At 65.2% G+C, this 55863-nt stretch carries 56 protein-coding genes (2 of these 56 running past the window's edge); 18 read left to right on the forward strand and 38 right to left on the reverse strand.

Features of this window, described 5'->3' with window-relative positions:
• The 6 genes from XI08_RS38650 to XI08_RS38675 all read right to left on the reverse strand — a co-directional run.
• Window positions 1-193, reverse strand: the beginning of a protein-coding gene (locus XI08_RS38650; protein ID WP_271578448.1) for a hypothetical protein. It extends 677 nt beyond the left edge of the window; the window shows 193 of its 870 coding nt (coding positions 1-193); it begins with the start codon at window positions 191-193; its stop codon lies beyond the left edge, outside the window.
• A gap of 27 nt (window positions 194-220) precedes the next feature.
• Window positions 221-904, reverse strand: coding sequence for a 4-carboxy-4-hydroxy-2-oxoadipate aldolase/oxaloacetate decarboxylase (locus tag XI08_RS38655; RefSeq protein WP_271578449.1), 684 nt, complete (start codon window positions 902-904; stop codon window positions 221-223).
• Window positions 901-1614 carry a PIG-L deacetylase family protein gene (locus XI08_RS38660; protein WP_027517331.1) on the reverse strand — a complete coding sequence of 238 codons (714 nt, stop codon included), beginning with the start codon at window positions 1612-1614 and terminating at the stop codon, window positions 901-903. Before XI08_RS38660 ends, XI08_RS38655 begins: the two co-directional genes overlap by 4 nt.
• A gap of 67 nt (window positions 1615-1681) precedes the next feature.
• A complete protein-coding gene (dctA, locus tag XI08_RS38665) occupies window positions 1682-2983 on the reverse strand; it encodes a C4-dicarboxylate transporter DctA (RefSeq protein ID WP_271578450.1) in 1302 nt (433 codons plus the stop codon).
• Entirely contained in the window at window positions 2980-3864 is an 885-nt protein-coding gene (locus XI08_RS38670) for an amidohydrolase family protein (RefSeq protein ID WP_271578451.1), read from the reverse strand. The genes dctA and XI08_RS38670 overlap by 4 nt, the downstream gene beginning before the upstream one ends.
• Window positions 3865-3893: 29 nt before the next feature.
• Window positions 3894-4604, reverse strand: coding sequence for a TetR/AcrR family transcriptional regulator (locus XI08_RS38675; protein WP_027543223.1), 711 nt, complete (start codon window positions 4602-4604; stop codon window positions 3894-3896).
• A 113-nt stretch (window positions 4605-4717) separates the two neighbouring features.
• Between XI08_RS38675 and XI08_RS38680 the strand changes: the two genes are divergently transcribed.
• Window positions 4718-5695: a tripartite tricarboxylate transporter substrate binding protein gene (locus tag XI08_RS38680; RefSeq protein WP_271578452.1), complete on the forward strand. Its 978-nt coding sequence runs from the start codon at window positions 4718-4720 to the stop codon at window positions 5693-5695.
• A gap of 167 nt (window positions 5696-5862) precedes the next feature.
• On the forward strand, window positions 5863-7110 hold the full coding sequence (locus XI08_RS38685; protein WP_271578453.1) for a DUF763 domain-containing protein: 1248 nt from the start codon (window positions 5863-5865) through the stop codon (window positions 7108-7110).
• Window positions 7111-7133: 23 nt separating this feature from the next.
• Here the strand turns inward: XI08_RS38685 and XI08_RS38690 are convergent, their stop codons facing one another.
• The 4 genes from XI08_RS38690 to XI08_RS38705 all read right to left on the reverse strand — a co-directional run bounded on the left by XI08_RS38690 (window position 7134) and on the right by XI08_RS38705 (window position 10117).
• Window positions 7134-7367 (reverse strand): hypothetical protein, encoded by a 234-nt coding sequence (locus tag XI08_RS38690; RefSeq protein ID WP_271578454.1) that lies wholly within the window; start codon window positions 7365-7367, stop codon window positions 7134-7136.
• Window positions 7368-7479: 112 nt separating this feature from the next.
• Window positions 7480-8736 (reverse strand): cytochrome P450 family protein, encoded by a 1257-nt coding sequence (locus XI08_RS38695; RefSeq protein ID WP_271578455.1) that lies wholly within the window; start codon window positions 8734-8736, stop codon window positions 7480-7482.
• A 90-nt stretch (window positions 8737-8826) separates the two neighbouring features.
• Window positions 8827-9153, reverse strand: coding sequence for a hypothetical protein (locus XI08_RS38700; protein WP_027543228.1), 327 nt, complete (start codon window positions 9151-9153; stop codon window positions 8827-8829).
• A gap of 190 nt (window positions 9154-9343) precedes the next feature.
• Window positions 9344-10117, reverse strand: coding sequence for a ferredoxin--NADP reductase (locus XI08_RS38705; protein WP_271578456.1), 774 nt, complete (start codon window positions 10115-10117; stop codon window positions 9344-9346).
• A gap of 157 nt (window positions 10118-10274) precedes the next feature.
• Between XI08_RS38705 and XI08_RS38710 the strand changes: the two genes are divergently transcribed.
• Window positions 10275-11471: an amidohydrolase family protein gene (locus tag XI08_RS38710; RefSeq protein WP_027543230.1), complete on the forward strand. Its 1197-nt coding sequence runs from the start codon at window positions 10275-10277 to the stop codon at window positions 11469-11471.
• A gap of 124 nt (window positions 11472-11595) precedes the next feature.
• Window positions 11596-12264 carry a hypothetical protein gene (locus tag XI08_RS38715; protein ID WP_271578457.1) on the forward strand — a complete coding sequence of 223 codons (669 nt, stop codon included), beginning with the start codon at window positions 11596-11598 and terminating at the stop codon, window positions 12262-12264.
• A gap of 9 nt (window positions 12265-12273) precedes the next feature.
• Here XI08_RS38715 and XI08_RS38720 read toward each other — a convergent pair whose 3' ends face one another.
• Window positions 12274-12663, reverse strand: coding sequence for a hypothetical protein (locus XI08_RS38720; RefSeq protein WP_271578458.1), 390 nt, complete (start codon window positions 12661-12663; stop codon window positions 12274-12276).
• Between the two features lie 220 nt (window positions 12664-12883).
• Between XI08_RS38720 and XI08_RS38725 the strand changes: the two genes are divergently transcribed.
• Window positions 12884-13645, forward strand: a complete 762-nt coding sequence (locus XI08_RS38725) for a CPBP family intramembrane glutamic endopeptidase (RefSeq protein ID WP_271578459.1) — start codon at window positions 12884-12886, stop codon at window positions 13643-13645.
• A 25-nt stretch (window positions 13646-13670) separates the two neighbouring features.
• Here the strand turns inward: XI08_RS38725 and XI08_RS38730 are convergent, their stop codons facing one another.
• From XI08_RS38730 to XI08_RS38765, 8 genes are all read right to left on the reverse strand, one after another.
• Complete coding sequence (locus XI08_RS38730) at window positions 13671-14126, reverse strand: MarR family winged helix-turn-helix transcriptional regulator (RefSeq protein WP_271578460.1); 456 nt, start codon at window positions 14124-14126, stop codon at window positions 13671-13673.
• Window positions 14127-14151: 25 nt separating this feature from the next.
• Entirely contained in the window at window positions 14152-14856 is a 705-nt protein-coding gene (locus XI08_RS38735) for an ABC transporter ATP-binding protein (RefSeq protein ID WP_271578461.1), read from the reverse strand.
• Window positions 14853-15644 carry an ABC transporter ATP-binding protein gene (locus tag XI08_RS38740; protein ID WP_271578462.1) on the reverse strand — a complete coding sequence of 264 codons (792 nt, stop codon included), beginning with the start codon at window positions 15642-15644 and terminating at the stop codon, window positions 14853-14855. The genes XI08_RS38735 and XI08_RS38740 overlap by 4 nt, the downstream gene beginning before the upstream one ends.
• Window positions 15641-17530 (reverse strand): ABC transporter permease, encoded by a 1890-nt coding sequence (locus XI08_RS38745; protein WP_271578463.1) that lies wholly within the window; start codon window positions 17528-17530, stop codon window positions 15641-15643. Before XI08_RS38745 ends, XI08_RS38740 begins: the two co-directional genes overlap by 4 nt.
• Before the next feature lie 172 nt (window positions 17531-17702).
• Entirely contained in the window at window positions 17703-18905 is a 1203-nt protein-coding gene (locus tag XI08_RS38750; protein ID WP_271578464.1) for an ABC transporter substrate-binding protein, read from the reverse strand.
• 81 nt (window positions 18906-18986) lie between these two features.
• On the reverse strand, window positions 18987-19571 hold the full coding sequence (locus XI08_RS38755) for an amino acid synthesis family protein (protein ID WP_271578465.1): 585 nt from the start codon (window positions 19569-19571) through the stop codon (window positions 18987-18989).
• 27 nt (window positions 19572-19598) lie between these two features.
• The gene (locus XI08_RS38760) at window positions 19599-20498 is read right to left on the reverse strand and encodes a UPF0280 family protein (protein WP_271578466.1); all 900 of its coding nucleotides are present in this window, start codon (window positions 20496-20498) and stop codon (window positions 19599-19601) included.
• Window positions 20495-21952, reverse strand: coding sequence for a hypothetical protein (locus XI08_RS38765; protein WP_027543240.1), 1458 nt, complete (start codon window positions 21950-21952; stop codon window positions 20495-20497). The genes XI08_RS38760 and XI08_RS38765 overlap by 4 nt, the downstream gene beginning before the upstream one ends.
• Before the next feature lie 252 nt (window positions 21953-22204).
• Here XI08_RS38765 and XI08_RS38770 point away from each other — a divergent pair, with 252 nt between their 5' ends.
• Window positions 22205-22687: a (2Fe-2S)-binding protein gene (locus XI08_RS38770; protein ID WP_271578467.1), complete on the forward strand. Its 483-nt coding sequence runs from the start codon at window positions 22205-22207 to the stop codon at window positions 22685-22687.
• A complete protein-coding gene (locus tag XI08_RS38775; protein WP_271578468.1) occupies window positions 22687-26208 on the forward strand; it encodes a molybdopterin cofactor-binding domain-containing protein in 3522 nt (1173 codons plus the stop codon). Before XI08_RS38770 ends, XI08_RS38775 begins: the two co-directional genes overlap by 1 nt.
• 237 nt (window positions 26209-26445) lie before the next feature.
• Here XI08_RS38775 and XI08_RS38780 read toward each other — a convergent pair whose 3' ends face one another.
• Together XI08_RS38780 and XI08_RS38785 are read right to left on the reverse strand one after the other, a co-directional pair.
• The gene (locus XI08_RS38780; protein WP_271578469.1) at window positions 26446-27414 is read right to left on the reverse strand and encodes a catechol 2,3-dioxygenase; all 969 of its coding nucleotides are present in this window, start codon (window positions 27412-27414) and stop codon (window positions 26446-26448) included.
• Between the two features lie 131 nt (window positions 27415-27545).
• Window positions 27546-27992: a hypothetical protein gene (locus tag XI08_RS38785; protein ID WP_271578470.1), complete on the reverse strand. Its 447-nt coding sequence runs from the start codon at window positions 27990-27992 to the stop codon at window positions 27546-27548.
• On the opposite strand from XI08_RS38785, the gene XI08_RS38790 reads away from it, so the two are divergent.
• From XI08_RS38790 to XI08_RS38800, 3 genes are all read left to right on the forward strand, one after another.
• Complete coding sequence (locus XI08_RS38790; protein ID WP_271578471.1) at window positions 27985-29577, forward strand: ATP-binding protein; 1593 nt, start codon at window positions 27985-27987, stop codon at window positions 29575-29577. The two genes, XI08_RS38785 and XI08_RS38790, sit on opposite strands and share 8 nt — an antisense overlap.
• A gap of 278 nt (window positions 29578-29855) precedes the next feature.
• Window positions 29856-30437 (forward strand): peroxidase-related enzyme, encoded by a 582-nt coding sequence (locus XI08_RS38795; RefSeq protein WP_135173921.1) that lies wholly within the window; start codon window positions 29856-29858, stop codon window positions 30435-30437.
• Window positions 30438-30642: 205 nt separating this feature from the next.
• Window positions 30643-31575 (forward strand): hypothetical protein, encoded by a 933-nt coding sequence (locus tag XI08_RS38800; RefSeq protein WP_271578472.1) that lies wholly within the window; start codon window positions 30643-30645, stop codon window positions 31573-31575.
• Between the two features lie 93 nt (window positions 31576-31668).
• On the opposite strand, the gene XI08_RS38805 is transcribed toward XI08_RS38800, so the two are convergent.
• From XI08_RS38805 to XI08_RS38815, 3 genes are all read right to left on the reverse strand, one after another.
• On the reverse strand, window positions 31669-34221 hold the full coding sequence (locus XI08_RS38805; RefSeq protein ID WP_271578473.1) for an HAD-IC family P-type ATPase: 2553 nt from the start codon (window positions 34219-34221) through the stop codon (window positions 31669-31671).
• A complete protein-coding gene (locus XI08_RS38810) occupies window positions 34218-34385 on the reverse strand; it encodes a hypothetical protein (protein ID WP_198033709.1) in 168 nt (55 codons plus the stop codon). Before XI08_RS38810 ends, XI08_RS38805 begins: the two co-directional genes overlap by 4 nt.
• Window positions 34386-34629: 244 nt before the next feature.
• Window positions 34630-35361 (reverse strand): Crp/Fnr family transcriptional regulator, encoded by a 732-nt coding sequence (locus XI08_RS38815; protein WP_271578474.1) that lies wholly within the window; start codon window positions 35359-35361, stop codon window positions 34630-34632.
• Window positions 35362-35510: 149 nt separating this feature from the next.
• Between XI08_RS38815 and XI08_RS38820 the strand changes: the two genes are divergently transcribed.
• On the forward strand, window positions 35511-35714 hold the full coding sequence (locus XI08_RS38820) for a hypothetical protein (RefSeq protein WP_271578475.1): 204 nt from the start codon (window positions 35511-35513) through the stop codon (window positions 35712-35714).
• A 29-nt stretch (window positions 35715-35743) separates the two neighbouring features.
• On the opposite strand, the gene XI08_RS38825 is transcribed toward XI08_RS38820, so the two are convergent.
• Together XI08_RS38825 and XI08_RS38830 are read right to left on the reverse strand one after the other, a co-directional pair.
• Window positions 35744-35887, reverse strand: a complete 144-nt coding sequence (locus XI08_RS38825; RefSeq protein ID WP_198033710.1) for a hypothetical protein — start codon at window positions 35885-35887, stop codon at window positions 35744-35746.
• A 446-nt stretch (window positions 35888-36333) separates the two neighbouring features.
• Window positions 36334-36960 carry a ParB-like protein gene (locus XI08_RS38830; protein ID WP_271578476.1) on the reverse strand — a complete coding sequence of 209 codons (627 nt, stop codon included), beginning with the start codon at window positions 36958-36960 and terminating at the stop codon, window positions 36334-36336.
• Window positions 36961-37288: 328 nt separating this feature from the next.
• Here XI08_RS38830 and XI08_RS38835 point away from each other — a divergent pair, with 328 nt between their 5' ends.
• The 6 genes from XI08_RS38835 (at window position 37289) to XI08_RS38860 (ending at window position 42247) form a co-directional block, all read left to right on the forward strand.
• Window positions 37289-37630 (forward strand): hypothetical protein, encoded by a 342-nt coding sequence (locus XI08_RS38835; protein ID WP_271578477.1) that lies wholly within the window; start codon window positions 37289-37291, stop codon window positions 37628-37630.
• A 408-nt stretch (window positions 37631-38038) separates the two neighbouring features.
• Entirely contained in the window at window positions 38039-38326 is a 288-nt protein-coding gene (locus XI08_RS38840; protein WP_007592476.1) for an acyl carrier protein, read from the forward strand.
• A 10-nt stretch (window positions 38327-38336) separates the two neighbouring features.
• On the forward strand, window positions 38337-38807 hold the full coding sequence (locus XI08_RS38845; RefSeq protein ID WP_027543252.1) for a 3-hydroxyacyl-ACP dehydratase FabZ family protein: 471 nt from the start codon (window positions 38337-38339) through the stop codon (window positions 38805-38807).
• Window positions 38804-40009 carry a beta-ketoacyl-ACP synthase gene (locus tag XI08_RS38850; protein WP_271578478.1) on the forward strand — a complete coding sequence of 402 codons (1206 nt, stop codon included), beginning with the start codon at window positions 38804-38806 and terminating at the stop codon, window positions 40007-40009. Before XI08_RS38845 ends, XI08_RS38850 begins: the two co-directional genes overlap by 4 nt.
• 19 nt (window positions 40010-40028) lie before the next feature.
• A complete protein-coding gene (locus XI08_RS38855; RefSeq protein ID WP_271578479.1) occupies window positions 40029-41306 on the forward strand; it encodes a beta-ketoacyl-ACP synthase in 1278 nt (425 codons plus the stop codon).
• Window positions 41307-41314: 8 nt separating this feature from the next.
• Window positions 41315-42247: a lipid A biosynthesis lauroyl acyltransferase gene (locus XI08_RS38860; RefSeq protein WP_271578480.1), complete on the forward strand. Its 933-nt coding sequence runs from the start codon at window positions 41315-41317 to the stop codon at window positions 42245-42247.
• A gap of 177 nt (window positions 42248-42424) precedes the next feature.
• On the opposite strand, the gene XI08_RS38865 is transcribed toward XI08_RS38860, so the two are convergent.
• The 8 genes from XI08_RS38865 to XI08_RS38900 form a co-directional block, all read right to left on the reverse strand.
• A complete protein-coding gene (locus tag XI08_RS38865; protein ID WP_271578481.1) occupies window positions 42425-43537 on the reverse strand; it encodes a polyamine ABC transporter substrate-binding protein in 1113 nt (370 codons plus the stop codon).
• A gap of 6 nt (window positions 43538-43543) precedes the next feature.
• Window positions 43544-44722 (reverse strand): aminotransferase, encoded by a 1179-nt coding sequence (locus tag XI08_RS38870; protein ID WP_271578482.1) that lies wholly within the window; start codon window positions 44720-44722, stop codon window positions 43544-43546.
• Window positions 44723-44730: 8 nt separating this feature from the next.
• Complete coding sequence (locus XI08_RS38875; protein ID WP_008139644.1) at window positions 44731-45057, reverse strand: rhodanese-like domain-containing protein; 327 nt, start codon at window positions 45055-45057, stop codon at window positions 44731-44733.
• A gap of 368 nt (window positions 45058-45425) precedes the next feature.
• A complete protein-coding gene (locus tag XI08_RS38880; RefSeq protein ID WP_271578483.1) occupies window positions 45426-47357 on the reverse strand; it encodes a potassium transporter Kup in 1932 nt (643 codons plus the stop codon).
• 140 nt (window positions 47358-47497) lie between these two features.
• Window positions 47498-49396, reverse strand: coding sequence for a potassium transporter Kup (locus tag XI08_RS38885; protein WP_271578484.1), 1899 nt, complete (start codon window positions 49394-49396; stop codon window positions 47498-47500).
• Between the two features lie 204 nt (window positions 49397-49600).
• Window positions 49601-50431, reverse strand: coding sequence for an OmpA/MotB family protein (locus XI08_RS38890; protein WP_011086582.1), 831 nt, complete (start codon window positions 50429-50431; stop codon window positions 49601-49603).
• Window positions 50432-50454: 23 nt separating this feature from the next.
• On the reverse strand, window positions 50455-51228 hold the full coding sequence (locus tag XI08_RS38895) for a motility protein A (RefSeq protein ID WP_027543260.1): 774 nt from the start codon (window positions 51226-51228) through the stop codon (window positions 50455-50457).
• A gap of 214 nt (window positions 51229-51442) precedes the next feature.
• Window positions 51443-52267 (reverse strand): SDR family NAD(P)-dependent oxidoreductase, encoded by an 825-nt coding sequence (locus XI08_RS38900; protein ID WP_271578485.1) that lies wholly within the window; start codon window positions 52265-52267, stop codon window positions 51443-51445.
• Window positions 52268-52368: 101 nt separating this feature from the next.
• Here XI08_RS38900 and XI08_RS38905 point away from each other — a divergent pair, with 101 nt between their 5' ends.
• Window positions 52369-52662, forward strand: a complete 294-nt coding sequence (locus tag XI08_RS38905; RefSeq protein ID WP_271578486.1) for a hypothetical protein — start codon at window positions 52369-52371, stop codon at window positions 52660-52662.
• A 17-nt stretch (window positions 52663-52679) separates the two neighbouring features.
• Here XI08_RS38905 and XI08_RS38910 read toward each other — a convergent pair whose 3' ends face one another.
• The 4 genes from XI08_RS38910 to XI08_RS38925 all read right to left on the reverse strand — a co-directional run.
• Window positions 52680-53399, reverse strand: a complete 720-nt coding sequence (locus tag XI08_RS38910; RefSeq protein ID WP_271578487.1) for an RraA family protein — start codon at window positions 53397-53399, stop codon at window positions 52680-52682.
• 120 nt (window positions 53400-53519) lie between these two features.
• Entirely contained in the window at window positions 53520-54401 is an 882-nt protein-coding gene (locus XI08_RS38915) for a CDP-alcohol phosphatidyltransferase family protein (RefSeq protein WP_271578488.1), read from the reverse strand.
• A gap of 87 nt (window positions 54402-54488) precedes the next feature.
• Window positions 54489-55193 (reverse strand): phosphatidylserine decarboxylase, encoded by a 705-nt coding sequence (locus tag XI08_RS38920; protein ID WP_256374855.1) that lies wholly within the window; start codon window positions 55191-55193, stop codon window positions 54489-54491.
• Window positions 55194-55270: 77 nt separating this feature from the next.
• Window positions 55271-55863, reverse strand: the end of a protein-coding gene (locus XI08_RS38925; protein ID WP_271578489.1) for an ABCB family ABC transporter ATP-binding protein/permease. It continues 1363 nt past the right edge of the window; only the last 593 of its 1956 coding nucleotides appear in the window; the start codon falls outside the window, past its right edge; the stop codon is at window positions 55271-55273.

Consider the following 55863-nt stretch of genomic DNA (forward strand, 5'->3'; position numbering starts at 1 on the left):
CCATCAGATAGGTGACGATCGCCATCTCGCAGACATCGAACGCCTGCTCGCGCACCATCGGCTTGAACGCCGTGTTGGTCGGCGTGTACGCGATGAAGTCGAGATCGAAGCGGTCGGAGCGGAGCTCGCCGCTCTTCACCGCCTGGACATGAGGATGACTGCCGAGCACGGCCTTCAGCTTGAGACGATCCATCCGCCCGCTCCGCTTCTGTTGTCCCGCTCAGACGTCCTCGGGATTATCGACATAGACGAGCCCGGCTTTCGCCAGCGCTTCGCGCATGCTGTACATATCGAGGCCGAGCTCCCCCGAGGCCAGCCGCTTGCGCTTGCCGCCTTCATCCGCGTTGCGCGTCTTCGCCTTCTCGGCGACTTCGGCGGCATAGCGCTTCCGCACCACCACGACGCCGTCGTCATCGGCGACGATGATGTCGCCGGGATCGACGTTGACACCGGCGCAGACCACGGGGACGTTGACCGAGCCGAGTGTGGCCTTGACGGTGCCCTTGGCCGAGACCGCGCGCGACCACACCGGAAACTTCATCTCGTGCAGCGCTTTGACGTCGCGGCAACCGGCATCGATGATCAGCCCCTGCACGCCGCGCGCCTGCAGCGAGGTGGCGAGCAGCTCGCCGAACATGCCGTCGGTATTGTCGGAGGTGCAGCCGACGACGAGGATGTCGCCTTTCCTGCACTGCTCGACCGCGACATGGATCATCCAGTTGTCGCCGGGCTGTGCCAGCACGGTGACGGCGGGACCGGCAATCGCCGCGCCGGACCAGACCGGTCGCAGATAAGGCTTCATCAGGCCGATGCGGCCGTAGGCCTCGTGCACGGTCGAGACGCCGTACTCCGCCATTCCGGCGGGATCGGCTCGCTCAATGTTGCGAACGACGACCGGCTTCATGCCAGCTCCTCCGCAACCGTCGGAAACAGCCGCTGATAGGCCTCGCCATAGGTCATGGGGACGCCGGTGTTGCGGCTGCCCTGGATGCCGCGGTTGAGCGCAACGCGCTCGTAATAGCCCCAGAGATGCTTTTGCGCGGCGAGGATCTGGAACGCCTCGTACTTCTCCTTCCAGACCTCGTCTATCTTGAGGAGCAGGTCGGGCTTGTAGTTGCACTGCTCCGGCTGGTGCGGCTCGAACAGGAACACCGGCGGCGCCGAGTACTTGTACTGCGCGCCGGGCTTGTGGCCCATGGCCTGCGCGACCACGCGGGTCTCCTGCGCGAAATGCGCGGCGTTCGGATGGTCGAAGTTGTAGGGGTCTTCCAGCGCATGCGTCAGCACGAAGCTCGGATTGAGCTCGCGATAGATGTCGACCATGCGGTCGAAATGCGCTTCCGTCAGCTTCAGCGGATAGTCGCCGCAGTCGAAGAACTCGATCTCGGCGCCGAGCAGCTTTGCCGCCCGCTCCGCCTCGTCCTTGCGGCCGGCCTTGACCGATTCCAGCGTCGCGCCCTTCTCCTTCCAGGCGAACTGGCTCTCGCCGCGCTCGCCGAAGGACATGCAGACGATCTTCATGCGATAGCCCTTCTTCGCATGCAGCGCGATGGCGCCGCCGGCGCGCCAGACGAAGTCGCCCGGATGGGCCGTGATCACGAGACCTGTTTTCATGGGACGGACTCCCCTCTCTCATTCGTCAGCATCATAGGCCGCCCGGCTCACGCAGGCAGCCAATTCATCAGGCCGTGATGGCCGCTTGTTCCTCGCCGTCGAGCACGCGCCGCAAGCGCTCGCCGTCGAGCGCGCCTTCCCATTTGGCAATCGCGATGGTCGCAACCGCGTTCCCGATCAGATTGGTCGGCGTCAGCCCCTGCGACATCAGGCGATGGATGCCGAGCACCAGCGCGACGCTCGTCACCGGAATGCTGCCCGTGGCCGACAGTGTCGCCGCCAGCACAACGAACGCGGCACCCGCGATTCCCGCCGCGCCCTTGGAGGTCACCAGCAGGATCAGCAGCAGCTCGACCTGCTCGGCAAGCCCGAACGGCGTGTTGGTCGCCTGCGCCAGGAACACCGAGGCCGCGGCGAGGTAAAGGCAAGTGCCGTCGAGATTGAAGGAATAGCCGGTCGGGATCACGAGGCCGACCACGCTCTTCTCGCAGCCCGCCTTCTCCAGCTTGGTCAGCATCCGCGGCAGCACCGTCTCGGACGAGGTCGTGGCGATGCAGATCAGCAGCTCTTCCCAGATGTAGCGGATCAGCTTGAGCAGCGAGAAACCGCACAACCGCGCGACGGGCCCAAGCGCCACGACGATGAAGATCACGCAAGTGAGATAGAAGCCGCCCAGCAGCTTGCCGAGCGAGGCCAGCGAGCCGACGCCGAACTTGCCGACCGTGAAGGCGATGGCGCCGAACGCGCCGATCGGCGCCGCCCACATCACGAAGCCGACGACGGCGAACACCATCCTGGCGGCGATGTCGATCAGATGCACCAGCGGCGCGGCGCGCTCGCCGAGCTGGACCAGTGCGAAGCCGCACAGCACGGAGATAAACAGCACCTGGAGGATGTTGCCCTCGGCAAACGCGCCGATGAACGTGGCGGGCACGATGTTCATCAGGAACGGCACGAAGCCGATCGCACCGGTCTGCTTGACATAGGGCTCGATCGCGCTGGCATTGATGCTGGCGGGATCGATGTTCATGCCGATTCCGGGCTTGAGCAGATTGACCGCGATGAGACCGATGATCAGCGCAATCGTGGTCATGACCTCGAAATAGACGATCGCCTTGACCGCGACGCGCCCGACCCGTGCCATGTCGGCCATATGGGCGATGCCGTGCACGACGGTGCAGAAGATGATCGGCGCGATCAGCATCCGGATCGCCTTGATGAAGGCATCCCCAAGCGGCTGCATCTTGGCGCCCGCTTCGGGGTTGACGATCCCAAGCGCAATGCCGGCCGCCATGGCGATGAGCACCTGGATCCAGAGCTCCTTCCACCAGGCGCGGCTGCGCGGCTTGTCGATCGCCAGCGCCGTCATTGATCGAACTCGAACAGGCGCGCGGGGTTGTCGACGAGGATCTTCTGCTGGAATTCCGGCTCCGGCACGAATAGCGGGATCAGGTCGACGAGGTCGCCGTCATTCGGCATCACCTTGACGTTGGGATGCGGCCAGTCGGTGCCCCAGATGACGCGGTCAGGCGCGGTCTCGACGATTTCTCGCGCGAACGGCACGGCATCCGTAAACGGCGGACCGGCCGAGGACACGCGCTCGGACCCGCAGATCTTCACCCAGCACTTCTCGTCGCGCTGCATCAGCTCGATCAAAATCTTGAACGGCAGCTGGTCGAGCCCCTCCGCCGCCTTCACCCGCCCCATGTGGTCGATGGTGTAGCTCAGCGGCAGCCTTGTCAGCATGTCCGCATATTCAGGCAGGTCGATCGCATCGAAATGCAGGTCGATGTGCCAGCCGAGCGGCGCGACCATCGCGATGATGCGGTTGAACACGCGCTTGTCGGGGACACCGCCGAGATGGCGGACGAAATTAAAGCGGCAGCCGCGAAAACCGCCCTCGTGCAGAATGTGAAGCCCGCGTTCGGTGATGGTGTCGTCGATATTGGCGACCGCGCGGTAGGCACCATTGCTCAGCGCGATCGCATCGAGCGCGACCGTATTGTCGGTGCCGTGCACGCTGGCATTGACGATGACCGCGCGCTCGACGCCGAGCTTGGCATGCAGCGCACGGAAATCCTCCAGCGGCGCATCCGGCGGGGTGTAGGAACGGTCAGGCGCATAGGGGTATTTCGCGCCGGGCCCGAAGATGTGGCAATGCGCGTCGCAGGACAGCTTTGGCAGCTTGAACTTCGGCGTGCGCGTGTTCGGATCGGGCGGCGGAATGGTCGGCGTGTACATCATCGTCATCACTTAACCGCCGAGCGAGCTCGCTTCTTTCAGGTCTTGCTGCTGACGACCGGCCGCCGCCGTACCGGCGCGGCCTGATCGAGCGCCGGGGCCTGGAACGCGGCGACGGTGGCCTGCACCAGTTGCTCGATGGCGCTGGCGGCATCGCTGCCGTCGGCCTCGCCGCGCGACAGGCGCGAGACACGGTCCGGCGTCACCAGCGAGTAATAGAGCGCGCCGAGCAGGAAGTGGCTGCGCCAGACGATATCGGTCCGCGGAATATGCGGCAGGCTCTCGTGGACCGCGTCGATGAAGGCGTGGCTGGTATCGTCAAAGGTCTGCGCGATGATCTTTCGCGCGACCTCGTTGCCTTCGGCCGACATCACGGCGCGCAGCCGCGTGAAGCGCGCCCCGCCCCCGGCGAGGTCGCTGCCCGAGGTGAAAGCCGGCACCACATAGGCGCGCACCACCGCCTCAAGCCGATCCTGGAGATCGCGCACGCGCTTGGCGGCGGCGAGCAGCTCGGAGCGACGCAGATTCATCGGCCCGCAATGGCGCCGGTAGATCTCCAGCAGCAGGCCGTCCTTGGTCTTGAAATGATAGGTCACGCTGCCGGGATTGGCCCCGGCGGCCTGTGCGATATCGCGCACCGACACGGCATTGAAGCCGTTGGTGGCGAACAGCTCCTCGGCCGCGGCGAGGATCGCCTCGCGCATGTTCGGCTTGCGGGCCGTTTCCTTGCTGGTGGGCTTGCGTACCATGTGATTTGTACTATCGTACAAAAGATCAGGTCTCGTCAACAAAAACCATGGGCAGCGTCCGGACGGCTTCGAGACCGCCATACGCGCGCAAACGCCCTCTAGGAGTGCTGGGAATGCTGGGTTTGAACAAGACAATCGGCGGTTTGATGCTGGGTGCCGGCCTGCTGCTGGGCGGCACCGCACAGGCCGCCGACAATTACCCGAGCAAGCCGGTCCATATCCTCGTGCCCTACGCGGCGGGCGGCGCCGTCGACGTGCTCGCGCGTACGCTCGGCCAGGCGCTGGCCAAGACCTGGGGCCAGCAGCCGGTGATCGACAACCGTCCTGGCGCCGGCGGCATCGTCGCCTCGCAGGCGCTGACGCAGGCCGCGCCGGACGGCTACACGCTGATCCTGGTCGCGAGCGGCCATCCGCTCAACCAGTTCATCTATCCGAGCGTGCCCTATGACACGTTCAAGGATTTCACCGCGATCACCGAAGTCGCCTCCTCGCCGCTCGCAATCGTGGTGGCGAAGGACAGCCCCTACAAGACGCTCGGCGATCTCCTGGCTGCGGCAAAGAAGGAGCCGGACAAGCTCTCCTACGGCATGTCCGGCAACGGCACGTCCGCGCATCTCGCCGGCGAGCTGCTCAAACACATGTCCGGCACCAGGATCGTCGCGATCCCCTACAAGGGCGGCGCGCCGGCACTGACCGCTGTCATCGCCGGCGAGATCCCGCTCAGCATCAACCCGCTGGCGGAAGCCATCGGCCAGCTCGAGGGTGGCCCGGTGCGCGCGCTCGCGGTGACCTCCGCTGAACGCTCGAAGGCGCTGCCGGATGTTCCGACCATCGCCGAGGCCGGCGTATCAGGCTACGATGTTTCGGTCTGGTGGGGCGTTCTTGGGCCGGCCAAAATGCCGGCGGAGATCGTGTCCAAGCTCGAGACCGACCTCAAGGCCGCGCTGCAAGACCCCAGCGTGCTGTCGACGCTCGGCAAGATCGGCGCCGCTCCGGTCGGCTCCTCCGCCAAGGATTTCGACGCCTACATGCACGCCGAGGCGACCAAATGGGAGCCGGTGCTGAAAGCTGCCAACATCCGCGCGCAGTAGGGCTCTTCTGAGGCCCCATCTGGACGCCTAGCGTGCACCGCCCTGCTTGCGGTCGCACTCGTCAGCCTGCTCGGCGCGCCCCGCGCGCGCCGAAGGCGAAGCAAAGCTGCACAACGCTGTATTCCCTCGGTGCAACCGCCGCCGAATTGCGCTAATTTGCGCCGAGCATGACTCGACGAACCGGCAGCGCCGATCTTCCCCTCCACACCGGACGGGTTCCGCCGTGGCTCGCGAGCCGCATGGCCTCGCTTGGCGCGATCGTCACGCAGGCGATCGTGCATCATTACGGCCGCGATGCGTTCCTCCAGCGGCTGTCGCATCCGTTCTGGTTCCAGTCGTTCGGTGCCGTGATGGGAATGGACTGGCATTCCTCGGGGATCACCACCTCCGTGATCGGCGCGCTGAAGCGCGGGCTCGGCCCGCTGCAGGACGAGCTCGGGATCTATGTCTGCGGTGGCCGGGGCCAGCATTCGCGCAAGACGCCGGACGAGCTGTTGCAGCTCGGCGAGCGCGTCGGCTTCGACGGCGTAAAGCTCACTCGCGCCAGCCGGCTGGTCGCGAAGGTGGACAGCGCGGCCGTGCAGGACGGATTCCACCTCTATCTCCATGGCTTCTTCGTCACGACCGACGGCAAGTGGACGGTGGTGCAGCAGGGCATGAACGGCGACAAGCGGCAGGCCCGCCGCTATCACTGGCATTCCGAAGCCTTGAAGAGTTTCGTCGACGCGCCGCACAGCGCGATCGACGGGCCGCAGCAGGGCGAGATCGTCAATCTCACCGACCACCGCGCCGACATCTCGCGCAGCGCGCAGCTCGAACTCCTCGGCGATCTCGGCCCCGATCGCATCGTCGCCGAATTCGAACGGCTCACCGGGACCGAGCCCGCGCAAGCGATGCTGCCGCATCTGATCATGCCCGCGCATCACGATATCAGGCCCAAGGACGTGTTCGCGCGGCGGCTGCACGGTACGCTCGCTGCCGCCGCCGAGCGTGGCCCGGTCGACTTCCCGGAGCTGCTGCTGACGCCGGGCGTCGGCGCCCGCACGGTGCGTTCGCTGGCGATGGTGGCCGAGGTCGTGCACGGCGCCCCCTATCGCTTCAACGATCCCGCCCGCTTCTCGCTCGCTCATGGCGGCAAGGACCGGCACCCCTACCCCGTCCCGATCAAGGTCTATGACGAGACGATCCGCGTGCTGAAGGGCGCGATCCAGAACGCAAAACTCGGGCGCGAAGAAGAGATGCAGGCGCTCAAACGTCTCGACGACCAGGCGCGGCGGCTGGAGCGGACCGCGCGTGGACCGTCGGTCGAGGCTTACATCGCCGGCGAGCGTGCGGCCTCTCCCGATCTCGACGGCCGCTCCGTATTCGGCTGGGAGCGCGATCTCGTCGCTTCGAAGAAATCGACCGGCTCCTGAAGCTGTCGCTGAAGGGCTGTCGCCTAGTCTTCAGCCGCCTCGTCGTCGCGCAGCCGGTTGGCCGAATGATCCTGATACTGCTCCGTCTGGATGAACTTTCCGTCCATGCCGCGAATGTCGGAATGTTGCGCCTTGTCGCGGTTCGACAGGATCATGTTGTCGCCGACCTTGTCCTTTGCGATGTCAGTAAGTGCGCCGGTCCCCGCGCCCTTGCCATGCGCGCCTGATCCGATATGCGTCTTGCCGCCGTTGGGCATGGATTGCTCCCTTGCTGTTGCGTGAATTGGGGCAACGCCTGCGCGACGGAGATTGTTTCGCGCTTCACGCAAGTTGATGCGCGCCATTGTTCCCGGCACGGCGTGCGCGGTGTCAGTCTGCCAGCAACGGCTCGGCTGCGGCACCACGGATCGGCCGGCGGTTCCCGCCGGCAACGACAGGCAATCGCGCGATCGCACGCATACCCGGACGCTTGCGCCAGTGGATTTGCGCGGGGTCGACGGCGAGCTCGAGTTTCGGCCATCGCGCAAGCAGCGCCTGCAATGCGCAACTCGCCTCGATCCGCGCAAGCTGGTGGCCGAGACAGAAATGAATTCCCGTTCCGAACGACATGTGGCGGTTCGGCTTGCGCGTGAGGTCGAGCCGCTCCGGCTCGTCGTGCACCGCCGGATCCATGTTCGCCGCAGCGAGCATGGCCATGACGCGGTCGCCTTTCTTCAGCCGTACGCCCGCAAGCTCGACGTCCCGCCGCAGATAGCGCGGCTTGGAAAACTGCACCGGCGAGACGAAGCGCAGGAATTCCTCGACGGCGAGCGAGATGCGGCTCCAGTCCTCCTCCAGCCAGTCGCGCAAGCCCGGATTCCTGAGCAGCTCGTAGACCGAGCCGCTGATCAGATGCGTCGTGGTCTCCGAGCCTGCCGCGAGCAGTAGGAACACCATCGACACCATTTCGTCCGGCGAGATCTGGCCGCCCTCGCGCTCGACCTGGACCAGTTCGGCGATCAGGCCCTCGCCGCCCTGTACGCGCGCGATCTGCAGCTGCTGCTCGAGGTAGGCGCGCATCTTGCGGAGCGCGAACAGCAGGCGGAAGAAGCTGACGACATTCGTCAGCGAGGACATCCTATTGGCCCAGTCGATGAATCTTGGGCGATCGGCCGCAGGCAGGCCCAGCAATTCGCAGATCACCGACACCGGCAGGATGCGGGCGTATTGCTGGACGAGGTCGGCGGGGCTACCATCGGCAAACAGGTCGTCCGCCAAACCGTCGGCGATGGCACGAATGCGCGGCTCCATCGCGACGATCGCGCGGCGGCGGAATGCTTCGTCCACGATACTGCGCAGCCTCGTGTGATCCGGCTCGTCCAACGTCAGCATGTTGTTGGCGACGGTCGTGACAAGCTTCGGCATCCACCAGCGCAGGCCGGCGAGTTTGCCGTCCCCCGTGCGCAGCGTGAAGGTGGTGCCGTCCTTCAGGACCTCAGCGGTGGCGTCATGCGTGGTGGTGATCCAGACATCGCCGACGAGAGGAAATCGCGTCGCAACCACGGGGCCGGACGCGCGCAGTGCTGCGATCGCCGTGGGCGGATCGCGGAAGAAGGCCTCGCTGGTGAGATCGAGGCGCGGTGTCATGGGATCACCGGAGTGGTTGGTGGCGCCTCAACCAGATGGTACGCGCGAGCCGAGGCACAAGGGCCGGAACCGGTGCGCGCTGAAAAGAGCCTATCCGCGGCCCGGCGAGCGCGGCCCGGTCTTGCGCTGCTGCTGGTTGGTATAGGCGTCCCAATGGCTCCAGCTGCCGCTGCTGAGGCTTTGCAGGTCGGTGGTGAGCGGACGGCGCGTGCGCTTGTCGTGGTCGGCGATGGCACGCTCGGACTGCGCGATCTTGCGCTTGAGTTCCCCGATCGCCTTCTGGGTCTGGCCGTTCCGCTTCGACGAGGCGATCTCGCCCATCGTGAAGCGCGCCGTCTCGAGCGCCTTCAACTCGGCGCGGTTCTTCTTCAACTGAACCCGGTGCCAGGCGATGTTGCTGTCGCTGTCCGCAACCATGTGGGAACTCCGCTGATTCGTTCCCACAGTGTATCGTGCGCCGAATCGGCGCCGCAACGCCCGTGCGAGGGCGAAAATGCGGTCTTCTTGCGCAAGAATTCCGCGTCTAGAGCCCCGGAACGGGGCTCTAGCTTCTAGTTTTGACGCGTTTTCTTGACGCGAACCGGAACCCACTTCGCTCGAAAACGCTCTAGCGCTCGGCGAAGGCCTTTTCGACCACGAACTGGGCCGGCTCGCCGTGATTGCCCTCGATGAAGCCGCGCTCGCCCAGGAGCGTGCGGGTGTCCGCGACCAGCGCCGGACTGCCGCAGATCATGACGCGGTCGTGGGCCGCTTCCAGCGCCGACAGGCCGATATCGCTGAACAGCTTGCCCGAGGTGATGAGGTCGGTGATGCGGCCGCGGTTGCGGAAGGGATCGCGGGTCACGGTCGGGTAGTAGATAAGCTGGCTCTGGATGTACTCGCCGAGCAACTCATCCTTCGGCAGATGCTCGGTGATCATCTCGCCATAAGCGAGTTCCTTGACGTGGCGGCAACCGTGCAGCAGCACGACCTTCTCGAACCGCTCATAGGTCTCGGGGTCCTTGATCACGCTCAGGAACGGCGCCAGCCCCGTGCCGGTGCCGATGAGGTAGAGGTTGCGGCCCTCTTCCAGGTTGTCGATCACCAGCGTGCCGGTGGCCTTGCGGCTGACGATGATCTCGTCGCCTTCCTTCAGGTGCTGGAGCCGTGAGGTCAGCGGGCCGTCCGGCACCTTGATCGAGAAGAACTCCAGCGTGTCCTCGTAATTGGCGCTGGCGACGCTATAGGCCCGCAGCAGCGGCTTCTCGCCGACCTTGAGCCCGATCATGGTGAATTCACCGTTGCGGAAGCGGAAGGTCGGGCTGCGGGTGGTCTTGAAGGAGAACAGCGTGTCGGTCCAGTGGTGGACGCTCAAAACGCTTTCCTGGTTGAAATTGCTCATCTCACCCTTCCGTGTCGCTACGTTGCGGTTCCGAGGCGGTCAGCTATGCGTCGTTTGTACACGATCATTCGTGTACTAATGAATAATCCGGCTTGATCCCTTGGTCAAGGCTGCCCAAGATCGACAGCGTTGCAGTTAAGGACAAGGACCCCCTTCCATGGCGCATGACGCACCCCAGGCCACCGGACCCTCGAAGCTCGTGATCCGCAATATCGGCCTGATCCTGTCGGGCGCGCTGGAAAAGCCGATCCTGGACGGCGACACCATCGTCGCCGAGAACGGCAGGATCACCGCCATCGGCCGCTACAAGGATCTCGACACGGAAGGCGCGACCACCATCGTCGATGCCAACGGCACCACGGTGACCCCCGGTCTGATCGACAGCCATGTCCACCCCGTCGCCGGCGACTGGACGCCGCGCCAGAACCAGATCAACTGGATCGACAGCTCCCTCCATGGCGGCATCACCACCATGATCTCGGCAGGCGAAGTGCACATGCCCGGCCGCCCCCGCGACGTGGTGGGGCTGAAGGCGATGGCGATCTTCGCCCAGCGCGCGTTCTGGACGTTGCGTCCGGGCGGCGTGAAGGTTCATGCCGGCGCGCCGGTCATCGAATGCGAGATGGTCGAAGAGGACTTCAAGGAATTGGCCGCCGCCGGCGTCAAGCTGCTCGGCGAAGTCGGCCTCGGTGGCGTCAAGGACGGACCGACGGCGCGAAAAATGGTCGGCTGGGCGCGCAAATACGGCATCCAGAGCACGATCCACACCGGTGGCCCCTCGATCCCCGGCTCCGGCCTGATCGACAAGGATGTGGTGCTGGAGGCCGACACTGACGTGGTCGGCCACATCAATGGCGGCCACACCGCCCTCCCCGACGACCAGATCCGCTGCATCTGCGAGGGCTGCAAGCGCGGGCTCGAGATCGTTCACAACGGGAATGAGCGCTCGGCGCTCTACACGTTGCGCATCGCGCGCGAAATGGGCGACCTGCACCGCGTCATCCTCGGCACCGACGGGCCGGCCGGCTCCGGCGTGCAGCCGCTCGGCATCTTGCGCATGGTCTCGATGCTGTCCTCGATCGGTGAGCTGCCGGCCGAGATCGCGTTCTGCCTTGCCACCGGCAACACGGCGCGGATGCGGCAGCTCGATTGCGGCCTGATCGAGGTCGGCCGCGCTGCGGATTTCGTCATCATGGACAAGGCGCAGCACTCGCCGGGCAAGAACATCCTGGAGAGCGTCCAGCTCGGCGACCTTCCCGGCATCGGCATGACCATCATCGACGGCATCGTCCGCACCCAGCGCAGCCGCAACACCCCGCCGGCGGGCAAGGTGCCGGAAGTGGTGGCGAAGTGACCCAGCCGGAGCGGTCCGCCGCTCGGCGCGCCCCTCGAAAGCATTGAACAGATCTTCGGCCTGTCGCGTCTAACGCAGGCAGCCCTGGCGGCGGCATTTCATTTGCTGGAGCGTCGAGGCGGACATGAGAGGTTGGTTGCAGATTGCCGCCGGCGTCGTCGGTGCGGTGGCGGGATTCATCGCCACGCTTCTGCTGCTCGAGCTCGGCGGCTTCGGCAACCGGGCGGACCTGATCACGTCGGGCCTGCTGGCACTGTTCGGCGCGATCGCCGGCCTCGTGCTGGCCACCCGGCTGGCGACACGCACGGACGGAAGCGCGGGCAGCCTCGCGCGCAACAGTCTGAAATCGCTCGCCGTCGTCCTGTTTCTCTGCGCGGCCACCGGTGTCGGCTACTACGCCTACGCCGTGACAACCGCCACGCCCTGGCTCAACCCGAACGCCGCCAATCCCCTGCTTCTGTTCGAGGTACGCCTCCCGGCCGGAACGACGGTGCCGGCATCGGCGCAAGGCATCGCCATCGAGCTGCAAACCGATCTCAACACCATGCCGGGGGAGCCAAGCGTCAGCCGCTTCCGCCGCGACGGCGACAAGCCAGTCATCGCCGGCGAGGTCGAACTCGCCTTTCGAACCTCGCACCGGCAGCTCGCGGTCAACATCGAGGGCCAGCCGAGCCGGCTCTATCCGATCGGAATGTCCGCCAAGGCACCGCACACGGCCGAGTTCGGCCCGTGGCAATCGCAGGCCGACGGCAGCGAAATCCGCTACCGGGCCAAATGGCCGGGAAAGACGTAAGCCGCCCGATCAGCGCGGCTTGGGCAACTCACAACGCATATAGACCTGGCGCTTGGCTTGCCCCACCGGGCCGTTGTCGATCACCAGCTTGCCGTCAGCGGCAATCGAAATCCGGGGATTGGAGCGAAACTTGTCTCCCTCGCCTTCGCAGGCGAGCCGCATCTTCCAGCCGAGCTTCCCGTCAGCGGTGATCGCACTGGCGCGGCATCGCGTCTCGTACCAATAGAGGCGGTTGCCGCCCTCGATGCTCATGCGGTTGGGGCTGTCGTCATTGCGGCAATCCTTCCTGGTCGACGCCCAGAACCCTTCATAGGCTTGCGCCGCCCAGGCAAGAGCACATTCGCTCGCCAGCGCCGCGCCAAGACTCAACACCACCGCAACGCAGTGCGCCACTCTCATGCCGGAAAACCTCGATGGAGCCTTCATCGAGATTAGTCGCGAGGTCACCGCAGCTTGTTCAACAGCCCCATCGGCATCTCGCGCTCCTTACGCTCGCTGGTTCGCTGGAAAAGCGCTGCGCAGACCGGCGTCGGCCGGCGGCAAAAAGAGTTTTGCGCGGCGATCGTATCTAGCTAAGGTTGCGCCACCATCCGCATCCTATCCGAACGAGGAGCCCTTCGTGAGTGAACAGCTCGCCGACCTTCCGCTTCCAGTCCAGAGCCAGTGGTCTGTGGTCCGCAGCTGCGTCTGGCAAGTGCTGGCAGCCCTGGCAAGCTCCTTATTGGTCAGCTTCGTCGTCGGCTTCGTCGTGGCCTTCGTCGGAGCGGCGACCCGTTCCGCCTCCTTACTCCATATGACCCAAGAGTTTGCGTACATCCAATCGCTCGCGATTCTGTCGATGTTGATGGTGAACGCGACGTACCTGCTCTTCGCCCGCGACGAGCTCAAGGAGAGGCTCCGACAGTTTCTTCCCGATCTGATGAACGGACTCCGCCGCCCCGTATCGCTGCTGATCCTGGTTTGCGTGCCGCTGGGCCTGCTCGGCTCGGTTCATTGGGCCATCACCACAACCCAGCTGACGAGGAATTTCCTGCACGATATGTCGCCGATCTATTGGCTGGCCATTGCGGTCCTTCTCGTCATCGTGGCCCCCGTGGCGGAAGAGATATTTTACCGCGGATACGTATGGGGCCGTCTGTCCAGTATCATGCCACCCTGGAAGGCAGGCACGATCTCCGCTGCTCTCTTCCTCGGCTCGCATGTTCCTAACGGCATCCTCGCGCCCCTGCTCGTGCTGCCGCTGACGATCCTTCTGACCGTCCTGCGACTACGGCGCGTTGGAGTGGGCGTGTGCGTACTCGCACATGGCATCTACAACGGGACGATCATTCTCGGTAACCTCGTCCAGACCTACGTTGCACCGCTCCACATGCCTTCATAAGGATCGCGAAATCCGCGGCCGACATTCACCGCAGCTTGTTCAACAGCCCCATCAGCATCTCGCGCTCCTTGGCGTCGAGCGGCGCGAGCGTCTCGCGGGTGATGGCGAGCGCGTTTGGCGCCAGTTTTTCGGCAAGCTGCTGACCGGCGCGTGTCAGGCTCACGAGCAGACGCCGTCCGTCCTCGGGATCCTGGCTGGTCTCGGTCAGGCCACGGGCCGTCAGGCGGTCGATCACGCCCTTGATGGTCGCGACATCCATGGCCGTCAGCCGGCCGAGCTGGTTCTGCGAGCACGGCCCGGTCTCGGCGAGCTTTGACAGCGCCGCCCATTGCGTCGGCGTCAGATTGGTGCCGATGTCGCGGGAGAAGATCGAGCTGTGGCGCTGCCAGACCTGACGCAGGATGAAGCCGACCTGCTCGTCGAGCACGTAAGGCGGTTTTGCCGGTTTGACGCTCTTCTTCGCCGCAACGCTTCTCGCCATCCGCTCGCTGCCCTTCCCTTTGCCCTCACAACGACAGATGCGCGTCGCGGATGTCCGGACGCGCGTCGAGCTCGGCCATGGTGCCGCCGAAACAGATACGGCCGCGCTCGATGATGTAGGCGCGATCGGAGATCAACCGCGCGAAATGCAGATTCTGCTCGGAGACGACGATGCTGACGCCCTCCTTCTTCATGGTCAGGATGGCATCGACCATCTGCTCCACGATCTTCGGCGACAGGCCTTCCGACGGCTCGTCGAGCAGCACCAGCGACGGATTGCCCATCAGCGTGCGCGCGATGGTGAGCATCTGCTGCTCGCCGCCGCTCATGCGGCCGCCCGGTCGGTTCTTCATCTCGCCGAGGTTTGGAAACAGCGTGAACAACTTGTCGCGCGTCCAGTATGGCGCGTTCGGACGCTTCGGCTGCCGGCCGACTTCGAGATTCTCCTCCACCGTCAGATCGGTGAAGATTCGCCGTTCCTCCGGCACATAGCCGAGCCCCTCGCGCACGATCTCGTGCGTCGGCCGCACCGATACGTCCTTGCCCTCGAACATGATGCGGCCCGAGCGCTGCGCCACGAGGCCGACGATCGAACGGAACGTCGTCGACTTGCCGGCGCCGTTGCGCCCGAGCAGCGCAACCACCTCTCCCTGGCCGACCTCGAAGCCGATGTCGAACAGGATATGCGCCGGGCCGTAATGGCTGTTGAGGTCCTGCACCGTGAGCTTCATGTCGAGGGTCCCTCGCGATGCTCGGCATCGTAAAGCAGGCCCTCGCCGAGATAGACTGCCTGCACCTGCGGATTGCTGCGCACTTCCGCCGGCGAGCCTTCCGCGATCAGCGTGCCGCGATTGAGCACGATGATGCGGTCGGCATGCTCGAACACCACGTCCATGTCATGCTCGGTGAAGAGCACGCCGATCGATTTTTCCCGGGCGATTTGAGCCGTCAGCCGCATCAGATCGACGCGCTCGCGCGGCGCCATGCCAGCGGTCGGCTCATCCATCAGCAAGAGTTTCGGCTCGTTGGCGAGCGCGACCGCAAGCTCGAGCCGCTTGAGGTCGCCATAGGCCAGCTCGCCGCAGGGCCGGTCCGCATAGCCGCCCATGCCGACGAGTTCGAGCAAGCGGCCGGCTTCGCCGCGATCGAACTTCGGCGCCGAGCCCCAGAGGTTGAACAGCCGCTTCCCGTGCGAGATCAGCGCGACTTGCACATTCTCGCGCACCGTCATGGTCGCGAACGTCGCGGTGATCTGGAAGGTACGCCCCACCCCGAGCCGCCAGATTTCGCGCGGCTTCTTGCCGGTGGTTTCTTCGCCAAGCAGGCGGACCTGGCCGGAATCCGGTTTGTTCTGGCCGTTGAGCATGTCGAAGCAGGTGCTCTTGCCGGCGCCGTTCGGCCCGATCAGCGCCAGGATTTCGCCGGCACGCAGCGAGAACGAGACGCCGCGCACGGCATGGATGCCGCCATAGGATTTGGTCAGGCCTTCGACCGCGAGAAGTGGGGGTGCAACGCTCATTCGGCGGACTCGATCGGCTTGGCAAGCAGGGGAGATCCCGGCGGCGATGTCTTCCTGCGGCGTTGCGCCAGCATCTCCAGCATGCCGACGATGCCCTTGGGGAAGACGACGACGATCAGCACGATGAAGCCGCCGAGCACGAGCTTCGACAGATCGGTCTGGCTGACCAGCCAGATGTTGAGGGCCTTGTAGACGATGGCACCGATCACCGCGCCCGACACCGTCTCGACGCCGCCGAGCAGCACCATGACCAGCGCGTCGACCGAGAGCGAGATGCCGAGATTGTCCGGGAAGACGCTGCCCTTGAGATAGGCGAACAGCGCACCGCCGATGCCGGCGGTCGTGCCCGCGATCACGAAGGCCGTCCACTGGATGCGCTTGGCGTTGATGCCGATCGCTTCACTGCGCAGAAGCGAGTCGCGCGTGGCGCGGAGCGCATAGCCGAACGGCGAGAACACCATGGCCCGCAGCGCGACCGTGACGAGCGCCGCGACGCCGAGCGCGAGCCAGTAGAAATGCGACGGGCTCGCCGCCCATTTTTCCGGCCATACGCCCAGAATGCCATTGTCGCCGCCGGTCACGCTCACCCACTGGAACGCGATCGACCAGACGATCTGGGCGAAGGCGAGCGTCAGCATCGCGAAATAGACGCCGGAGAGTTGCACGGCGAAGAAGCCGAACACGGCGGCGCCCATGCAGCCGAGCAGCGGCCCGAGCAACAGGCAGACGATCATCGGCAGTCCGGCCATCTTGGCGAGGAAGGCGATGCCGTAGGCGCCGAGTCCGAAATAGGCGGCGTGGCCGAAGGATGCGAGCCCACCGACCGACATCAGGAAATGCAGGCTGACGGCGAAGATCACGAAGATTGCGATCTCCGAGCCGACGGTCAGCGCGTAGTTGCCGGCGAACAGCGGCAGCGTCGCGGCGATGACGAGTGTTGCCAGCGCAGCCAGCCGCTCGTTCGACGTCAGCGGACGCCACGGGTTGACGGTGAGACCCGGCGTCCTGCGCGCCGGCGCCTCCGGCTTGCCGAACAGGCCCCAGGGGCGGACGATCAGCACCACCGCCATCACCAGGAAGACCAGGATGATGGAGATCTTCGGGAAGATCAGGATGCCGAAGGCGTTGAGCTCGGAGACCAGCACCGCCGCGACGAAGGCGCCGACGATGCTGCCGAGACCGCCGATCACGACCACGACGAAGACCTCGACGATGATGCGCAAATCCATTGCGTGATGCACGGCATCGCGCGGGATCTGGAGCGCGCCGCCGAGCGCTGCGAGGAAGACGCCGACTGCGAACACCGACGTGAACAGCCATTTCTGATTGACGCCGAGGGCTGCGACCATGTCGCGGTCCTGCGTTGCCGCGCGCACCAGCACGCCCCAGCGCGTGCGCTGGAACAACAGCCAGAGAATGCCGAGCACGACCGGGCCGAGCACGATCAGGAACAGGTCATAGCTCGGGATGTTCTGACCGAAGAAATCGATCGCGCCCTTGAAGCCCGGCGCGCGGCGGCCGACGAGATCGTCGGGTCCCCAGATCAGCACGACGAGGTCCTCGACCATCAAGGTCAGGCCGAAGGTCGCGAGCAACTGGAACAGTTCGGGCGCATGATAGATGCGGCGGAGCAGCACCATCTCGACAATGACGCCGATCAGCGCCACGGCCAGCGCGGCCGCGACAATACTGCCCCAGAAGCCGAATGCGCCCGAAAACCGCTCGCTGAGCGTGAAGGCGATGTAGGCGCCGATCATGTAGAAGGCGCCATGCGCGAAATTCACGATCCGCGTCACGCCAAAGATGATCGACAGGCCCGAGGCCACCAGGAACAGCGACGCTGCGCTGGCGAGTCCGGTCAGAAACTGTACGACATAAAAGGCCATCGGCGGTCCGGGTTTGGTTTGAAGTCACCTCTCCCCGCCTGCAGGGAGAGGTCGAATTGCGGAGCAATTCGGGTGAGGGGGAGCCTCCGCGAGTCCATCTGTCACCTCCCTCGCGGAGGCTCCCCTCACCCCAGCCCTCTCCCCGCAAGCGGGGCGAGGGAGAAGAAAGAGATCAATCCTTCGGCCGCAGCTTCTCGACTTCGGCATCGCTGGGCAGATAGTCCGCGCCCTTCTTGTAAGAAGAGTCCACCATCAGGCCCTTGCCGTCCTTCAGCGCGGTCTTGCCGACGTAAGCGCCGAGCGTCGACTGGTGGTCGATCTTGCGGAAGGTGATCTCGCCGAACGGCGACGGCATCGACAGGCCCTCCGCCGCGGCAATCAGCTTCTCCGGATCGGTGGAGCCGGCCTTCGCCAGGATCGCAGCGGCGGACTTGATGGTCTGGTAGCCGACGATCGAACCGAGACGCGGATAGTCGTTGTACTTGGCCTGATAGGCCTTCAGGAACGCATCATGCTCGGGCGTCTTGATCGAGTACCAGGGATAGCCGGTGACGATCCAGCCCTCCGGCGTCTCGTCCTTGAGCGGATCGAGATATTCCGGCTCGCCGGTCAGGAAGGAGACAACCTCGCGCCCCTTGAAGAGGCCGCGGGTGTTGCCTTCACGCACGAGCTTCACGAGGTCGGCGCCGAAGGTGACGTTGAGGATCGCCTCGGGATTGGCCGCGGCGACCGCCTGCACCACCGGGCCCGCATCGATCTTGCCCTGCGGCGGCCATTGCTCGTCCACCCACTGGATGTCGGGGCGCTTCTCCGACATCAGCTTCTTGAACACCGCAACCGCCGACTGGCCGTACTCATAGTTCGGCGCGATCGTCGCCCAGCGCTTTGCCGGCAGCTTGCTGGCTGCTTCCACCAGCATCGCCGCCTGCATGTAGTTCGAGGGCCGCAGGCGGAAGGTGTACTTGTTGCCCTTCGACCAGGTCACGGCGTCCGTCAGCGGCTCGGCCGCGAGGAAGAAGACCTTCTTCTGGTTGGCGAAGTCGCTGACGGCCAGACCGATGTTCGACAGGAACGTCCCCGTGAGCATCGCCACGCCCTCGCTCGACACGAGCTCGTTGGCCGCGGTCTGCGCGTCCGCCGGCTTGCCGCCATCGTCCTTGGAGACGACGACGAGCTTCTTGCCGTTGATGCCGCCCGCCGCATTGATCTCTTCGACCGCGAGCTGCCAGCCCTTGCGATAGGGCTCGGTGAAGGCCGGCAGCAGCGAGTAGCTGTTGATCTCGCCGATCTTGATGTCCTGTGCCATGGCCGAATGAGCCATGCCGCCCGCCAGAAGCGCGAAGGCCGCGCCCACAAAATAGTTTCTTGCTCGCATCCCAACCTCCAGTTTTGAACTCTCTACGTCTTCAGCGCGATGTTATCGGAGAAGCTGTGCCGGCCTCCCCGGTTCAAGCTTCTATCTCAGACCGTCCTCGCCCTTCACTTCCGCAACCGTCAGCCCGCCGACGCGTGGCAGCGGACGGCCGCTGTCGGTGACGGCGACCGCGACCATGATCTCGTTGGCGCGCGGCGCGTCGTTGATCTGCACCTCCATGCCGTCGAAGTGGCTGCGCACGAAGGCCGCATCCTTGTGACCCAGGGGAATATCGAGCGTCGTGCCGGGGCCGCTGCGCTTCTTCGACGACGGGATCAGCGCTGCGCCCTTGCTCAGAACTTTCCGCACCGGCGCGCCCATCTTCGGGTGAAGAATCGCGGCCGCATGCTCCAGCTCGCCATTCTCACCGACGGCCGCCGCCTTGCCGTAGCTCTGCACCTTCGCCCCGTCGATCCCGAGCGCCGCGACCGCGCGCTTCGACAGCAGCTCGCCAAGCTCCTCGCCGATCGCGATCAGCGGCGCGAGATCCTCGACATATTGTCCGGCGAAGGGATTTTCGATCACGGCAATGGCCGCGGCGCGCCGGGTCGGCGGCGAGACCTGGCGGCCCATCTCCATTTGCGTCTCTTCGACGACGGTGACGATCTTGCGGATGATCGCGCTCATGATTGTTTCCCTTGGGCTCGTCCCTGTTCAGGCATGAACCGCGTTCTCCAGCACAGGCGGGTGCGATCGCTGCCTTTCAATATCTTTCGGTCCGATGACAAGCATATCACCACTGAGCTGCAACACGGCACCCTCGATCAATCCGCGATCGAACAAATGCCGTGCACATTCCGCGCCAGCTTCCAGCGCGACCGCAATCTCGGTCGGCGACAATTCACCGACGTCGCGGGTGACGAGGCGCGCGCCGAGATCGCTGTCGGGCTGAAGCTCGTTCGCGGGCTGCCGGACGATGGCGGGATGCCCGGGCAGATCGACGGCGTTGGCGATGATCGTGGCCGCCGCATCGGCTCGCGCGGCCGTTGCCGCCAGCACCGTCACGGCGTCCGCAATACCGAGCGAAAAGCTGCGGCCGTGGCGCCCGCTGGTCGCGATCCCCCGCACGGGATCATCAGCAACGACCTTCATCCTCCGCATCACGCCGTCGCGACCGGGCCGGTCCATCACGCCGACCGAAAAATGCTCGCCTCGCGCAAGATGCAGCGCGATGTCGCCGCCATTATTGACATAGGCCTGGTCGAGCGATGCCGCGTTCAGCATTGCGCCCAGAATCTCCTCGGCCACGCTGCCGGCCACTGCGGCCATCGGCGTGATGAAGCAATCAGCGGCATAGGGCGCAACGGCAGCGTACATGCGGCGGGCAACGACGCCCTTCAGTGAGCACGCTCCGGGTTCCGCCGCCTTGCGCAACTCCGTCAGCTCCAGGCAGAGCTCATCGAGCAGTCCGGTGAAACGGCGCGCCGCGGCGTCATAGGCCGCACGCACCTGGCTCGCATCCCCCCTCGCCTCGACGATCAGATCAATCGGACCATCCTGCAAATGCAGCCGCCGACCATCAGACAGCCATGCGATTTGCGGGAGCCGTGTCATGCCCGGGGCCCCGGAATCGGGTTCTGCCAGGGCAACTGCCGGACATCGTCGCCGCCCTGCACCTCGGAGAGCGGCTTTACATAATCCATGTGTCCGCCGAGTGCGGCATAGTCGGACAGCTTCATCGTGAACTCGATCGGCGCGACCAGCGCCGGCGTCGGCACGTAGCCGAACGCGCCTGAAGGCATCTGCGTCACGTCGACCATGTAGGTGATGCCGCCGCCGGGCCAGACATAGACCGGTGCGCCGCCGCTGGTGACGCGTGTCAGCGCGTCCTTCACCGAGCGCGTCAGCCGCACTGGATTGTCGGTGACGCCCGCGCGCAGCGAACCGCCCGCACCGGCCATGAACAGCACGGTGCACAGCGCCGGCTCGCAATTCTCCTGGATGCGCTCGACCGAGAACTTCAGATCATCAGGCATCTCGGTCTCGACCGGCTTCAGGGCCTCGTCGAGCACGTAATAGGAAGAGTGTTCACCCGTGGTGGAGACCATGAGCATGGAGAGGCCAGGCTTGGCCTCCTTGGCATCGAACGGCCCGAGAATCGCGAGCGGATCGGAGATGTTGGTGCCGCCCCAGCCCGTGCCGGGATCGGCGACCTGGAAATAGCGGCCGGGCGTCGAGCGCCGGCCCTTCATCTTGATGCCGGTGTCGGCGATGTCGAGCAGCTTGCCGGCCTGGTGCTCCGAGAGCACGCCGGTGATGTGATCGTCGACGACGACGACCTCGTCGACCTTGCCGTGCCATTGCTTGGCGAACATGCCGATCGTCGCCGAGCCGCAGCCGACGCGCATGCGCTCTTCCTTCACGCCGTTGACGATCGGCGGCTGGCCGGCCTGCACCACCACCGTGGCGCCGCCGTCGATGGTGAGCTCGACCGCCTTGCAATTGGCGAGGTCCATCAGCGTGTCGCAGGTGACGCGGCCTTCCTTCTTGGAGCCGCCGGTCAGGTGATGCACGCCGCCGAGCGACAGCATCTGCGAGCCGTATTCGCTTGTCGTGACGTGGCCGACCGCCTCGCCCTGGGCGCGGACGGTTGCGGTCTCCGGGCCGAGATAGCGGTCGGTGTCGATCTTCACCTTGATGCCGCAATAGGAGAAGATGCCCTCGGTGACGACGGTCACCATGTCGACGCCGTCGACCTCCGCGGAAACGATGAACGGTGCCGGCTTGTAGTCGGGATAGGTCGTGCCCGCGCCGATCGCGGTAACGAAGGTCGAGGGTTCGTGGACGATCTTGCCGTCCCAGTCTTCCGTGCGGCTGAACGGCACGAGCTTGCCGCCATGCGAGACGGTGCGCTCCAGGATCACATGCGGATCGACGCGAACGAGCTTGCCGTCGTGGTTGGCATAGCGGTCGCAGGCGCCCGCTGCGCCCGGCTTGATGTAGCACATCACCGGACAGGCATCGCAGCGGATCTTGTCGGTGGCGGCGCTCGTCGTTTCAGTCACCATGTGCAAGCCAGCGGACACTGCGGTTATCATTCGTATACGAACGATGTTGCGCGCGGTCCCGATAGCTGTCAAGCGGCGGCGCGCGCGAAAAGATGCGCCTGCCGAATAAAACCTCATTTGCCTCCCGCCTTTGTCCACAAAGCGGGCAGTCGCGCTGCACTGCGGCATGGCCGCTTGCACGTTTGTGTACAAACGGTATCGTCGCAACGTACAATTTTTGCGACCCGATCGTCGCGGGGCTTGGGAACAGGGATGACGCAGACACCGATCCGCCTCACCGTGAACGGCAGGATCCACGAGGTCACTGCAGAGCGCCAGACGCCGTTGCTCTATGTGCTGCGCAACGACCTCGCGCTCAACGGCCCGAAATATGGCTGCGGCCTCGGCGAATGCGGCACCTGTACTGTCCTGATCGACGGCGCCGCCGCGCGCTCTTGCGTCATCCCGATCGGCGGCTGCGCGGGACGCGACATCGTGACGCTCGAGGGGCTCGGCACAAGCGACAAGCCTGATCCGGTGCAACAAGCCTTCATCGACGAGCAGGCCGCGCAATGCGGTTATTGCCTCAACGGCATGATCATGACCACCAAGGCGCTGCTCGCGATCAACCCGCGGCCGACCGAGCAGGAAGCGCTGGCGGCGCTGCGCTACAATCTCTGCCGCTGCGGCACGCATGTCGAAATCCTGCGCGCCGTGATGCGCGCATCGGGTCAACTCACTGAGGCCGCCGACTGATGGCCTCCCCTGCCTCGAACGGAGCTGAGCGGCAATCGGGCTCGCTCGTCGTCGTCCACACGGTGGACGAATGCACATCCGAAACCTTCGTCCGCATCACCGCGGACGGCTCGGTCACCGCTTACAACGGCCATGTCGACCTCGGCACCGGCATCCGCACCGCGCTCGGCCAGATCGTCGCCGAGGAGCTCGACGTGTCCTTTGCGCGCGTCGTCGTGGTGCTTGGCGATACCGCCGTGGTGCCGAACCAGGGCGCCACGATCGCCAGTGAAACCATCCAGATCACCGCCGTGCCCTTGCGCAAGGCCGCGGCACAGGCGCGACAGTTCCTGATCGCGCGCGCGGCCGAGCGGCTGGAGCTGCCGGCGGCCGATCTCACAATCGAAGACGGCCTCGTGCGCGGACACGACAACCGCAGCGTCAGCTATGGCGAGCTGATCGGCGGCGAGACGATCCGGCTCGAGCTCGCCGACGACGTCGCCGTCAAACCTGTCGGCGAATACGCCATCGTCGGCCAGTCGATGCCGCGGGTCGATCTGCCGGCGAAGGCCACGGGCGAACTGACCTTCGTGCACGACATCCGCCTGCCCGGCATGCTGCACGGCCGCGTGGTGCGTCCGCCCTATGCCGGCGTCGATGCCGGGCCGTTCGTCGGCACCAGCCTGATCGCGGTCGACGAATCCTCGGTGCGCGACGTTCCCGGCATCATAGCTGTCGTGCACATCGGCGATTTCGTCGGTGTAGTCGCTGAGCGCGAGGAGAATGCGATTCGCGCCGCGGAGCAGCTCAAGGTGAGCTGGAAGCCGACGCCCGATCTCACCGATCTCGCCGACGTCGAGACCGCGCTGCGCGCCAATCCGTCGACGCCGCGGACGTTGATCGACAAGGGCGACGTCGATGCGGCGATATCAGGCGCCGCCAAGCCGATGCAGCGCACCTATGTGTGGCCGTACCAGATGCATGCGTCGATCGGCCCGTCCTGCGCGGTCGCCGACTTCCAGAACGGCAACATCCGCGTCTGGTCGGGCACGCAGAATCCGCATCTGCTGCGCGGCGATCTGGCGCTGCTGATCGAGCGCCCCGAGAGCGAGATCGAAGTCATCCGGCTGGAGGCCGCCGGCTGCTACGGCCGCAACTGCGCCGACGACGTCACCGCGGATGCACTGCTGCTGTCGCGCGCGGTCGGCCGTCCCGTGCGCGTGCAGCTGACGCGCGAGCAGGAGCACGCCTGGGAGCCCAAGGGCACCGCGCAGCTCATCGACGTCAATGGCGGCCTCAACGCAGACGGCGGCGTCGCGGCTTACGACCTCGCCACGCGCTATCCCTCGAACGCCGCGCCGACGCTGGCGCTGCTGCTGACGGGTCGCGTGTCGCCCGATCCGGCCGTGCTCCAGATGGGCGACCGCACCGCGATCCCGCCTTACGACTACGACCACATGCGCGTCGTCGCCCATGACATGGCACCGATCGTGCGCGCGTCCTGGCTTCGCGGCGTCTCGGCGCTGCCGAACACGTTTGCGCATGAATCCTACATCGACGAGGCCGCAACGGAAGCCGGCGTCGACCCGATCGAATACCGGCTGCGCTACCTGAAAGACCAGCGCGCCGTCGATCTCGTCAATGCGGTCGCTGAGCGCGCGGGCTGGACGCCGCGACCGGCGCGCGAAGAGAAAGACGGCGAGGTCGTGCACGGGCGCGGCTTTGCCTATGCGCTCTATGTCCACAGCAAGTTCCCCGGCTATGGCGCGGCGTGGTCGGCCTGGGTCGCCGACGTCGCCGTGAACAAGACCACCGGCGACGTCAGCGTGACGCGCGTCGTCGCCGGGCAGGACTCCGGCCTGATGATCAATCCGGACGGCGTGCGCCACCAGATCCATGGCAACGTCATCCAATCCACCAGCCGCGCGCTGATGGAGGAGGTCTCGTTCGAGCGCGGCGCGGTGGCGGCGCGCGAATGGGGCGCCTATCCGATCATCCCCTTCCCCGACGTGCCCAAGATCGACGTCTTGATGCTGCCGCGGCCGGACCAGCCGCCGCTCGGCGTCGGCGAATCCGCTTCGGTGCCGAGCGCGGCGGCGATCGCCAATGCGATCTTCGATGCCACCGGCGTGCGCTTCCGCGAGCCACCGTTCACGCCGGAGCGTATCCTCAAGGGATTGCACGGCGATGCCCCAGCTAAGCCGCAGGCACTCCCCGCTCCCGCTGCGCCGCCGTCTCGCATCTGGCAGAATCCGTTCGCCAGGCGCGCCGGCATCTTTGCGACCATTGCCGCCGTCTGCACCGCCGCGATCGGCGTCGGCGCCGCCTTCTTGCCCGGGCGCGCCATCGCGCCGATCGCGCGGCCCGATGCATCGGTCTATTCCGCGGCAACCATCGCCCGCGGCCAGCAGCTTGCCGCGCTCGGCAATTGCGCGGAATGCCACACCACCATCGGCGGCGCGCTCAACGCCGGCGGCCGCGCGCTTCAGACACCGTTCGGCACGATCTATGCGACCAACATCACGCCCGACGTCGAGACCGGTATCGGCGCATGGTCCTATCCTGCCTTCGAACGCGCGATGCGCGACGGGCTGCATCGCGACGGGCGGCAGCTCTACCCCGCTTTCCCCTACACGCATTTTTCGAGGACCAGCGAGGCCGACCTCCAGGCGCTCTACGCCTATCTGATGGCGCAGCCCGCGGTGCGCGCGACGGCGCCCGCGAACACGCTCGCCTTCCCGTTCAACATTCGCCCGCTGCTCGCGGGATGGAATGCGCTGTTTCATGAGGCGAAGGACTTCAAGCCCGATCCCGCCCAATCCGAGCGGTGGAATCGCGGCGCCTATCTCGTCGAGAGTCTCGGCCATTGCGGCGCCTGCCATTCGCCGCGCAACGCGCTCGGCGCCGAGCAGCGCGGGGCCTATCTCGCCGGCGGCTTTGCCGAAGGCTGGGAGGCGCCGCCGCTCACCTCGCTGTCGCATGCACCGATCCCCTGGAGCGAGGACGAGCTCTACGCCTATTTGCGCACCGGCCATTCGCGCTATCACGGCGTCGCCGCCGGCCCGATGGCGCCTGTTGTCAGGGATCTCACGGCCCTGCCCGACCAGGACATTCGCGCGATGGCCGTCTATCTCAACTCGTTCAACGATGCTGCCACCGAGACGCCGGGTGCGCTTGCCGCCAGGCTCGAGAGCGCAACGCAAGTCACCACCGCCGCCTCGACCGGCGCGCGGCTCTATCAGGGCGCCTGCGCCGTCTGCCACGAAGTCGGCGGCCTGCCGCTGTTCGGCAGCCGGCCCTCGCTCGCGCTCAACAGCAATCTGCACAGCGCGACATCGGACAATCTCGTGCAGGTGATCCTGCACGGCATCACCGAGCCCGCATCGAGCGATCTCGGCTACATGCCCGCGTTCAGGAACAGCATGAGCGACGCGCAGGTCGAGGAGCTCGTCACCTTCCTGCGCAAGCAGTTCGCACCTGACAAGCCGGCCTGGAGCGGCGTGCACGAGACGATCGCGCGCGTGCGATCGCCTCCGCACTAAGGCGATACGAAGACAGGCATGGCAGCAAGCTCGCCTGCAGCCATCCTTCGAGACGCCCGCCTACGGCGGGCCCTCAGGATGAGGTCGCGTTTTGCGGCGAGATATCAGACCCTCATGGTGAGGAGCCCGCCAAAGCGGGCGTCTCGAACCATGCAGGCCGAGCTCGTTCGGCACGCCCAATGTCGTGTGCGAAAGGGAGAGGGAACGGAGAAAGCGCTGCTGTCGGCCGCTCATGCTCTACGCGTGCTTCTTCGCCTCCACCGGCGGCGTGCCGTGGGTGTGGAAGGACTCGATCGTCTTCAATCCCCACGCCTGGCCTTTCTTGCGCTCCTCTTCGGTCCACACGATCGGCTTCCAGTCCGGTGCGAGGATGAGGCGCGCGCCGGCATTGGCGACCTCGACGCGGTTGCCGCCGGGCTCGTAGACATAGAGGAAGAAGGTCTGCTGGATCGCGTGCTTGTGCGGACCGGTCTCGATGTGGATACCGTTCTCCAGGAAGATGTCGGCGGCGCGCAGGATCTCCTCGCGGCTGTCGAGCGCGTAGGTGACGTGGTGGAAGCGGCCCGGCGTGCCGGAATGGTCGAGCGAATAGGCGAAGTCGTAGCTCTTGTTCGACATCGTCAGCCACATCGCGGCCTCGCGTCCGTCATTGAGCACGATCTGCTCGGTGAGCCGGCAGCCGAGATAATTCTCGAAGAACTCGCGGTTTGCCTTGATGTCGACGGCAAGGCAGTTGAGGTGATCGAGGCGGCGGACATTGACGCCGCGCGCTGGAAAGCGCTGCGCCTGGTTCTTGAGCGCGGGCTTCAGCTCCGGCGGCGCCTGAAACCATTCGGTCTCGTAATAGAGTTCGACGATGTGGCCATCAGGGTCGCGGCAGCGGAAGGTCGGCCCCTGCCCCATGTCGCCGTCGATCCAGCCGATGTCGAAGCCGGAGCCTTTGAGCGCGGCGACCCGGCGCTCCAGCGCCTGCTGGCTGCGCGCGCGCAGCGCCATGTGCTCCATGCCCGAGGTCTTCGACGCCGTCAGCTTGAGCGAATAGCGCTCGTAATCGTCCCAGCCGCGCAAGTAGACCGACTCACCCTTGCGGCCGCTGACCGTCATGCCCATGACGTCGACGAAGAATTTCAGGCTCTCGCCCGGCTTGGGCGTCAGCAGCTCCATATGGCCGAGATGGGCCAGATCGAGGATCGGTTCGGGCTGCATGCTTTCCTCCAGGGCGTGACTGCGATCCGCAGGAACCGGATCGTGCATTCGGGCGCGGGGCCGCAATTGGCTCATGCGCAAGGGGCGGCTCATTTGTACTAATGTACAAATGATTAGGTCCCGTCAACAAATCAACCCTTGCATCCCGGACCGAATGGCGCCCTGCGCGTGAGGAGAACCACCCCGAACGGCGGACGGACTGCCCGAATGGTAAAATCTTCCTTAATTCGATTGAGCGCCTGCCGGCCCCAAAAAGGAGCATTTTCCGGCCGTTTCCGCCCCCTGGTATGCATCAGGAACCCACCTGTCGGCCGAATTGTCGCGGATTTAACGAAGCGGCCGCGACTGCTGTTTAACCGTTTGTGCAGCCGCGGCCGCGCATAGTCCGGTGCAAATCCCTCGCTCTTGCCAGGTTCATTCATCGTGACATCCTTTGGACGCGTGATTTCGGTACGCGGATCGCTCGCCCGGGTCGGGCTTCTGGCGGCAAGCCAGATGCCGATCTCGGAGGTTCGGGCGACCGTCGGCCGTTTCGTCAGCATTCGCTGCGCCAGTTCGGTCATCGTCGCGATGATCACCGAGGTCTCCTGCGAGAATCTGTCGAGCGCCGACAATTACATCGCCATCGCCTCGGTCGACCTGCTCGGCGAGATCCTCAACGCCGCCGACAAGGCCAAATTCCAGCGCGGCGTCACCAACTATCCGACCATCGGAGATTCGGTCGACCTGATCACCAGCCAGGAGCTGCGCACGATCTACGCGCCGACCGGGTCGGACCAGATCAATGTCGGCTTCCTCCAGCAGGACCGCTCGGTCGTCGCCTATGTCGATATCGAGGAAATGCTGTCCAAGCATTTTGCCGTGCTGGGATCGACCGGCGTAGGCAAGTCGACCGGCGTGTCGCTGCTGCTCAACGAGATCCTGAAGGCACGGCCGAACCTGCGCATCTTCCTGCTCGACGTGCACAACGAATACGGCCGCTGCTTCGGCGACCGCGCGTTGGTGCTCAACCCGCGGAACCTGAAGCTGCCGTTCTGGCTGTTCAATTTCGAGGAAATCGTCGACGTGCTGTTCGGCGGCCGTGCCGGCGTGCCCGAAGAGCTCGACGTCCTTGCCGAGGTGATCCCGATCGCCAAGGGCATCTACACGCAGTACCAGAACGCCGATCGCCTCGGCCTCAAGCGCATCGATCCCAAGCAGATCGGCTTCACCGTCGATACGCCGGTGCCGTATCGCCTGGTCGATCTGATATCGCTGATCGACGAGCGCATGGGCAAGCTGGAAAACCGCTCCTCGCGCATCATCTATCACAAGCTGATCTCGCGCATCGAGGCGGTCCGCAACGACCCCCGCTATGCCTTCATGTTCGACAACGCCAATGTCGGCGGCGACACCATGGCCGAGGTGATCAGCCATCTGTTCCGCCTGCCCGCCAATGGCAAGCCGATGACGGTGATGCAGCTCGCCGGCTTCCCGGCCGAAGTCATCGATTCCGTCGTCTCCGTGCTGTGCCGCATGGCCTTCGACTTCGGCCTGTGGAGCGACGGCGTCTCGCCGATGCTGTTCGTCTGCGAGGAAGCCCACCGCTACGCCGCCGCCGATCGCAACATCGGCTTTGGGCCGACCCGCAAGGCGGTGTCGCGCATCGCCAAGGAAGGCCGCAAATACGGCGTCTATCTCGGGCTGATCACCCAGCGCCCGGCCGAGCTCGACGCCACCATCATCTCCCAGTGCAACACGCTGTTCACGATGCGTCTTGCCAACGAACGCGACCAGGCGCTGCTGCGCGCTGCGGTGTCGGATGCCGCGGCGAACTTGCTGTCCTTCGTGCCATCGCTCGGCACCCGAGAGGTGCTGGCGTTCGGCGAAGGCGTCGCACTGCCGACGCGCCTGCGCTTCAAGGAGGTGCCGCCGCACCAACTGCCGCGCGGCGAGGCCACCATCAGCAGCGTGCCGTCGGTCACCTCCGGTCACGACATGCATTTCGTCGGCGCGGTGCTCGAACGCTGGCGCGGTGCCACCTCGCAGCGCGACACGCCGAACGACCCGGTGTTCTCGGCCCCGCCGGCGAAGACGATGTCCAGCCTCGAAGCCCCGATGCTGCAGCCCTCGATGGGGCTGGACCCGGACCGCTTCTCGCTGCTCAAGAAGCCGCTGCGGTAAGGGGCGGACACCGCTTCCTCACATTCCGCTGTCATGCCCCGCGACCCGGCTACGCCAAGGCTTCGCCGGGGTTGAGGTCGAGGAGCGCCGAAGCTTTAGCGTAGGCGGCAGGCGGGGCATCCAGTACGCCGCGGCTTCTCGATTCAATCACTGCGGCCTCTGGAATACTGGATCGCCCGCCCCAGTGCGCAAGAGCGCACAAGGCGGGCGATGACAGCACGTTGAGGCGGCCGCCCGCATCGACTATGGTTGCCGGCCCCAAGCCGGAATCCATGCTCATGACAAAAACAGCCGCGCAACGCTTCCCCGCTCCCGCCCTCGACACGCTGCCTGACGACATCCGCACGCGCCTCCTGACTGTCCAGGAAAAGAGCGGCTTCGTGCCGAACGTCTTCCTGACGCTGGCCTACCGGCCCGACGAGTTCCGCGCGTTCTTCGCCTATCACGACGCGCTGATGGAGAAGGACGGCGGCCTCACCAAGGCCGAACGCGAAATGATCGTGGTGGCGACCTCGGCGGCCAACCAGTGCCAGTATTGCGTGATCGCGCATGGCGCGATCCTGCGCATCCGCGCCAAGAACCCGCTGATTGCCGACCAGGTCGCGGTGAACTATCGCAAGGCCGACATCACGCCGCGGCAGAAGGCGATGCTCGATTTCGCGATGAAGGTCTCGGCCGACGCGCAGCGGATCTCGGAGGAGGATTTCGCCGCGCTCGCGCCGCACGGCTTCAGCGACGACGACATCTGGGACATCGCCGCGATCTCGGCCTTCTTCGCGCTGTCGAACCGGCTGGCGAACTTCACCGGCATGCGGCCGAACGACGAATTCTATCTGATGGGCCGGCTGCCCAAGAAGTGACCGACCGCTCCGTGTTGCGAACGCGACGCCGCACCGGAAAATGCAACGTGCGGGTTCCCGTTTTACGGGAACCAAAACGTTTTCACAATCAGACACGTTTTGTTAAGACACTCACCCTCAACTAGCAGAAATACCTCGACACAACTCACGCAGTCTCCGTCAACGGAGACGCGGATGAGTCGTGCCTGCTTAGGGGATCCGTCTTATGAACGTGCGAGCATTCGCCGTCGCGACTTGCATCGGCGTAACGTTCTTCGCCGCTGGATACGCATGGAACTATCAGCCCGACGCCATCAACCCCGGCGAAATATGGAGCATGCTTCAATCGGAGCACGGCATGGCGCGAGCCGCCGTCGCACGCGTCCTCATCGAGCCGAATTCAGCTCATTTTAGCGGCTTGCGAACGGTCGACGCGGACAACGCAAGATACGTGTGCGGCTCCGTGAAGGCGATGGACAAGGAGAGGCAGTATGTTGAGACCGCCTTCGTTTACACCGTCGCGATCGATTATGCCCGTATCGACGACGACGGTCGGATCACGTCGCAGCGCTCGACATACAGCCCCTGCCCAATCGCGGCCGACGACAAAATTGCCGACCAGAGGACGCTGATCTCGCCCGGCGCCCTGTCGATGATCAAGACCGTCGAAAAGGTCATCCCCAAGTCCAGCGGCGGAACAATGGAACAGCAGCTTGGCCAGTTGGCCGGACAGACGGCAGCACACGCACCAGGCTCGGCAGTCGCGCCGAGATCGGCAGTCTCGTCAGGTTCGGCCGGGCCAGGCTGGACGCCAGCAGAGCAGCATCCAGGTTCGCGCGTGGAGGCGACACGGAAGGATGAACTCACGTGGCGTGTCGACCAGCCGCCGGCGGCATGGCCGACGTTCCCCACGGGCCATTCCCTGGCGAAATCGACGCAGAAGCGAACGACCGCTGAGGCCCTGGCCTTTGCGAAAGATATCGAGGCTCGCTGGGAGCAGTCGAAATCAGCCGAGGGGCCAACGAGGCGTCCTTCGCCGGAAGAAATCAAGGAGGCATGCCGCGCGCTGCTGACGATCGATCCCACGGACAAGGAATATCCGCGGGCCTGGGCCGCCTTCGTGCGATTACGGAAGATCGATCGCGACGCGGCTGCGTGAATCAGACGTCCAATCAATCCGTGCCGCCCTTGACGCTGCGTAAGGGAAGACGAGCCGCGCGAGTCGGAGATGCATCGGAGACCTGAGCGGTCGCTAGAACCGAAGCCGCCGCGCCCAAATCGGTTTCAGCACTTCGAGCACGGTCAGCACCAGCAGTCCCGCGCCGAGCGTGATCATCAGATCGTCCGCATGCAGCGGACCAAAGCGGAACAGGCTGGAGGCCGGCGGCCAGAGCAGCGCGGTGGCGAGAACGAAAGCGACCCCCGCGAAGATCCAGATCAATGCAGGATTTGGCCGGAAGAATGCGGACGCGAACGACGCGCTGAAGGACCGGTTGACCAGGACCAGAGCGACGATGCAGACGACGAGCGTCACGAAGGCGAGCGTCCTCGCCTCGTCGGCGACGAGACCGGAGCGAAGCGCGCCAATGAAGATGATGGCGGTCAGGGCAAATGCGAGCGCGCCCTGAAGCACGCTCCAGCCAACCAGTGCCCATGAAAACAGCTCGGAATCAGGCCGTCTCGGCGGACGCGTCATCGCATCGCGCTCGCCCCGCTCCGCCTCGAACACCAGCGCGCATACGGGGTCGATGATCAGCTCCAGAAACGCGATGTGCACCGGACTGAAGATCAGCGGCAACCCGAACACCAGAGGCAACAGCGCAAGTCCGGCGATCGGGACATGAACGGCGAAGATGAATGCCATCGCCTTGCGCAGATTGTCGTAGATGCGGCGGCCCAGACGAATGGCCGACACGATCGAACCGAAATCGTCGTCGAGCAGGACGATCGCCGACGCCTCACGCGCGACGTCGGTCCCGCGCCCTCCCATCGCGATGCCGATATGGGCGGCCTTGAGCGAGGGCGCGTCGTTGACGCCGTCGCCGGTCATCGCCACGATCTCGCCGTTGAGCTTCATCGCCTGGACGATGCGCAGCTTCTGCTCCGGCAAGACCCGGGCGAACACGTTCACATGCCCGACGCGGTCCGCGAGTTCCGAATCGTCCGCCAGCCTGACCTGATCGCCAGTCATGACGTCACGAACATCGAGCCCGGCCTGGTTCGCGATGGCAACGGCTGTTGCCGGATAATCGCCCGTGATCATGACGACGCGGATCCCCGCTGCGCGGCACTCGCCAACCGCCTCCGGGACATGGGGCCGCAGCGGATCGGCAAGCCCGACCAGGCCGACAAATCGAAACGCGAAAGCCTCCTGCGACGACGGGAGTGAATCGTCATCGCACACGGCAACGGCCACCCCCAGCACGCGAAGCCCGTCCTTCGCCATCGCGCTGGCGGCGTCGCGCACCGATTCTTGGTCGGCAGCATTCATCCTGCACAGCCGCGCAATCGCTTCGGGCGCCCCCTTGGCGCATGCGAGGAGATCCGCCCGGCCGGATATCCGCCAGACCTGCGTCATGGCCAGCAGCTCGGGGCGCAGACCGTAGCCACGCGCCAGGGTCCGCTCGCCATCCGGCGCATCGTCTCCCCGCAGGGCGGCGTGCGCGAACAGATGCAGAGCCTTCTCCATCGGGTCGAACGGTTCAGGGGAACTCGCCAGGGCACCGTAACGCGCCAGCTCGGCAAATTCGGGCCTGGCGTCATCCCGCCCGGCGCTCTCCGGACGCATGCGTGCCCCGTCGAGCAGCCGCAGCTCGGCGACGGTCATCTGGTTCTGCGTCAGTGTCCCGGTCTTGTCGGTGCACAGGACGGTTGCAGAACCGAGGACCTCGATGGCGGCGGCTCGCCGCGTCAGGACGCGGGCTTGTGAAATCCGCCAGGCTCCCATTGCCATGAAGACGGTGAGCACGACGCCAAATTCTTCCGGCAGCATCGCCATGCCGATGGCGATGCCCGCAAGCAGCGCTTGCAGCCAATCCCCACGCAAGACTCCGTAGAGTGCGATGGCCGCCAGGCTGACCACGGCGCCGCCGAGGAAGCAGAGCCGCACCAGTCTGGCGGTCTGTTGCTGAAGCCGGGGCGGCTCGGCCTGCAAGCCGCGCAGCGACAGCCCGATCTTCCCGATCTCGCTGCGCGGGCCGGTGGCCTCCACCAGCGCCAGCCCCTCGCCGCGCACGACGAGAGAACCGGAATACACGAAAGGCTGATCCTCGCCGCCCGGCCGGTGATCGGCTGACGCGGCCTTGTCGGCGACCTGCTTGCGGACGGGCACCGACTCGCCGGTCAGCAGCGACTCGTCGATTTGCAGATCGCGTGCGTCCACCAGCGCGGCGTCGGCCGGAATCCGGTCCCCTTCGCCAAGAACGAGAAGATCGCCGCGCACGACCTCGCGGCCCGCGATGCGTCGACGCGCACCATCCCGCACCACGAGCGCGCGCGGGCTGCTCAGGTCGCGCAAGGCTTCCAGCACGCGCTCGGTCCGGGTCTCCTGCACCACCGTGATCACGATCGACATCGCACCGAAGACCAGAAGGATCAGCGCTTCCCTGAGATCGCCGAGCAGGAGGTAGACCAGCCCACCACAGAGCAGCAGCACGAGCATCGGCTCGCGCAGCACTTCCATGACGATGCGCAGGGGACTGCGTCGTTCGGGCCGAGGCAATTCGTTGGCGCCGTCTTCTTCCAGCCGCGCCCGGGCCTCGGCCTCGCTCAGCCCGGCCGGTCTCGTGGATTCCGTGCCGCTCACGCCTTCCGCCGCAGGCTCCAGAGACTCCCGGCGAGCAGGACGGCCGTCACGAGCAGTATGGCGACGAAGGTCTGGATGATGGTGAAGTTCAGCGCATCACGCGCAACGAACAGCGCCGTGACGGCTCCGGCGATGACAAACAGAATGCGAAGGATCAGGCTCATCGTCGTGTCTCCAGGTCGGCATGATCCGGAGCCCACCTGACGCGGGAGCGCAATGCTGGTTCGGCTGTCATGCCGGCGGACCTTAGCGGCCGGCACCGACGTCGGTTTGCGATACGTCAAACTCACCTGCGCCGTTGGGCCGCACGTTCGACCCGGTCTGCCGCCTAGGCTTCCTCGACATCCAGCGTAATCGACACTTTCAGGAACGGCGCCCCCTCCTAATGAAATCGCGGCATCGGGCGGCTCAAAGCGTCGGCGACTGGTGGAGATAACGACCGTCGAAATCCGCGAGTTCCAGAAATCGAGCCTCGTCGAGTACGGTGACGCGGCCGCGCTGAAATTCGACGATGCCATCCTGGCGCAACTGCTTGATCACCCGGTTGGCGTGGACCGCAGTGATCCCAAGGGCTTCGCCGATCTGCTCCTGGGTCAGCGGCATCTCGAAATTTTCGTCGTCCACGCGACCGATGACCCTGAGGCGCTCGCGCAGCTCGATCATAACATGCGCGAGGCGCGCAGGCGCCGGACGCTGGCCGACATTGACGATCCATTCGCGAAACATCGCGGCGTCGATCAGCGTGTCCCGCCAAAACATCTCGGCGACGACCGGCCTGCGTTGGTGCAATTTTCGCAGCGTATCGTGGCTGATGAAGCCCAGCGTGCACGCCGTCAGCGTCGAGAGCTCATGGTCCATCACGTGCAGGAACAGGCTCATCAGGTCCGGGATCTCGCCGGGAATGTGCAGGGAGAGAATCTGTCGCTTCCCGCTCGCGATCGTCTTGGAGCGCGCGCAAAATCCCTCGACAATCAGGCAGCATTCGGTGGCCCGCTCGCCATCTCTCACCACGGGCGTTTCCGCCGGATACTGTCTCACCGCGATCGGAAGCGCTTCGATTTCCCTGACATCCTCCTCCGAGATGCCGGAAGAGATGCGCAAACGCCTGACAAGCGCAGCACGGATCGTATCGCTGGGCACGCGAAGTCGCTCCGTTCGCATGAATTCGAATCATGGCGCGCTGGGCGCCGGCCGGAATGAAACCGCGATCCGCGCCGCCGGTTCCAACAAAAGTTAAGGACGCCGCTCGCGTCCACATGGTTGGCTCGGTGTGTCGGAAAGGCCAAACCATGACCAAAAAACGCAACCGCACGCGATCGGCTCTGTCGCTCCAGCAGCGCCTGGACAAGTTCACGCAAGAGGCCCGCGCCGCCGCCAGAAAGCTCCCGGCCGGCGCCGAGCGCCACACGCTATTGCAGAAGGCACGCGACGGCGAGGCCGCCGCGGAGATGGAACGCCTGCTGTCCTCGCCGGGACCGCAACAGCCAAAGTGATTGAATCGCGGCTGCGACGCACTACGCCGCTATCGCGTCGCCATCAACTCGAGCGCAGGGGCAAAGCGCTCGGAAAATGTCAACGTCTTGGCGTGGTGAACTGCGGCGAACGACGCCGAGATGCCTGCTGAGGCAACCGCGAGCAAGGCAATTCCGAAAACCAGACGGCGCATTTCGGCCTCCTGTGTGAGCTCGACTACCTCCAAGAGATGGGACGGTTCTGTTTCAGGATGGTTTCATGGGCGCGGAAAATGATTTCGCTCAAGCAGCTGTGATGAGATCCGGCTTACAGGGCCGCATGCCGTAACCAACTAATAATGGTCGCAGTGTCTTGCAGCGGAACGGGAGCGGCGTTGGGAATTTTACGCCTGCGGCCGCGATCGTGAATCGCAAGACTGCGCTGGAATGCAGAGTCTTCGAGGAATGCTCAAATGAACGTCGTCATCCGAAAGCTCAATGGTCTGTGGCACCTCATTGTCGGATCGTGTCAGATCCGAACGCCCTTCCTGGAAACCTAGGACCGCGCGCTGGTCGTCACGTATGCCCGGCGCGTCTACCCCGGCGCCAAGATCTTCCAACGCGATTGATCTTCCAACGCGATTGATGCGAGCGCCCGCGCCTAATCGTCCGACGCCGGACCGCACCAGCCGGGCAGATAGATCGCATCCTTGCTCTTGGCCGCGGACATGGCCTTCTCAAGTGCCTTGTCGAAATCGGCATCCACCGCCTTGCGCGACAGTTTACGGCGCAGAAAGTCCGCCCACAGGAATTCGGAGAACGGCGTGGTGTCCTTGGCGAAGCCGCCCAGGCGGCGGAGCTCGCCGGCAAGGCTGCGGAAAGGATCGTCCTTGAGATCGGCAACCGATTTCGGCAGGTCCTGGAACCGCCGCCTCTCTCCCTTGGAATCGTAAGGGTAGACCCAGCGCTTGTTGTCCATCACGCCCCAGAAGGCCTCGCGCTCGACCATCCTGAGGTCGCCGACGACGGTCACCAGCACCTCCTTGACGCCCTCGTCGTGCAATGCGCGGCCGAGATGATGATGGTCGATCACGTAGTAGCGCTCGTCCGGCCCGTACACGACGGGGATCATGTGCTTGCCGAGCAGATCGGCCTGCTTCCTGCGGTCGTGCTCACGCCAGCGCTTGCGCTTCTCCTTGACCTCGCGCATGCCGACCGTCATCTGCGTCGGCCGAAGCGACAGGATCGGCACGGGATGAACCCTCGGCTCGCGCGCGTTCGTGGTCATGGTCGAAGAGCCCTCATTGTTGGTTGCAAACGGTCGTCCGGGTTCCCTGATTATGCCATGGGCCTTGCGGCGACAAAATGCGTTCGGCCCCGACAGGGAGATCACAAGCCGATGTTCTCAGGACCGGGCACGGCAGGCGCCATGGCTGTTTTGCAGCGCAACCCCGCGCATCCTGACACCGGCATGACGACCGCTTTCGCGATCCGTCGCGGGCCTTCGCGAAGAGGGCGTGCAAAAGCGCAATGCACGTACGCGTTGAGAAGATTTTCTGCAACGCGTTCATCACGTATGCTATCAAAAACCGCTGCTTCGGAGTGATCCTCGCACCATGAAATCCCAGCGGCCCATAAGCTCTGATGAGGAGCACCGGGTGCTCCAGTTCAGGCCGCGCACCTCACCCTCCCCGACGGTCCACCGGGGCAACGGCACCGTGCAGCCGCTGCGCGGCGCGCCCAAGCCGCTCGACCTGTCGCGCTACGAGCAGCCTCGCACCGAGCCGGACGATTTCCGCCACCGCATGCTCGCCAACATCGCCGCGCTCGCCTTCACCATCGCGCTGACTGCGATCGGGATCTGGCTCGCCGTGAGCATCGCCGACCTGCGCCGGACCCAGGATTGCGTGCTGATGGGCCGCCGCGACTGTGCCAAGATCGCGACGCCGCTCATCTAGGCACGCCCGCCTACCCAGAGGTCGTCATGCCCGGGCTTGTCCCGCCTGCGCGGCCGAAGCCGCTTCGGCGCGGCGAAGGCCCGGGCATCCACGCTCTTTGTGCCGCAAGGCAAGGCGTGGATGGCCGGGACAATGCCCGGCCATGACGCTGTGGAGGCAGAGCGCCCCAGGCGTCCCAGTCATATGCGATCGTCCCTCGCGAAAAGAGGCTCCGGCAGGGATCCCCAGCTCCGTCCCCTGCTGTCCCCATGGCCTGTCCGGCTCCATTGAACTCAGGGCGGCGCTCCGATATACGGGCTCTCGACCCGGCCAGAGGGGGGTTGAGGGCGTCATCAGGGGCGCGATGCCCACCCGCCATGCCACTCTGGAACATCTGACAAATATCCGCAATATATCAAAGGCTTAGTGATGTCCTCCACATTCGATCAGGTCGCTACGATCATCGCTGAAACCTGCGACATCCCGCGCGACACGATCACGCCGGATAGCCACGCCATCGATGACCTCGGCATCGACAGCCTCGATTTCCTTGATATCGCCTTTGCGATCGACAAGCAGTTCGGCATCAAGCTGCCGCTGGAAAAGTGGACCCAGGAGGTCAACGACGGCAAAGCGACCACCGAACAATATTTCGTGCTGAAGAACCTGTGCGCGCGCATCGACGAGCTGGTTGCAGCCAAGGGCGCGAGCGCCTAATCGGGCGGCCATGCAACTCGAATACTTCCACATGATCGATCGCATCGTCGACCTCAGGGTCGACGAGAAGAGGATCGTCGTCGAGGCCCAGGTCCCGAAGGAAAGCACCATCTTCGAGGGGCACTTCCCGGGCTATCCCTTGATGCCCGGCGTGCTCCTGATCGAATCGATGGCGCAGGCCTCGGGCTGGCTTCAGCTCGGCGTGTTCAAATTCGAGCGCATGCCGATCCTGGCCGCCGTCAAGGAGGCCAAGGTGCGCGGCTCGGTATTCCCCGGCGATCTCATGAGCATCGAGGCGAGCCTCACCCATGAGGGCTCGGGCTACGCCATGACCGAAGCCAAGATCAAGGTCGGCGGCAAGCTGCGCGCGAATTCGGCGCTCACCTTCACGCTGATCCCCTTCCCCAATGCGGACATGCGCGGATACATGGCGAAAGTCGCCGAGCGCGTCGGCTTTCCGCAACAGGCCGTATCGCCATGACCGACACCGCTTCGAAGCCCGGCCAGACGGAAGTCTGGATCACCGGCATTGGCCTTGCCACCTCGCTCGGCGAGGGCCTCGACGCCAACTGGGCCGCGCTCCAGGAGAAGCGCATCAATGTCGACGAGAAGGGCTTTGCGCCCTACATCGTGCATCCCCTGATGCCTGTTACCTTCGACACCCAGATCCCGAAGAAGGGCGACCAGCGCCAGATGGAAGCCTGGCAGCGCATCGGCACCTATGCCGCGGGCCTCGCGCTCGACTCCGCGGGGATCAAGGGCAACAAGGACATCCTGTCGAAGATCGACATGGTCGTGGCCGCCGGCGGCGGCGAGCGCGATCTCAACGTCGACACCGGCGTGCTCACGGCCGAGGCCAAGGGGGCGAACGCGCCCGGCTTCCTCAACGAGCGCCTGATGAGCGATCTCAGGCCGACGCTGTTTCTGGCCCAGCTCTCCAATCTCCTCGCCGGCAACATCGCCATCGTGCATGGGCTTGGCGGCACTTCGCGCACCTTCATGGGCGAAGAGGTCGCGGGCGCCGATGCCGCCCGCATCGCACTTGCGCGCATCGGCTCGGGCGAGAGCGACATTGCCCTGATCGGCGGCTCGCATAATGGCGAGCGCAAGGACCTCATGGTCCTCTACGAATTCGGCGACTTCAACCTGAAGGACAAGTTCGCGCCCGTCTGGGCGCGCAAGGACCACGCCGGCTTCGCGCTCGGCTCGGCCGGTGCCTTCCTGGTGCTGGAGTCGCGCGCGCACGCGGAAGCCCGCGGCGCCAAGCCGTTCGCGAAACTGTCGAGCGTGGTGGCCGATCTCGCCCGGCGCAAGCAGCCCGGCGACATGGCCGCGACGCTGGAGAAGCTTTGGGCCAAGCTGCCGAAGCGCGAGGGCAAGGGCGCGATCATCACGGGCGCGACCGGCGCAGAGCCCGCGACATCCGAGGAGCGCGGCTTCCTGAAGGACCACGCCGATTTCCCGGTGCGCTCGACCGGCACGATGTTCGGACACACCATGGAGACGCAATTCCCGCTCGGAATCGCGCTCGCCGCGCTCTCGATCTCGCGCGGCGCGCTGTTCCCGCCGAACGATTCCACGGGGACCGAGATTGAAATGCAGGGAGCGCCCACCCAGATTGTGGTCGTGGGGGCCGGACACTGGCGCGGCGAAGGCATGGCGCTGGTCGAGGCCGTGAGCTAGCTCCAGCGGGGGGATCGACATGACTGCACCACGCGACAAATTCGGGCGTCCCGTCGTCGTCGTCACCGGCATGGGCATCATGACCTCGCTCGGCGCCGGCAAGGCGGACAATTGGGCGAAGCTCGTCGCCGGCGAATCCGGCATCCGCACCATCACGCGCTTTCCGGTCGACGGCCTGAAGACGACGATGGCCGGCACGGTCGATTTCGTCAGCGTCGATCCGTTCTCCTCCACCGGCCTGTCCGAGCGGATGGCCGAGATGGTCACGCAGGAGGCGCTCGAGCAGGCCGGCATCGGCGCCAACGCCGATTTCCCGGGTCCCCTCTTCCTCGCAGTCGCGCCGGTCGAAGTCGAATGGCCGCAGCGCCGCGAGCTTGGCCGAGCCGTCGGTGCACAGGATTTCACTTACGACGATCTGCTGCGCATCTCCGGCGGCGGCAAGTACAGCGCCTATCATCACCGCTTCATGTTCGGCTCGGTCGCAGCCTATCTCGCCGAGACTTTCGGCACCAAGGGCTCGCCGATCTCGCTGTCGACGGCCTGCGCCTCGGGCGCGACCTCGATCCAGCTCGGCGTCGAGGCGATCCGCCGCGGCGAGACCGATGCCGCGCTGTGCGTCGCAACCGACGGCACGGTGAACCCGGAAGCGCTGGTGCGCTTCTCCCTGCTCTCGGCGCTGTCGACCCAGAACGATCCGCCGCAGGCGGCTTCCCGCCCCTTCTCCAAGAACCGCGACGGCTTCGTCATGGCCGAAGGCGCTGGCGCACTGGTGCTGGAGAGCTATGAAGCGGCGACCGCGCGCGGTGCGAAGATCCTCGGCGTGATCGCCGGCTGCGGCGAGCTCACCGATTCCTTCCATCGCACCCGCTCGTCTCCTGATGGGAAACCGATCATCGGCTGCATGAACAAGACGCTGGCCGATGCCGGCATGACCCCGGACCAGATCGACCACATCAACGCGCACGGCACCGCGACGCCCGAAAACGACAAGATGGAGTTCAACACGACATCGGCCGTGTTCGGCGAGCTCGCGCAGAAGATCCCGGTCACGTCCAACAAGTCGATGGTCGGCCACACCATCTCGGCCGCAGGCGCCGTAGAAGCGATCTTCTCGCTGCTCACCCTCGAGCATCAGCGCATCCCGCCGACGATCAACTACGAGACCCCGGATCCCACGATCCTGTTCGACGTCGTCGGCAACAAGGCGCGCGACGCCCGCGTCACCGCGGTGATGTCGAACTCGTTCGGCTTCGGCGGCCAGAACGCCTCGCTGATCCTGACCCGCGAACCGGCCTGACCGGACGCATGGCGCTGCTGACTGCGAGCACGAAGGCCCGCGCGCGGGAGGCTGCCAAATCGATCGGCGGCAGCCTGATCGGCGCCGCCACTGTCGGCATGCTGCGCACCACGCGCTATTTCGATCCGGTCAAGACCTCGGACTTCTTCTCACGCGTCGTGAAAACGATCGGCCCGCGCCTGCGCGAGCACCGCATCGGCCGCGCCAATCTCACCGCTGCATTTCCGGAAAAATCGCCGGAGGAGATCGAACAGATCCTGATGGGCGTCTGGGACAATCTCGGCCGCGTCGGCGCCGAATTCGCCCACATGGACCACGTCTGGGATTACGACCGCGACCATCCCGAGAACAGCCGGATCGAATTGCCGAAGCGCAGCATCGAGCTGTTCGACCACATCCGCGACGACGGCAAGCCTGCGCTGATCTTCGCCGCGCATCTGGCCAACTGGGAATTGCCGGCGCTCGCCGCCGTCGCGCATGGGCTGGATGCCGCGATTCTCTATCGCCGGCCGAACATCGCCTCCGCCGACCGCATCATCCAGGAGATGCGCCAGGTCAACATGGGCACGCTGATCCCGGCGGGCCGCGACGCCCCGCTGCGCCTTGCGCAGGCGCTGAAGGACGGCAAGCACGTCGCCATGCTGATCGACCAGTATCTGACCGGCGGCGTCGAGGTCACCTTCTTCGGCCGCAAGACCCGCGCCAATCCGATGCTGGCGCGCCTCTTGCGCCAGGTCGAATGCCCGATCCACGGCGTCCGCGTCATCCGCAAGCCCGGGGGCCGCTTCGCCGCGGAGCTGACGGAGGAAGTCCAGCCGGTCCGCGATGCCGACGGCAAGATCGACATCCAGGGCACGACACAGGCGATCACGAGCGTCGTGGAAGGCTGGGTGCGCGAGCATCCCGAGCAGTGGCTGTGGCTGCACCGGCGGTGGCGGTAGCGGACAGAACTCTCTCCGTCATGGCCGGGCATAGCCCGTCCGAAGGACGGCGTCGCTTCCGCTCGCCTACGTCCCGGCCATCCACGCATCACCACGCGGCAGGAAAGACGTGGATGCCCGGGACAATCCCGGGCATGACGACCGAGCAAGGGGAGCGTCCGCTCCGTCTCAGCCCGTCTACCGCCCCGTCTTCACCTTGGTCCAAAGCCTATTGATGATGCGCTGGGTGGCCGGCTCACGCGCCGTGATGACGAACAGTTTTGCGAGCGTCGCCTCGTCCGGATAGATGTTCTTGTCGTTCAAAATTTTCGGATCGACCAGCTTCTGGCTGGCGAGGTTGCCGTTGGCGTAGGACAGGAAGTCCGAGTTCTTGGCGGCAACGTCCGGGCGGTAGAGATAGTTGATCAGCTCGTAGGCTTCCTTGACGTTCTTGGCATCCGCGGGGATCGCGAGATTGTCGAAGAACATCTGCGCGCCCTCCTTCGGGATCGTGTAGCCGATCTCGACGCCGCTCTTGGCCTCGGCCGCGCGAGCGCGGGCCTGCATGATGTCGCCGGACCAGCCGACCACGAAGCAGATCTCGCCGGTGGCGAGCGCGCTCAGATATTCGGACGAGTGGAATTTTCGCACCGACGGGCGGACCTTGGCGACCGCATCGGCGGCCTTTTCCAGGTCCGCCTGCTTGGTCGAGTTGGGATCGAGCCCGAGATAGCTCAGCGCCGCCGGAAAGATGTCGTCGGCGGAGTCGAGCATGTGCACGCCGCAGTCTTTGAACTTGGCGAGGTTCTCCGGCTTGAAGACGATGTCCCAGCTGTCGATCTTGGCGTCTGCGCCCAGGATCTGCTTCACCTTGGCGACGTTGTAGCCGATACCCGTGGTGCCCCACATGTAGTTGGCGGCGTAGACGTTGCCGGGATCGTAGATGCCGAGGCGCTGCGTCACCACCGGCCAGGCATTGCTCAGGTTCGGCAGCTTCGACTTGTCGAGCTTCTGGAAGATGTTGGCCTTGATCTGGCGCTGCAGGAAATAGGCCGTGGGCACCACGACGTCGTAGCCGGACTTGCCGGCCATCAGGCGCGTCTCCAGCGTCTCGTTGGCGTCGAAGGTGTCGTAGACGACCTTGATGCCGGTCTCCTTGGTGAAGGCCTCAAGGACATCTGGTGCCATGTAGTTGGACCAGTTGTAGAAGTTGACGACCCGCTCCTCGGCTCCGGCGGGAGCGGAGAACAACGTCAGCGCCGCGGCGATCGCGAGACCAAAGCCAAGTCCGGAGCGGCCGACGTTCGTCATCTCAGTCTACCTCTTGCGTCCGCGCACCGCGTCCGACAGCCGCTCTAGCGCGGTGTCGAGCGTCTGGTCCTTCTTGGCAAAGCAGAAGCGGACCACCGAGGTCACCGGGTCCTGCTCGTAGAAGGCCGAGACCGGGATCGCCGCGACCTTGTAATCCTTCACGATGCGCCAGCAGAACTCGGTGTCGCTCTCGTTCAGCCCGAGCGGTGATAGGTCGACGGTGAGGAAGTAGGTTCCTTGCGACTTCAGCACGGGGAAGCCGAGGCTTTCGAGGCCCCTGGTCAGGCGGTCCCTGCTCCGCGTCAGGTCCTTGCGCATCGACAGGAAGTAGTCGTCGGACTTGCCGAGGCCATAGGCGACGGCGGCCTGCAGGTTCGGTGCGGTGGTGAAGGTCAGGAACTGGTGCACCTTGGCGGCCACGCGCAGCAGCGGCGGCGCGGCGCAGACAAAGCCGATCTTCCAGCCGGTCAGCGAGAAGATCTTGCCGGCCGAGCCGACCTTGATGGTGCGATCGCGCATGCCGGGGATGGTGATCAGCGGGATGTGCTTGTGCTCGTCGAAGGTGACGTGCTCCCAGACCTCGTCGCAGATCGCGATGACGTCGAACTCCTGGCAGTAGCGCGCGAGCAGCTCGAGGTCCTCGCGCGGATAGACCACCGCGGAGGGATTTAAGGGATTGTTGAACAGCACCGCCTTGGTCTTTGAATTGAAGACGCTTTTCAGCATGTCCTCATTGAGCCGCCAATGCGGCGGCTCGAGCCGGACGAGGCGCGGAATGCCGCCGGCCTGGCGGATGATCGGCAGGTAGGAATCATAGACCGGCTGGAAGCACACCACCTCGTCGCCGGGCTGCACCACCGCGAGGATGGCCGAGGTCAGCGCCTCGGTGCCGCCGGAGGTGACCATCACCTCGCTCATGGGATCGAGCTTGAGGCCGTGCCAGTGGCCGTAATGGGTCGCGATCGCCTGGCGCAGCTCCGGCAGGCCCATCATCGACGGGTACTGGTTGTAGCCGTTCAGCGAGGCATCGGCCGCGGCGCGGCGGATGTCCTCAGGTCCCGGATCGTCAGGAAAGCCCTGGCCGAGATTGATGGCGGCGTTGTCGCGGGCGGCCTGCGACATCGCCTCGAAGATGGTGACGGGAAGGTCGGCGAAGACCTTGTTGAGGGACGAGCTCTTGGACATCGGCCGGATCAGCCACCGACCTTGCTGGGAAGACCCGCCGCCTTCCAGCCGAGCATGCCGCCGGCGAGATGCTTGTCGTAAGGCAGGCCCGCCGCCTGCGCCGCGAGCGAGGCCGTCACCGAGCGCTTACCCGAGCGGCAGGCGAACACGACCTCCTTGCCTTGGGGATCGGGGATCGCCTTGGGGTCGAAGGTCGAGAGCGGAACCACGACGCCGTAAGGATAGGCCTCGGCCTCGACCTCGTTCGGCTCACGGACGTCGACGAGCAGATAGCGGCCCTCCGCGACACCCTTAGAGACCTCGTCCGGGGTCAGATCCTGTACTTGATTTGCCACATCATCCTCCAACGTCGCGAGCCGCAGCCGGGGCGATCCCGGCGGGCGGCAACCTCGCCTCTCGGGCAGCGAAAATCAAGCGCTACAATGGCTTGAGCCGCGCGGCGCAAGTTAAAGCTAAATCGCAGCGACTTGAAGTCCGGCTTTCAGGATGCCTGAAAATCCTGCTTCGCGTCCCACCACGCGCTCGGTGTCATTCCCCGCGACCCGGCTACGCCAAGGCTTCGCCGGGGTTGAGGTCCAGGGGCGCCGAAGCTTTAGCGTAGGCGGCAAGCGGGGAATCCAGTACGCCGCGGCCTATCGATTCAACCACAACTGTCTCGAAGTACTGGATCGCCCGGTCAAGCCGGGCGATGACAGCGGTGGCGCTAGATCGTCACCTGCGTTCCGACCTCGACCACGCGGCCGCTAGGGATCTGGAAATAGTCGGTGGCGTCGTTGGCGGAGCGGCTGAGCGAGATGAATAGCCGGTCCTGCCAGCGCGGCATGCCGGAATGGACGGCAGGCTTGAGCGCCCTGCGGGACAGGAAGAACGAGGTCGACATGATGTCGAACTGCCAGCCGAGCTTGCGGGCGATCGCCAGCGCCTTCGGTACGTTAGGCGATTCCATGAAGCCGAACTTCAGCGTCACCTTGGAGAAGGTCGGACTGATTTGCTCCAGCCTGACGCGCTCGGCCGGGTCGATCCGCGGGGTCTGCGCAGTCTCGATGGTGAGAATGACGTTCTTCTCGTGCAGCACTTTGTAGTGTTTCAGACTATGCATCAGCGCGGTCGGAGCGCTGAGCGGGTCCGAGGTCAGGAACACGGCAGTTCCGGGCACGCGCTGCGGCGGCCGCTTCTCCAGCATCGCCACGAGGTCGGCGAGCGGGAACTCGAGCTTGCGCGACTTCTCGAACAGCAGCCGGCTGCCGCGCCGCCACGTGTACATCAGGATGATCATGAGCGCGCCGAGCGCGAGCGGAACCCAGCCACCTTCGAACACCTTGAGCAGGTTGGCGGCCAGGAAGGTCAGGTCGAGGAACAGGAAGGGCGCGATCAGCGCAGCCGCCGCGAGCGGCGACCACCGCCAGACCTTCCAGATCACGACAAAGCCCATCATCGCGGTGACCACCATGGTGCCGGTGACGGAGATGCCGTAGGCGGACGCCAGCGCGCTGGAGGAGCGGAACAGCAGCACCAGGAGCACCACCGCGACCAGCAGGAGCTGGTTGATGCGCGGGATGAAGATCTGGCCGGAATGGGCTTCAGACGTATGGCGAATTTCAAAACGCGGCAGCAGCCCCAGTTGGATCGCCTGGCGCGTCAGCGAATAGGCGCCGGTGATGACGGCCTGGCTTGCGATGACGGTGGCGGCGGTGGCGAGCACGACCATGGCGCCGCGGATCCAGCCTTGCGGAAACAATTGGAAGAACGGGCTCTCGATCGCTCCGGGATCGCCGAGCACGAGCGCCCCCTGCCCCAGATAGTTCAGCGCCAACGACGGCAGCACGATGAACAGCCAGGCGGTCTGGATCGGCCGCTTGCCGAAATGGCCGAGATCGGCATAGAGCGCCTCCGCACCGGTGACTGCCAGGAACACCGCGCCCAGCGTCACGAAGCCGATGATGCCGTGGTGAAGCATGAAGGACACGGCGTAGAGCGGATTCAGCGCGAACAGCACCTGCGGCTGCTGGATGATCGGATGGATCGCCGCCACCGAAATGACCGCGAACCAGACGCACATGATCGGGCCGAAAAAGGCAGCGACGCGAGCGGTGCCGCGCGACTGCACGGCGAACAGGCCGACCAGGATGATCACGGTCAGCGGCACGATGTAAGGCTCGAAATGCAGCGTGACGTCCTTCATGCCTTCGATCGCCGACAGCACCGAAAGCGCGGGGGTGATGACGGCGTCGCCGTAGAACAGGGCGCCGGATATGATGCCGAGCAGGACGATGGTTGCCCCGCCGGTGCCGACCGCGCGCTGGGCCAGCGCCATCAGCGCCAGCGTGCCGCCCTCGCCGTTGTTGTCGGCGCGGAGCAGGATCACAACGTATTTGAGCGTCACCACGACGATGAGAGCCCACAGGATCAGGGAGAGCACGCCGAGCACGGCCGCCGGCGTGGCGAGCCCCTCGGTGCCCGAGGAGGCCACCGTCACCGCCTCACGGAACGCGTAGAGTGGGCTGGTGCCGATGTCGCCATAGACCACGCCGATGCTGCCGAGCGTCAGCGCACCGAAACCGGCTGTGGTGTGGGCCTCGCCATGGCCATTGGCCGCCGCCGTTTCCGGGGCGGGAACTGCTACGTCGCTTGTCATGGGAGAGCCCGGTGGCCTCTAAAAATGCTTCACTGCACAACGGCGGAAGAGCGCGGGCTTATAGTCCTGCGCTGCCGGCATAGCCTAGCCCGTTTATGGGCCCTCGCCATGCAAATTTCGCATAGATCCGCCAATTGCGATCAAATGGTGACTTGGGTGCCGACTTCAACCACCCGCCCCGTGGGAATCTGGAAATAGTCAGTCGCGTCGTTGGCGGACCGGCTCAGCGCGATGAACAGATGGTCCTGCCAGAGCGGCATGCCCGACTGCGCCGAGGCCTTCAGCGACCTTCGCGACACGAAGAACGACGTCGACATGATGTCGAACTGCCAGCCCTGCTTGCGCGCGATCGCGAGCGCCTTGGGGACGTTCGGCTGCTCCATGAAGCCGAAGCGCAGGCGGACCTTCGAGAACTTGTCGCTGACCTTCTCCATGCGGAACCGCTCCGACAGGTCCACCCGCGGCGTCTGCGCGGTCTCGATGGTCAGGATCACGTTGTGCTCGTGCAGCACCTTGTTGTGCTTGAGGTTGTGCAGCAGCGCGGTCGGCACGAAGGATGGATCGCTGGTCAGGAACACCGCGGTGCCCTTGACGATGTGCGGCGGCCGCTTCTCCAGGCTCCGGATCAGATCGTCCAGCGGCACCTCGATCCGGCGCGTCTTCTGGATCAGAATTCCGGTCCCCTTGCGCCAGGTCCAGATCGTCCCTGCCATGGCCGCGCCGAACAGCAGCGGCACCCAGGCGCCTTCGAGCAGCTTGAGCAGATTGGCGCTGAAGAAGCTCATGTCCACGACGACGAAGGGCAGGATAACCACCGCAGCCGTCGCCGCGCGCCAGTTCCACAATTTCCAGATCACCACGAAGCCCATGATCCCGTCGGCCACCATGGTGGTGGAGACCGCAATGCCGTAGGCCGAAGCCAGATTGCTGGGGGTGTGGAACAACAGCACCAGCAACATCACGCCGATCAGCAGCAGCCGGTTCACGCGCGGCAGATAGATCTGGCCGGCATGGGTTTCGGAGGTGTAGCGCACCTCGAAGCGCGGCAGCAGGCCGAGCTGCACGGCCTGATAGACCAGAGAATAGGCGCCGGTGATCACCGCCTGGCTCGCGATCACGGTCGCCGCGGTCGCAAGCCCGACCAGCGGTAGCACCAGATGCTCCGGCACCATGCGGTAGAAGGAGTGCTCGATCGCGCTCGGATCGGACAGCACCAGCGCGCCCTGCCCGAAATAGTTGATCAGCAGCGAGGGCAGCACGAAGAACATCCAGGCCGACTGGATCGGCTTGCGGCCGAAATGGCCGAGATCGGCGTAGAGCGCCTCGCCGCCGGTCACCGCCAGGAACACCGCGCCCAGCGTCACCAGGCCAATCGTGCCATGCGAGAGCAGGAATTGCAGCGCGTAATAGGGATTGATCGCGGCCAGCACCGACGGATCGTCGGCGATGTGAACGGCGCCCATCACCGCAATACACGTGAACCAGACCACCATCACCGGCCCGAAGGCCGAGGCCACCAGCGCAGTGCCCTTGCTTTGCACCGCGAACAGCATCACCAGGATGATGACGGTGAGCGGCACCACATAGTGCTCGAACGCGGGGGTCACGAGCTTCAGGCCCTCGACCGCCGACAGCACCGAGATCGCCGGCGTGATCATGGAATCGCCGATGAACATGGAGGCGCCGACCACGCCGAGCGCGAGCAGGAACCAGCTGCGCCGCCCCAGCGCACGCTGGCCGAGCGCCATCAGCGAGAGCGTGCCGCCCTCCCCGTTGTTGTCGGCGCGCAACAGCAGCAGCACGTATTTGGCGGTGACGACGATCAACAGCGCCCACAGGATCAGCGAGAGCACACCGAGCACCATGACCCGCGTGACCGGCTCACCATGGGCCGCGCCCCGCACCGCCTCGTGGAATGCGTAGAGCGGCGAGGTGCCGATGTCGCCGAAAACGACACCGATGCTCCCGAGCGTAAGCGCCCAAAAGCCTGAGGTGACCGGCCCTTCCTGGGTCTCGGCCTGTGTGATGCTCGCCGTCATGAAGATGGAAAACGCTTCGTCCCTGAATTTGATCCGGCGCCTTTTGACGCTTCCGGCGCGCCTGTCAATCGGCACCCCACCTTAGCAGGCGCTGAGCCGAATGCTGTGACGGCGCGGCCACGCTCGTCGCCAGCGCGACGACATGCCTCAGGTAAGATAGTAGCGCAAGTGCGCCAGCGCGGCCCTTCGGGTCCGGATCATGCCCTACGGCTTCAAATTCGGCGGCAGCGGCGGGTCTTCGCGCATCAGGGTGATGGTCACGCGCCGGTTGGCGGCCAGCGAGGGATCGTCCGGAAACAGCGGCTGGGTGTCCGCCTTGCCGGAGACGGCGAAGATGTGCGAGGCCGGCAGGCCCTCGCGCTCGAGGATCTGCCGCACGGCATTGGCGCGGTCGGCCGACAGATCGAAGGCACCGTAGTCACTGCGGGTCGGCACGAAACCGGCGGCGGTGTGGCCGGCGATGGAGACGCGGAGCGGCGTGGCCTTGAGCGGAATCGCCAGCTTCTCGACCAGGCGGCGGGTGCGGTCATAGGGCACCTTGGAGCCGTCAGCGAACATCGAGCGGCCGTCCTGGTCGACGATTTCGAGATTGAGACCCTGCTTGGTCTCCTCGAACATGATGTGCTTGGACATCTCGGTCAGTTCCGGCATGTCCTGCAAGGCCTGCCGCAGCGAGGCCGCGGCGAGCGCGAAATTGCGGTCGACCTTGATCTTCGCCCCCGACGTACGGTCGCGGTCCTCCTGGTCCGGGGTCGGCGTGTTGGAGGCATCCTCGGGCTGGATATGGTCGACGTTCTTCAGCCGCGGGCGCGTCGGCAGGCCGTCGGATTCGACAATGCCGGCGTAGCGCGCCTCGCTCTGCACGCCGAAGGCGTCGCGCATCGAGCCGGCGACGATCTTCAGCTTGTTGGCGTCCTGCGTCGAGAATGCGACGAGCATCACGAAGAAGCTCATCATCAGGCCCATCAAATCGGCGAAGGTCACGAACCAGCCGTGACCGCCTCCGTGAGCATCGCCGCGCTTCTTCTTGGCCATGTCTGTCTGTCCCGGCGGGCGCGTTACGCCGGCACCGGCTCGCCATCGGCGTGGCGGTGCTTCTCCGGCAGATAGGCCAGCAGCATTTCGCGCACCAGCGTCGGGCTCTTGGAGTCGCGGATCATCAGGATGCCGTCGATGATCAGGGTGCGGTTGGTCTCTTCATCCAGCAGCTTGCCGTGCAGCTTGTCGGCGATCGGCAGGCAGAACAGGTTCGCGACGAGCGCGCCGTAGAGCGTTGCGAGCAGCGCGGTCGCCATGAACGGGCCGAGCTTGGAAGGGTCGGTCATGTTCGCGAACATCTGCACCATGCCGATCAGGGTGCCGATCATGCCGAAGGCCGGGGCGCAGTCGCCGATGGCACGATAGATCTTGCTGCCCTCGTCGAGATGCATCAGGAAGTTGTCGCGGTCGCGCTCGAGATTGTCGCGGATAAAGTCGAGGTCGTAACCGTCGGCGACATAGCGGATGCCCTTGGCGAGGAACGGCTCGTCGGTCTCGACCTTTTCGAGACCCACCGGGCCCTGCTTGCGGGCGATCTCGGCGATGCGGGCGAGCTCGTCGACGAGGTCGTGCGCCGACAGCCGGCTCATGGTGAAGGCGAACTTGGCGCCGAGCGGAAGGCCGTGCAGGAGCGCGCTGAGCGGAAAGCGGATCATGGTGGCGGAGATCGAGCCGCCGAAGATGATGATCATCGCATGTTCGGAGATGAACATGTGAAGGTCGCCGCCCATGAAGATCATCGCAGCGATGACGATGATGCCCGCCGTGAGCCCAACGCCCGTCATGATATCCATGAGAGACTCCAAACGCGTACGCAACAACGGCCGTCCTGGCCGCTGGCGCGGCCCAACCCCGAACCGCATCGGAAACCCTAGAGCGCCGCCCTTAAAGCCGCGTAAAGGTTAAGTTGAGCCGGCGCTCCGGACTGGCACTGCGCGCTGAAAGGACGCCGGCTTTGCCGTCCGCCGACAGGAATCTCAACACTTCGCTAACCATAACTGCGGCGCGCTAGGACGACAGTCCTGTCAGCTTGAGGCTGAGCACGCGCAGGCGCTTGCGGGCGTCGGCATTATAGGCCTGCGGATTGGCACGGGCTTCGTTCATTCCGTTGAAAAACAAGCCGCTCTTGCCCGCGACGTCGTCGCCTTCGACCAGATGGAGGATCGCCGCACCACCCTGCTCCACCGTCGAGATCGGCGTAATGCCGCCGGCACGCACCATCGTGGTGTTCATGTAGGTCGCCGGATGCAACGAATTGACGGTGACACCGGCGCCCTTCAGTTCCTCCGCAAGATCAACGGTGAACATGATCTGCGAAAGCTTGCTCTGCGCATAAGCACGCGAACCGCTGTAGCCCTTCGTGATCATGACGTCGTCGAAATCGATCGGATGTTGACCAAGGGAAGCGACATTGACGATCCGCGACGGGGCCGCGGCCTTCAACAGCGGCAGCAAGAGATGGGCCAGCAGGAAACCCGAGAGATAATTGACGGCAAAACGCAGCTCATGACCATCGGCGCTGACCTGACGCTGCGGCCCGTCATTCTGCGAGCCGATGCCGGCGTTGCTGACGAAGACGTCGAGACGCTGGTGATCACGTTTCACGGCTTCCGCGAGTGCGCGCGTGCCCGACATCGACGACAGGTCCGCCTGGTAGAAGATCGGCGCGGCATGACCGGCTTTCACGATCTCGTCGATCAGCGTCTTTGCGCGCGCCGCATCGCGGCCGTGGATCAGGACCTTCGCGCCCTCGGCCGCCAGCCGGCGCGCGGCGTAGCGGCCGACGCCGTCGGTCGAGCCCGTGATCAGGACCGTCTTGTCATTCATCTTCATCGCAGGCCCTCCGACTGCGGCCCTAGGCCACATCCGTGACCAGGAATCATACAGTATTCTATGGCCGGTGCGGCATGCTCCATCTCAGGAGCCGATTTGCAATGTTGACGCTGTTCAGTCTTCTCACCGCGCTTCCTGCGGTTCTGGCGCTTCATCTGCTCGAGCCGGAACTCGTCCTACCGGCGTTCAGCGTCCTGCTCTTTGTCGAAGCCGCTTTCACAGTGATCGCAGCACGCCTGCTTCACGTCACCGGCCATGCCGAAGGCATCACGCTGTGGGATCTTGCCGGCGGCTTCACCCTGATCGGATGTGCCGCCGCAATGTTCGGCGAGCCGGATCAGGCTGCCCTGTTCCTGATGGAACAGGACGGCCCACGGCCGGCATCGCGGCCGTAGGTCGTTCGGTCAGCCCGTCAGTGAATCTCCGACGAGCGCTTCAGCGCGGCCTTCAGCTTCTCCAGCGAGAAGTCGGGGCTGCGGGCGATCTCCAGGATCGGGGTCTCGCGGCGGCCGCAGAGCTCGGCGGCTTCCGGCAGCCTTGCGGCAACGTCGAGCGGGATCACGATGGCGCCGTGCTGATCGGCATGGATGAGATCATCGGACTTCACGGTCATGCCGGCGACGCGGACTTCGCCGCCGAAGCTCTCGGCATGCACCCAGGCATGCGACGGGCCGATCGAGCCGGCCAGCGCCTGGAAGCCAGGGGCCCATTGCGGGATGTCGCGGATCGAGCCGTCGGTGATGACACCGAGGCAGCCGAGCGCCTTGTGCACGTTGCTCTGCACCTCGCCCCAGAACGCGCCGTAGCCGACGTCGGGACCGTCGATGTCCTGGATCACCGAGATACGCGGCCCGTGCCCGGTGCCGACATATTCGTAATATTCGATGCGGCGCTTCGACTGCTCTTCGGCAGGCAGCGAGGATTTCAGCACCGAGCGGATCGCAACCGTGCGGGCATAGCCGACGATCGGCGGCAGGTCGGGGAACGGACAAACCAGTTGCTTGGTGGTGTAGCCGATCAGCCGCCGCTCGGGCGCCACGATCTCCATGGCATTGCAGATCGTCGGCGTATCATAGCGGCCCAGCGCTTCAAGGACGGAAGCGGGCAGCGGCCCGGTCGCAGTATTCGTCACGGCGTTCTCTCCCAGATTGGCGGCTGATTGACGCGATGCCGCCGGTACAGGGCGATATAGCCGAGATCGGGCCTCAACCCAACTCAGTGCGCCTTCATGGCAGATATCCGCGAAAAACGTTCAGTGCAGCCGTCCGGGCCGGTCGTCGTCGTGCGGCGGCTCGGACAGGTTTGCCAGCGTCGGCGCCGAAGGCGGCGAGGAGACCTCGCCTCCCGCAGGCGAGGCGGCCTCCATCGCGCGCGCCTGGTCGCGATAGGATTTGTAGCCGAGCGGCAAAGCGAGAAGATACAGCACCGTGCCGATCGACAGCACGTGCCAGGGATAGGCGATCAGGATAGCGATGAAGACGATCACCGCGACGAAGGCCGGCAGCACCAGCTCGGGCGGCACGCGCATGCGCTTGGTCTTGCCGGAGAACACCGGCAGGCGCGACACCATCAGGAAGGCGATCAGCAGCGTATATGCCGCCGTCACCGCCGCGGGCGCGCGGCCGAGATCGAGGAACGCGGCGTAGATCGGCAGCAGAACGGTGATCGCGCCCGCGGGCGCCGGCACGCCGGTGAAGAAGTTGGCGGCGAAGGCCGGCTTGTTGGGATCGTCCATGGTGGCGTTGAAGCGCGCAAGACGCAGGCCGCCGGAGATCGCGAACACCATCGCGGCGATCCAGCCGGCATTGCCGAGCTCGTGCAATTGCCAGAAATACAGCATCAGTCCGGGCGCGACGCCGAAATTGACGAAGTCGGCGAGGCTGTCGAGCTCGGCCCCGAACTTGGACTGGCCCTTGATCATGCGCGCGATGCGGCCGTCGATGCCGTCCAGCGCGGCCGCAAACACGATGGCGTAGACGGCGAGCGACATCCGCCCTTCGATCGACAGCCGGATCGACGTCAGGCCCGCGCAGATCGCCAGCAGCGTGATGACGTTGGGCACCAGCATCCGCACCGGAATGGGGCGGAACCGCCGGCGGCGAACGTCAGGGTCTTTGAAATCATAGGGCGTCATGGCTCGTCCTCACCTTGAGGCGAGATATAGCAAGCCGCGTCCCCCTCCGCCATTGCGGCGGAAGGCCCTCATGGACCGACTTATTGGTTAATTGGCGCGGTAGGCGCGGCTCGGGTCCTCGCCGGCAAGATCGGCCAAAATCGTCTCGCCGGCGATCGCGGTCTGCCCTTCCGACACCAGCGCCTTGGTGCCGACAGGCAGATAGACGTCGAGGCGCGAGCCGAAGCGGATCAGGCCGAACCGCTCGCCGGCGCCGATCGCCTGGCCCTCCCTGACGAAGCAGACGATCCGCTTGGCGATCAGGCCTGCAATCTGGACCACGCCGATCCGCGCCGTGGGCGTCGTGATCACCAGCGAGTTGCGCTCGTTGTCCTCGCTCGCCTTGTCGAGCTCGGCATTGATGAAGAGGCCGGGCCGGTAGGCGATGCGGTCCACCCTGCCCGCGATCGGGCTGCGGTTCACGTGGCAGTTGAATACGCTCATGAACACCGAGATGCGCGGCAGCGGCCGGTCGCCGAGCCCGAGCTCGGCCGGCGGCAGCGCCATGGTGATCATCGAGACCCGGCCGTCGGCCGGCGACACCACCAGCCCCTCGCGCACCGGCGTCACCCGCACGGGGTCGCGGAAGAACAGCGCGCACCACACGGTGAGGATGGTGCCAATCCACCCCAACGGCGACCACAGCCAGAACAGGACCAGGCTTGCCAGTGCAAAGCCGCCGATGAAGGGATAGCCCTCCTTGTGGATCGGCGGGATCTGACGCTGGATCGAATCGAGAATGGACATCGCTATCTGCCGCTCAGGGTTGATGGCGCAGGTCGTCCCGCGCGGTGGAGTTGTTTAGGCCAGAGTTGGGACCGGAGACAAGGTCACTCCGCAGCCGCAGGCGTCGTCAGGACGTCCTCGACCGGCGGCGGCTCCCGGTTGGGCGCCTCGCTGGTATCGGCCATCTTGGCCAGCTTCTCGCGCGCGGCCTCCGCCTCGCGCTGCCTGTTCCACATGCTGGCATAGAGGCCGCCCTGCGCAAGCAGCTTTGCGTGGGTGCCACGCTCGGCAATCCGGCCCTGCTCCAGCACGATGATCTCGTCGGCGCCGACGATGGTCGAAAGCCGGTGCGCGATCACCAGCGAGGTGCGGTTCTTCGCCACGCGGTCGAGAGCGCCCTGGATCTCGTGCTCGGTGTGGGTGTCCAGCGCGGAGGTCGCCTCGTCCAGCACCAGGATCGGCGGCGCCTTCAAGACGGTGCGCGCGATCGCGACGCGCTGCTTCTCGCCGCCCGACAGTTTCAGGCCGCGCTCGCCGACCTGGGTCTCATAGCCCTTCGGTGCCATGCGGATGAAAGTGTCGATCTGCGCCAGCTGCGCGGCCTGCTCGACCTCGGCATCGCTGGCGTCCCAGCGGCCGTAGCGGATGTTGTAGCGGATGGTGTCGTTGAACAGCACGGTGTCCTGCGGCACCATGC

This window comes from Bradyrhizobium sp. CCBAU 11361, assembly GCF_028128935.1.
GTDB classification, from domain to species: domain Bacteria; phylum Pseudomonadota; class Alphaproteobacteria; order Rhizobiales; family Xanthobacteraceae; genus Bradyrhizobium; species Bradyrhizobium niftali.

What these genes read in the sequence shown, in the direction of transcription:
- XI08_RS38880 (WP_271578483.1), bottom strand. Translation starts at nt 47,357, where the DNA reads ATGACAAGCGACGTAGCAGTTCCCGCCCCGGAAACGGCGGCGGCCAAT.
- XI08_RS38670 (WP_271578451.1), bottom strand. Translation starts at nt 3,864, where the DNA reads ATGACGATGATGTACACGCCGACCATTCCGCCGCCCGATCCGAACACG.
- XI08_RS38870 (WP_271578482.1), bottom strand. Translation starts at nt 44,722, where the DNA reads ATGTCCAAGAGCTCGTCCCTCAACAAGGTCTTCGCCGACCTTCCCGTC.
- XI08_RS38840 (WP_007592476.1), top strand. Translation starts at nt 38,039, where the DNA reads ATGTCCTCCACATTCGATCAGGTCGCTACGATCATCGCTGAAACCTGC.
- XI08_RS38835 (WP_271578477.1), top strand. Translation starts at nt 37,289, where the DNA reads ATGAAATCCCAGCGGCCCATAAGCTCTGATGAGGAGCACCGGGTGCTC.
- XI08_RS38655 (WP_271578449.1), bottom strand. Translation starts at nt 904, where the DNA reads ATGAAGCCGGTCGTCGTTCGCAACATTGAGCGAGCCGATCCCGCCGGA.
- XI08_RS38695 (WP_271578455.1), bottom strand. Translation starts at nt 8,736, where the DNA reads ATGACACCGCGCCTCGATCTCACCAGCGAGGCCTTCTTCCGCGATCCG.
- XI08_RS38900 (WP_271578485.1), bottom strand. Translation starts at nt 52,267, where the DNA reads ATGAAGATGAATGACAAGACGGTCCTGATCACGGGCTCGACCGACGGC.
- XI08_RS38765 (WP_027543240.1), bottom strand. Translation starts at nt 21,952, where the DNA reads ATGGTGACTGAAACGACGAGCGCCGCCACCGACAAGATCCGCTGCGAT.
- XI08_RS38780 (WP_271578469.1), bottom strand. Translation starts at nt 27,414, where the DNA reads ATGCAGCCCGAACCGATCCTCGATCTGGCCCATCTCGGCCATATGGAG.
- XI08_RS38865 (WP_271578481.1), bottom strand. Translation starts at nt 43,537, where the DNA reads ATGACGAACGTCGGCCGCTCCGGACTTGGCTTTGGTCTCGCGATCGCC.
- XI08_RS38775 (WP_271578468.1), top strand. Translation starts at nt 22,687, where the DNA reads ATGGCCTCCCCTGCCTCGAACGGAGCTGAGCGGCAATCGGGCTCGCTC.
- XI08_RS38885 (WP_271578484.1), bottom strand. Translation starts at nt 49,396, where the DNA reads ATGACGGCGAGCATCACACAGGCCGAGACCCAGGAAGGGCCGGTCACC.
- XI08_RS38770 (WP_271578467.1), top strand. Translation starts at nt 22,205, where the DNA reads ATGACGCAGACACCGATCCGCCTCACCGTGAACGGCAGGATCCACGAG.
- XI08_RS38685 (WP_271578453.1), top strand. Translation starts at nt 5,863, where the DNA reads ATGACTCGACGAACCGGCAGCGCCGATCTTCCCCTCCACACCGGACGG.
- XI08_RS38800 (WP_271578472.1), top strand. Translation starts at nt 30,643, where the DNA reads ATGAACGTGCGAGCATTCGCCGTCGCGACTTGCATCGGCGTAACGTTC.
- XI08_RS38760 (WP_271578466.1), bottom strand. Translation starts at nt 20,498, where the DNA reads ATGACACGGCTCCCGCAAATCGCATGGCTGTCTGATGGTCGGCGGCTG.
- XI08_RS38850 (WP_271578478.1), top strand. Translation starts at nt 38,804, where the DNA reads ATGACCGACACCGCTTCGAAGCCCGGCCAGACGGAAGTCTGGATCACC.
- XI08_RS38905 (WP_271578486.1), top strand. Translation starts at nt 52,369, where the DNA reads ATGTTGACGCTGTTCAGTCTTCTCACCGCGCTTCCTGCGGTTCTGGCG.
- XI08_RS38915 (WP_271578488.1), bottom strand. Translation starts at nt 54,401, where the DNA reads ATGACGCCCTATGATTTCAAAGACCCTGACGTTCGCCGCCGGCGGTTC.
- XI08_RS38730 (WP_271578460.1), bottom strand. Translation starts at nt 14,126, where the DNA reads ATGGCGAGAAGCGTTGCGGCGAAGAAGAGCGTCAAACCGGCAAAACCG.
- XI08_RS38750 (WP_271578464.1), bottom strand. Translation starts at nt 18,905, where the DNA reads ATGCGAGCAAGAAACTATTTTGTGGGCGCGGCCTTCGCGCTTCTGGCG.
- XI08_RS38790 (WP_271578471.1), top strand. Translation starts at nt 27,985, where the DNA reads ATGATCACCGAGGTCTCCTGCGAGAATCTGTCGAGCGCCGACAATTAC.
- XI08_RS38890 (WP_011086582.1), bottom strand. Translation starts at nt 50,431, where the DNA reads ATGGCCAAGAAGAAGCGCGGCGATGCTCACGGAGGCGGTCACGGCTGG.
- XI08_RS38745 (WP_271578463.1), bottom strand. Translation starts at nt 17,530, where the DNA reads ATGGCCTTTTATGTCGTACAGTTTCTGACCGGACTCGCCAGCGCAGCG.
- XI08_RS38735 (WP_271578461.1), bottom strand. Translation starts at nt 14,856, where the DNA reads ATGAAGCTCACGGTGCAGGACCTCAACAGCCATTACGGCCCGGCGCAT.
- XI08_RS38680 (WP_271578452.1), top strand. Translation starts at nt 4,718, where the DNA reads ATGCTGGGTTTGAACAAGACAATCGGCGGTTTGATGCTGGGTGCCGGC.
- XI08_RS38720 (WP_271578458.1), bottom strand. Translation starts at nt 12,663, where the DNA reads ATGAGAGTGGCGCACTGCGTTGCGGTGGTGTTGAGTCTTGGCGCGGCG.
- XI08_RS38825 (WP_198033710.1), bottom strand. Translation starts at nt 35,887, where the DNA reads ATGCGCCGTCTGGTTTTCGGAATTGCCTTGCTCGCGGTTGCCTCAGCA.
- XI08_RS38660 (WP_027517331.1), bottom strand. Translation starts at nt 1,614, where the DNA reads ATGAAAACAGGTCTCGTGATCACGGCCCATCCGGGCGACTTCGTCTGG.
- XI08_RS38755 (WP_271578465.1), bottom strand. Translation starts at nt 19,571, where the DNA reads ATGAGCGCGATCATCCGCAAGATCGTCACCGTCGTCGAAGAGACGCAA.
- XI08_RS38700 (WP_027543228.1), bottom strand. Translation starts at nt 9,153, where the DNA reads ATGGTTGCGGACAGCGACAGCAACATCGCCTGGCACCGGGTTCAGTTG.
- XI08_RS38820 (WP_271578475.1), top strand. Translation starts at nt 35,511, where the DNA reads ATGACCAAAAAACGCAACCGCACGCGATCGGCTCTGTCGCTCCAGCAG.
- XI08_RS38845 (WP_027543252.1), top strand. Translation starts at nt 38,337, where the DNA reads ATGCAACTCGAATACTTCCACATGATCGATCGCATCGTCGACCTCAGG.
- XI08_RS38795 (WP_135173921.1), top strand. Translation starts at nt 29,856, where the DNA reads ATGACAAAAACAGCCGCGCAACGCTTCCCCGCTCCCGCCCTCGACACG.
- XI08_RS38690 (WP_271578454.1), bottom strand. Translation starts at nt 7,367, where the DNA reads ATGCCCAACGGCGGCAAGACGCATATCGGATCAGGCGCGCATGGCAAG.
- XI08_RS38675 (WP_027543223.1), bottom strand. Translation starts at nt 4,604, where the DNA reads ATGGTACGCAAGCCCACCAGCAAGGAAACGGCCCGCAAGCCGAACATG.
- XI08_RS38710 (WP_027543230.1), top strand. Translation starts at nt 10,275, where the DNA reads ATGGCGCATGACGCACCCCAGGCCACCGGACCCTCGAAGCTCGTGATC.
- XI08_RS38810 (WP_198033709.1), bottom strand. Translation starts at nt 34,385, where the DNA reads ATGAGCCTGATCCTTCGCATTCTGTTTGTCATCGCCGGAGCCGTCACG.
- XI08_RS38895 (WP_027543260.1), bottom strand. Translation starts at nt 51,228, where the DNA reads ATGGATATCATGACGGGCGTTGGGCTCACGGCGGGCATCATCGTCATC.
- dctA (WP_271578450.1), bottom strand. Translation starts at nt 2,983, where the DNA reads ATGACGGCGCTGGCGATCGACAAGCCGCGCAGCCGCGCCTGGTGGAAG.
- XI08_RS38705 (WP_271578456.1), bottom strand. Translation starts at nt 10,117, where the DNA reads ATGAGCAATTTCAACCAGGAAAGCGTTTTGAGCGTCCACCACTGGACC.
- XI08_RS38855 (WP_271578479.1), top strand. Translation starts at nt 40,029, where the DNA reads ATGACTGCACCACGCGACAAATTCGGGCGTCCCGTCGTCGTCGTCACC.
- XI08_RS38860 (WP_271578480.1), top strand. Translation starts at nt 41,315, where the DNA reads ATGGCGCTGCTGACTGCGAGCACGAAGGCCCGCGCGCGGGAGGCTGCC.
- XI08_RS38830 (WP_271578476.1), bottom strand. Translation starts at nt 36,960, where the DNA reads ATGACCACGAACGCGCGCGAGCCGAGGGTTCATCCCGTGCCGATCCTG.
- XI08_RS38715 (WP_271578457.1), top strand. Translation starts at nt 11,596, where the DNA reads ATGAGAGGTTGGTTGCAGATTGCCGCCGGCGTCGTCGGTGCGGTGGCG.
- XI08_RS38740 (WP_271578462.1), bottom strand. Translation starts at nt 15,644, where the DNA reads ATGAGCGTTGCACCCCCACTTCTCGCGGTCGAAGGCCTGACCAAATCC.